Annotated in this window: 53 protein-coding genes and 1 pseudogene (2 of these 54 cut by a window edge); 26 read left to right on the top strand and 28 right to left on the bottom strand. The window is 72.2% G+C overall.

From position 1 onward, the window contains the following. The 4 genes in view from OG520_RS20835 to OG520_RS20850 are tightly spaced (each overlapping or abutting the next) and all read right to left on the bottom strand, a layout consistent with a single transcriptional unit that may run on beyond the window. Positions 1–1,192, bottom strand: partial view of an ABC transporter permease gene (locus tag OG520_RS20835; RefSeq protein WP_399328611.1) — the 5' portion only. It extends 2 nt beyond the left edge of the window; only the first 1,192 of its 1,194 coding nucleotides appear in the window; it begins with the start codon at positions 1,190–1,192; the stop codon is cut by the window's left edge — 1 of its three bases falls inside, at position 1. Further along, positions 1,189–1,992 carry an ATP-binding cassette domain-containing protein gene (locus OG520_RS20840; protein ID WP_406014146.1) on the bottom strand — a complete coding sequence of 268 codons (804 nt, stop codon included), beginning with the start codon at positions 1,990–1,992 and terminating at the stop codon, positions 1,189–1,191. Before OG520_RS20840 ends, OG520_RS20835 begins: the two co-directional genes overlap by 4 nt. Beyond that, entirely contained in the window at positions 1,989–3,065 is a 1,077-nt protein-coding gene (locus OG520_RS20845; RefSeq protein ID WP_406014147.1) for a peptidoglycan-binding protein, read from the bottom strand. Before OG520_RS20845 ends, OG520_RS20840 begins: the two co-directional genes overlap by 4 nt. Further along, positions 3,062–3,751, bottom strand: a complete 690-nt coding sequence (locus OG520_RS20850) for a hypothetical protein (protein WP_406014148.1) — start codon at positions 3,749–3,751, stop codon at positions 3,062–3,064. Before OG520_RS20850 ends, OG520_RS20845 begins: the two co-directional genes overlap by 4 nt. 134 nt (positions 3,752–3,885) lie before the next feature. Between OG520_RS20850 and OG520_RS20855 the strand changes: the two genes are divergently transcribed. From OG520_RS20855 to OG520_RS20875, 5 genes are all read left to right on the top strand, one after another. Beyond that, positions 3,886–4,581, top strand: coding sequence for a response regulator (locus OG520_RS20855; RefSeq protein WP_406014149.1), 696 nt, complete (start codon positions 3,886–3,888; stop codon positions 4,579–4,581). 17 nt (positions 4,582–4,598) lie between these two features. Then, positions 4,599–6,137 carry an ATP-binding protein gene (locus OG520_RS20860; protein ID WP_406014150.1) on the top strand — a complete coding sequence of 513 codons (1,539 nt, stop codon included), beginning with the start codon at positions 4,599–4,601 and terminating at the stop codon, positions 6,135–6,137. Then, on the top strand, positions 6,134–6,628 hold the full coding sequence (locus tag OG520_RS20865) for a hypothetical protein (protein WP_406014151.1): 495 nt from the start codon (positions 6,134–6,136) through the stop codon (positions 6,626–6,628). Before OG520_RS20860 ends, OG520_RS20865 begins: the two co-directional genes overlap by 4 nt. A gap of 329 nt (positions 6,629–6,957) precedes the next feature. Further along, positions 6,958–7,785 (top strand): L,D-transpeptidase family protein, encoded by an 828-nt coding sequence (locus OG520_RS20870; protein ID WP_406014152.1) that lies wholly within the window; start codon positions 6,958–6,960, stop codon positions 7,783–7,785. Positions 7,786–7,858: 73 nt separating this feature from the next. After that, positions 7,859–8,137, top strand: coding sequence for a hypothetical protein (locus tag OG520_RS20875; RefSeq protein WP_406014153.1), 279 nt, complete (start codon positions 7,859–7,861; stop codon positions 8,135–8,137). A gap of 6 nt (positions 8,138–8,143) precedes the next feature. On the opposite strand, the gene metG is transcribed toward OG520_RS20875, so the two are convergent. After that, positions 8,144–9,757 carry a methionine--tRNA ligase gene (gene metG, locus OG520_RS20880; RefSeq protein ID WP_406014154.1) on the bottom strand — a complete coding sequence of 538 codons (1,614 nt, stop codon included), beginning with the start codon at positions 9,755–9,757 and terminating at the stop codon, positions 8,144–8,146. 148 nt (positions 9,758–9,905) lie between these two features. Between metG and OG520_RS20885 the strand changes: the two genes are divergently transcribed. Further along, positions 9,906–10,559, top strand: coding sequence for a response regulator transcription factor (locus OG520_RS20885; protein ID WP_164495293.1), 654 nt, complete (start codon positions 9,906–9,908; stop codon positions 10,557–10,559). After that, positions 10,556–11,767, top strand: a complete 1,212-nt coding sequence (locus OG520_RS20890; protein WP_399328603.1) for a sensor histidine kinase — start codon at positions 10,556–10,558, stop codon at positions 11,765–11,767. The genes OG520_RS20885 and OG520_RS20890 overlap by 4 nt, the downstream gene beginning before the upstream one ends. Here OG520_RS20890 and OG520_RS20895 read toward each other — a convergent pair. Next, positions 11,701–13,179 (bottom strand): VWA domain-containing protein, encoded by a 1,479-nt coding sequence (locus OG520_RS20895; protein ID WP_406014155.1) that lies wholly within the window; start codon positions 13,177–13,179, stop codon positions 11,701–11,703. The genes OG520_RS20890 and OG520_RS20895 overlap by 67 nt on opposite strands. Before the next feature lie 369 nt (positions 13,180–13,548). Here OG520_RS20895 and OG520_RS20900 point away from each other — a divergent pair, with 369 nt between their 5' ends. Together OG520_RS20900 and OG520_RS20905 are read left to right on the top strand one after the other, a co-directional pair. Further along, a complete protein-coding gene (locus OG520_RS20900) occupies positions 13,549–15,192 on the top strand; it encodes a hypothetical protein (protein WP_406014156.1) in 1,644 nt (547 codons plus the stop codon). Positions 15,193–15,266: 74 nt separating this feature from the next. Further along, on the top strand, positions 15,267–15,668 hold the full coding sequence (locus OG520_RS20905; protein WP_406014157.1) for an RNA-binding S4 domain-containing protein: 402 nt from the start codon (positions 15,267–15,269) through the stop codon (positions 15,666–15,668). 22 nt (positions 15,669–15,690) lie between these two features. On the opposite strand, the gene OG520_RS20910 is transcribed toward OG520_RS20905, so the two are convergent. From OG520_RS20910 to OG520_RS20925, 4 genes are read right to left on the bottom strand one after another with little or no spacing between them, the layout of a single operon-like run. Beyond that, complete coding sequence (locus tag OG520_RS20910) at positions 15,691–17,649, bottom strand: FUSC family protein (protein ID WP_406014158.1); 1,959 nt, start codon at positions 17,647–17,649, stop codon at positions 15,691–15,693. 22 nt (positions 17,650–17,671) lie between these two features. After that, positions 17,672–17,923, bottom strand: coding sequence for a DUF2630 family protein (locus OG520_RS20915; RefSeq protein WP_266417045.1), 252 nt, complete (start codon positions 17,921–17,923; stop codon positions 17,672–17,674). 47 nt (positions 17,924–17,970) lie between these two features. Beyond that, a complete protein-coding gene (locus tag OG520_RS20920) occupies positions 17,971–18,921 on the bottom strand; it encodes an NADP-dependent oxidoreductase (protein ID WP_406014159.1) in 951 nt (316 codons plus the stop codon). 34 nt (positions 18,922–18,955) lie between these two features. Further along, entirely contained in the window at positions 18,956–19,888 is a 933-nt protein-coding gene (locus tag OG520_RS20925; RefSeq protein WP_406014160.1) for a hypothetical protein, read from the bottom strand. A gap of 120 nt (positions 19,889–20,008) precedes the next feature. Between OG520_RS20925 and OG520_RS20930 the strand changes: the two genes are divergently transcribed. Next, positions 20,009–20,431 carry a hypothetical protein gene (locus OG520_RS20930; RefSeq protein WP_399328597.1) on the top strand — a complete coding sequence of 141 codons (423 nt, stop codon included), beginning with the start codon at positions 20,009–20,011 and terminating at the stop codon, positions 20,429–20,431. 54 nt (positions 20,432–20,485) lie between these two features. Here OG520_RS20930 and OG520_RS20935 read toward each other — a convergent pair whose 3' ends face one another. After that, the gene (locus tag OG520_RS20935) at positions 20,486–21,127 is read right to left on the bottom strand and encodes a hypothetical protein (RefSeq protein ID WP_406014161.1); all 642 of its coding nucleotides are present in this window, start codon (positions 21,125–21,127) and stop codon (positions 20,486–20,488) included. After that, complete coding sequence (locus OG520_RS20940; protein WP_406014162.1) at positions 21,124–21,501, bottom strand: hypothetical protein; 378 nt, start codon at positions 21,499–21,501, stop codon at positions 21,124–21,126. Before OG520_RS20940 ends, OG520_RS20935 begins: the two co-directional genes overlap by 4 nt. Before the next feature lie 327 nt (positions 21,502–21,828). On the opposite strand from OG520_RS20940, the gene OG520_RS20945 reads away from it, so the two are divergent. From OG520_RS20945 to OG520_RS20955, 3 genes are read left to right on the top strand one after another with little or no spacing between them, the layout of a single operon-like run. After that, the gene (locus OG520_RS20945; protein WP_406014163.1) at positions 21,829–25,605 is read left to right on the top strand and encodes a CHAT domain-containing protein; all 3,777 of its coding nucleotides are present in this window, start codon (positions 21,829–21,831) and stop codon (positions 25,603–25,605) included. Between the two features lie 16 nt (positions 25,606–25,621). Further along, positions 25,622–26,281: a hypothetical protein gene (locus tag OG520_RS20950; protein ID WP_406014164.1), complete on the top strand. Its 660-nt coding sequence runs from the start codon at positions 25,622–25,624 to the stop codon at positions 26,279–26,281. After that, entirely contained in the window at positions 26,281–26,940 is a 660-nt protein-coding gene (locus OG520_RS20955; protein WP_399328593.1) for an RES family NAD+ phosphorylase, read from the top strand. The genes OG520_RS20950 and OG520_RS20955 overlap by 1 nt, the downstream gene beginning before the upstream one ends. Before the next feature lie 34 nt (positions 26,941–26,974). Here OG520_RS20955 and OG520_RS20960 read toward each other — a convergent pair whose 3' ends face one another. The 4 genes from OG520_RS20960 to OG520_RS20975 form a co-directional block, all read right to left on the bottom strand. Next, positions 26,975–27,565 carry an FHA domain-containing protein gene (locus tag OG520_RS20960; RefSeq protein WP_406014165.1) on the bottom strand — a complete coding sequence of 197 codons (591 nt, stop codon included), beginning with the start codon at positions 27,563–27,565 and terminating at the stop codon, positions 26,975–26,977. Further along, entirely contained in the window at positions 27,562–29,631 is a 2,070-nt protein-coding gene (locus OG520_RS20965; protein WP_406014166.1) for an AAA family ATPase, read from the bottom strand. Before OG520_RS20965 ends, OG520_RS20960 begins: the two co-directional genes overlap by 4 nt. A gap of 69 nt (positions 29,632–29,700) precedes the next feature. Beyond that, entirely contained in the window at positions 29,701–31,374 is a 1,674-nt protein-coding gene (locus OG520_RS20970; protein ID WP_406014167.1) for a hypothetical protein, read from the bottom strand. Then, a complete protein-coding gene (locus tag OG520_RS20975; RefSeq protein ID WP_406014168.1) occupies positions 31,371–33,734 on the bottom strand; it encodes a protein kinase domain-containing protein in 2,364 nt (787 codons plus the stop codon). Before OG520_RS20975 ends, OG520_RS20970 begins: the two co-directional genes overlap by 4 nt. 119 nt (positions 33,735–33,853) lie before the next feature. Between OG520_RS20975 and OG520_RS20980 the strand changes: the two genes are divergently transcribed. Beyond that, the gene (locus tag OG520_RS20980) at positions 33,854–35,146 is read left to right on the top strand and encodes a macro domain-containing protein (RefSeq protein WP_399328588.1); all 1,293 of its coding nucleotides are present in this window, start codon (positions 33,854–33,856) and stop codon (positions 35,144–35,146) included. Here OG520_RS20980 and OG520_RS20985 read toward each other — a convergent pair. Further along, complete coding sequence (locus OG520_RS20985; RefSeq protein ID WP_406014169.1) at positions 35,121–35,825, bottom strand: 4Fe-4S cluster-binding domain-containing protein; 705 nt, start codon at positions 35,823–35,825, stop codon at positions 35,121–35,123. The two genes, OG520_RS20980 and OG520_RS20985, sit on opposite strands and share 26 nt — an antisense overlap. A gap of 412 nt (positions 35,826–36,237) precedes the next feature. Between OG520_RS20985 and OG520_RS20990 the strand changes: the two genes are divergently transcribed. From OG520_RS20990 to OG520_RS21000, 3 genes are all read left to right on the top strand, one after another. Continuing rightward, complete coding sequence (locus OG520_RS20990) at positions 36,238–36,972, top strand: hypothetical protein (RefSeq protein ID WP_406014170.1); 735 nt, start codon at positions 36,238–36,240, stop codon at positions 36,970–36,972. A gap of 104 nt (positions 36,973–37,076) precedes the next feature. Beyond that, positions 37,077–37,865 (top strand): hypothetical protein, encoded by a 789-nt coding sequence (locus OG520_RS20995; protein ID WP_406014171.1) that lies wholly within the window; start codon positions 37,077–37,079, stop codon positions 37,863–37,865. Beyond that, a complete protein-coding gene (locus OG520_RS21000) occupies positions 37,840–39,540 on the top strand; it encodes a hypothetical protein (RefSeq protein ID WP_406014172.1) in 1,701 nt (566 codons plus the stop codon). The genes OG520_RS20995 and OG520_RS21000 overlap by 26 nt, the downstream gene beginning before the upstream one ends. Before the next feature lie 72 nt (positions 39,541–39,612). Here the strand turns inward: OG520_RS21000 and OG520_RS21005 are convergent, their stop codons facing one another. The 3 genes from OG520_RS21005 to OG520_RS21015 form a co-directional block, all read right to left on the bottom strand. Next, positions 39,613–40,035: a universal stress protein gene (locus OG520_RS21005; RefSeq protein WP_072487767.1), complete on the bottom strand. Its 423-nt coding sequence runs from the start codon at positions 40,033–40,035 to the stop codon at positions 39,613–39,615. A 119-nt stretch (positions 40,036–40,154) separates the two neighbouring features. After that, on the bottom strand, positions 40,155–40,826 hold the full coding sequence (locus OG520_RS21010) for an FMN reductase (RefSeq protein ID WP_406014173.1): 672 nt from the start codon (positions 40,824–40,826) through the stop codon (positions 40,155–40,157). 4 nt (positions 40,827–40,830) lie between these two features. Next, on the bottom strand, positions 40,831–41,919 hold the full coding sequence (locus tag OG520_RS21015) for an LLM class flavin-dependent oxidoreductase (RefSeq protein WP_406014174.1): 1,089 nt from the start codon (positions 41,917–41,919) through the stop codon (positions 40,831–40,833). A 166-nt stretch (positions 41,920–42,085) separates the two neighbouring features. Here OG520_RS21015 and OG520_RS21020 point away from each other — a divergent pair, with 166 nt between their 5' ends. The 4 genes and pseudogenes from OG520_RS21020 to OG520_RS21035 all read left to right on the top strand — a co-directional run bounded on the left by OG520_RS21020 (position 42,086) and on the right by OG520_RS21035 (position 44,861). Next, complete coding sequence (locus OG520_RS21020) at positions 42,086–42,223, top strand: DUF6126 family protein (RefSeq protein ID WP_164495278.1); 138 nt, start codon at positions 42,086–42,088, stop codon at positions 42,221–42,223. 15 nt (positions 42,224–42,238) lie between these two features. Further along, the gene (locus OG520_RS21025) at positions 42,239–42,637 is read left to right on the top strand and encodes a VOC family protein (protein WP_329591013.1); all 399 of its coding nucleotides are present in this window, start codon (positions 42,239–42,241) and stop codon (positions 42,635–42,637) included. Between the two features lie 55 nt (positions 42,638–42,692). Further along, the gene (locus tag OG520_RS21030; protein ID WP_406014175.1) at positions 42,693–43,832 is read left to right on the top strand and encodes a Fic family protein; all 1,140 of its coding nucleotides are present in this window, start codon (positions 42,693–42,695) and stop codon (positions 43,830–43,832) included. Between the two features lie 230 nt (positions 43,833–44,062). Further along, a pseudogene (locus OG520_RS21035) lies at positions 44,063–44,861 on the top strand (thioesterase family protein). Between the two features lie 132 nt (positions 44,862–44,993). Here the strand turns inward: OG520_RS21035 and OG520_RS21040 are convergent. The 5 genes from OG520_RS21040 to OG520_RS21060 form a co-directional block, all read right to left on the bottom strand. Then, positions 44,994–45,752, bottom strand: a complete 759-nt coding sequence (locus tag OG520_RS21040; protein WP_406014176.1) for a hypothetical protein — start codon at positions 45,750–45,752, stop codon at positions 44,994–44,996. A gap of 93 nt (positions 45,753–45,845) precedes the next feature. After that, entirely contained in the window at positions 45,846–45,974 is a 129-nt protein-coding gene (locus OG520_RS21045; protein WP_406014177.1) for a hypothetical protein, read from the bottom strand. A 371-nt stretch (positions 45,975–46,345) separates the two neighbouring features. Then, entirely contained in the window at positions 46,346–46,801 is a 456-nt protein-coding gene (locus OG520_RS21050; RefSeq protein ID WP_124719750.1) for a hypothetical protein, read from the bottom strand. Between the two features lie 87 nt (positions 46,802–46,888). Beyond that, positions 46,889–47,731, bottom strand: a complete 843-nt coding sequence (locus OG520_RS21055; RefSeq protein ID WP_406014178.1) for a helix-turn-helix domain-containing protein — start codon at positions 47,729–47,731, stop codon at positions 46,889–46,891. After that, entirely contained in the window at positions 47,728–47,943 is a 216-nt protein-coding gene (locus tag OG520_RS21060) for a DUF6879 family protein (protein WP_406014179.1), read from the bottom strand. The genes OG520_RS21055 and OG520_RS21060 overlap by 4 nt, the downstream gene beginning before the upstream one ends. Positions 47,944–48,113: 170 nt before the next feature. Between OG520_RS21060 and OG520_RS21065 the strand changes: the two genes are divergently transcribed. After that, entirely contained in the window at positions 48,114–48,497 is a 384-nt protein-coding gene (locus tag OG520_RS21065) for an ATP-binding protein (RefSeq protein WP_406016532.1), read from the top strand. Between the two features lie 176 nt (positions 48,498–48,673). Then, entirely contained in the window at positions 48,674–49,726 is a 1,053-nt protein-coding gene (gene trpS / locus OG520_RS21070; protein ID WP_406014180.1) for a tryptophan--tRNA ligase, read from the top strand. Positions 49,727–49,894: 168 nt separating this feature from the next. Here the strand turns inward: trpS and OG520_RS21075 are convergent, their stop codons facing one another. Beyond that, complete coding sequence (locus OG520_RS21075) at positions 49,895–50,503, bottom strand: exonuclease domain-containing protein (protein WP_406014181.1); 609 nt, start codon at positions 50,501–50,503, stop codon at positions 49,895–49,897. Between the two features lie 192 nt (positions 50,504–50,695). Between OG520_RS21075 and OG520_RS21080 the strand changes: the two genes are divergently transcribed. From OG520_RS21080 to OG520_RS21090, 3 genes are read left to right on the top strand one after another with little or no spacing between them, the layout of a single operon-like run. Then, positions 50,696–51,118: a hypothetical protein gene (locus OG520_RS21080; RefSeq protein ID WP_406014182.1), complete on the top strand. Its 423-nt coding sequence runs from the start codon at positions 50,696–50,698 to the stop codon at positions 51,116–51,118. Beyond that, complete coding sequence (locus OG520_RS21085; RefSeq protein WP_406014183.1) at positions 51,064–51,378, top strand: hypothetical protein; 315 nt, start codon at positions 51,064–51,066, stop codon at positions 51,376–51,378. The genes OG520_RS21080 and OG520_RS21085 overlap by 55 nt, the downstream gene beginning before the upstream one ends. After that, entirely contained in the window at positions 51,378–52,085 is a 708-nt protein-coding gene (locus tag OG520_RS21090) for a hypothetical protein (RefSeq protein ID WP_406014184.1), read from the top strand. The genes OG520_RS21085 and OG520_RS21090 overlap by 1 nt, the downstream gene beginning before the upstream one ends. A gap of 16 nt (positions 52,086–52,101) precedes the next feature. Here OG520_RS21090 and OG520_RS21095 read toward each other — a convergent pair whose 3' ends face one another. Continuing rightward, positions 52,102–54,093, bottom strand: coding sequence for an NAD-binding protein (locus OG520_RS21095; RefSeq protein WP_399328562.1), 1,992 nt, complete (start codon positions 54,091–54,093; stop codon positions 52,102–52,104). Positions 54,094–54,123: 30 nt separating this feature from the next. Beyond that, positions 54,124–55,767, bottom strand: partial view of a DNA repair ATPase gene (locus OG520_RS21100; protein ID WP_406014185.1) — the final stretch only. The gene runs 3,315 nt beyond the window's last position; 1,644 of the gene's 4,959 nt are visible here — the last part of the coding sequence; the start codon falls outside the window, past its right edge; its stop codon occupies positions 54,124–54,126.

A 55,767-nucleotide genomic window follows, 5' to 3' on the forward strand; every position in this document is an offset into this window, starting at 1 on the left:
ATGTCGCGTTCAGAGCCACCGTCGGGTGCAGACGGGAGGCGCGGATCGCCGGGTAGAGGCCCGCGACCACGCCGATCAGGAGCGTGGCTGCCAGGCCGCCCGCCAGGGACCAGGGCGGGACCACCGCCGTCCACCCCTGAACCCGCGCGAAGCCGTACGTCGTCGCCGCGCCCAGCAGCGCGCCGGTCGCCCCGCCCAGCGCCGACAGCAGCAGCGACTCGGTCAGGAACTGGAGCCGGATCGCGCCCCGGGTCGCGCCCAGCGAGCGGCGCAGGCCGATCTCCTGACGGCGTTCCAGCACGGAGATGACCATGGTGTTGGCGACGCCCACCCCGCCGACCAGGAGGGCCACCGCGCCCAGGCCGAGCATCAGGGTCGTCAGGCCCTCGTCGGTGGCGGCCTTGGCGGCCAGCGCGTCCGAGGGCCGGGAGACCTTGATGCCCGCCTCCCCGCCGGGGCTGATGGTGCGGGCCAGGATCGCCCGTACGTCCGCCACCGAGGCGTCCGTGGAGCGCTCGAAGATGGTGGTGGGGTGACCGTCGAAGTGGAAGTAGCGCTCGGCGGCGGGGAATCCGACCATGGCCACCCGGTCCAGGTTGGGGACCAGTTCGAGCGGTTCGAGGATGCCGACGACGGCCACGCGGGTGTCGTTCATCATGATCGTCTCGCCGGTACGGGTGACGCCGAGACGTTCCGCGGCCACCGCGCCGAGGACCGTCGTCGGGAGGCGTTCGCCGGCCGGGTTCAGCCAGGCGCCCTTGTCGACCTCACCGCCGAGCGCGGACAGCAGGTCGGTGCGGACCGCCTGGGCGGTGACGCCCGCGGTGCGCTCCTCGGGGACCACGTCGCTGCGGCGGATGCGGGCGTCGATGTCCGCGGTGGCCGTGGCGTGCTGGACCGGGCCGACGCGCTCGACCATCGCGACCGCGTTCTTGGGGAGCTTGATCTCCTGCCCCATGGCGTCCTTGCCCGCCTCGGCGGTGAGGAGGTTGGTGCCGAGGCGGTCGAGCCGGGCCATCAGGTCAGCGCGGCTCGACTCGGACAGCCCGACGACCGCGACCATGGTCGCGATACCGATGGCGATGCCGAGCGCCGAGAGCACCACACGCGCTCGCCGCGCGCGAAGGCCGACCGCACCGACGCGCAGGACGTCGCGGGGGGAGAGGCGGGCGGGCCTGAGGTCGTTCTTCATGGACCGGCCTCTTCCGTACGCGAGTCGAAGTGCGTGCCGGACCGCGAGTCGACGTGCGTGCCGGACCGCGCGTCGACGTGACTGCCGGACTGCATGCCCGACCGCGGGTCGATGTGCGTGCCGGACCGCATGTCCGAGACGATCTCGCCGTCCCTGAAGCGGACCCGGCGCGGCAGCGAGTCCGCGATCTCGTTGTCGTGGGTGATCACGCAGATGGTGGTGCCGGACGCGTTCAGCTCGTGCAGCAGCTCCATGACGAGCTCGCCGGACGCGGTGTCCAGCGCCCCGGTCGGTTCGTCGGCCAGCAGCAGCCGGGGGTCTCCCACCAGGGCGCGGGCGACGGCCACGCGCTGCTTCTCGCCGCCGGACAGCTCGTTCGGCGTGTGCGAGCCGCGGTGGTCCAGCCGCACCTTGGCGAGCGCTTCGCGCGCACGCGTACGCCGTTCCTTCAGCGGGACGCCCGCGTACAGCAGCCCGTCGGCGACGTTGTCCACCGCGTCGCGGCCCGCCGCCAGGTGGAAGTGCTGGAACACGAAGCCGATGTGGCGGGCGCGCAGTGCGGAGAGCCGGGAGTCGGAGAGCTCGGACACGTCGTATCCGGCGATCCGGACGGTGCCCGTGGTGGGCTTGTCGAGGGTGCCCATGATGTTGAGCATCGTGGACTTGCCGGAGCCGGACGGGCCGACGACGGCGATCAGTTCGCCCTCCTCGACGGTGAGATCCACTCCGCGCAGGGCATGGACGCCGCCGGGGTACGACTTGGTGGCGTCCCGCAGTTCGATCACCGGGGGAGGCGTCATGACTTCGCCACTCCGACCTTCAGGCCCTCGCGCACGTCCGGGCCGCTGACCTCGATCTGCCCGTCGGCGGTCATGCCCGTCTCCACCCGCACCATTCGCGACGTGGTGCCCTCGACGACCTGGAGGCCGTAGCCGCCGTTCTCGCCGCGCAGGGCGACGACCGCCTCGACGGGGACCGCGAGGACCCCCTTGTGCGCCTCGCTGACGAACTTCACGCTGGCCGACGCCCTGGTGTCCTCGCCGGACGCGGCGCCCGCCCCGCCGTCCAGGACGACCTCGACGGTGATGCCGTCCTCGGCGACCGCGTCGCCCCCGGACGCGGACGTCTCGGGGCGCACCGTCCCGGTGACCTTGCCGGCCACGGTCTTCCCGCTCGGCAGGGTGACCTCGACCTTGGTGCCACGCGAGGTGAGGGCGCCGTCGGTCTGGTCGAGCTGCGCCCGTACGACGGGCTTGGTGGAGGCGACCGTCAGGACCGGCCCGTCCGGGCCGACCTGGTCGGCGAGCGCCGCGTCGGCGGAGACCACCTTGACCGGGCCGGGCTGGAAGACGACGTCGCCCCTGCCGACCCTGCCGGTGGCTTCGCGGTTCAGGGACTTCTGCCACTGCTCGACGGCGGCCTCGGTGTCCTTGTCGTACCGGACGTCGACGTACAGCCGCGACCCGTACCCCAGGTCACGCAGATTGCGCTCCAGCTGGAGCACGTCGCTGCCCCGGTCGCCGGCCTTCATCTCGCGGAACATCGGGACCGGCCCGTAGAGGAGGGTGACGGGCTTGTCGTTCAGCTCGTACAGCGCCTGCCCCATGGTCAGCGTCCGCCCCTCGGAGGCGGCCACCGTGACGGTGCCCTCGACGGCGGACTTGACGGCTCGGCGCTGCGCGAAGTCGAGCCTGCCGTCGACCGTCTTGGACTGCACGAGGTCGGTGCGTACGACGGCCGCGGTGGCGGGCGGCAGGTCGCCGCCCTTCCCGGAGGCGCCCGCGTCGCCGTCGCCGCCGAGGAACAGGGCGCCCCCGGCGACGGCGGCGACGGTCACCGCGCCGAGCGCGAGGAGTGCGGTGCGGTGCTTCACTGCATGCCGTCCAGACCGTCGAGCAGCTTCGACCTGCACGCCTCGCGGGCCTTCTTGTACGTCGGCGAGGCTGTGTCGATGACCGAGGACGCCGGGTTCGGGTCGCCGCCCGGCTGGGCGTTGCCGCCGCTCATGGTCGGGTTGGTGAACCGGGAGACGCCGTTGTCCCGCATGCACTTGGCGTGCGCGAGCATCGACTCGTAGGCCTTCTGCTCGTCGCGCTCGGGCTCGGCCGCCATGGCGGCCTGCAGCTCGGCCACGCAGACACCGTTCCTGCCGCCCTTGATGCCCTCGTTGCGGCCCGGCTGGGAGCCGATCTCATTGACCTTGTCCCAGTCGAGGTAGCCGCTGAGCGTGGGGTCGGGGAAGTCCTTGTAGCCGCCCTTGACGCGCATGCACTGGACGTACTTCACCTGGGCGTCGTAGAAGGCGCTCTTGGCCGCGGGCGGGGCGCTCGGCTCGCTCGCGTCCTTCGTGGCGCCGGCCGTCGGCGTCCGCGGCACGTCGGCGATGGCGTCGTCCTTCTTCGCCGCGCCCGCGCCGTCGTCAGCGCCGCCGCAGGCGACGGAGAGGGCGAGCACGGGCAGGGCCACGAGGGCGGCCATGCGCAGCCGGGCGGTGGCGCGGGGGTTCGTGCGGGGATTCGTGCGGGGATTCGTGCGCGGGTTCGTCCTGAGGAAGGTCATGCGCCGCACGTTCGCCGCCGCAGATGATGGCCCGTCCATGGCCACATGATGGGAACGTAACAATGCCCCCGCCTGCGCATCCGCCCCCGTGCACAGCCGACGGGAACGGTCCGGACGTGCCCATAATCGGCCCCATGCCGCATGTATTGCTCATCGAGGACGACGCGTCCGTACGGGACGGGATGGAGCTCGTGCTGCGCCGGCACGGGTACGGCGTGGACACCGCCGCCACCGGCGAGCAGGCCCTCGCCCTGCTGGCCGGGGAGCGGGGCGCCCGGATCGAACTGGCCGTGCTGGACCTGATGCTGCCCGGCATGGACGGCTTCGAGGTGTGCCGCCGCATCCGCGCCCGCTCGGCGACCCTGCCGGTCATCATGCTGACCGCGCGCGGCGACGACCAGGACATCGTGACCGGTCTGGAGGCGGGCGCCGACGACTACGTCGTCAAGCCCGTCACCGCCCCCGTCCTGGAGGCCCGGATCCGGGCCGCGCTGCGGCGGGCGGAACCGTCCGGGCAGGCGCAGGGGGCCGACGCCGACCTCGCCGGGCTGGTGATCGACCGCGCCGGACTGACCGTCACCAAGCACGGCGTCCCGGTCCCGCTGCCGCCCACCGAGCTGCGGCTGCTGCTGGAGCTGTCGGCCTCCCCCTGCCGGGTCTTCAGCCGCGAGCAGCTCCTCGAATCCGTCTGGGACCACACCTTCCTGGGCGACTCCCGGCTGGTGGACGCCGCGGTCGGCCGGCTGCGGGCCAAGCTGGAGGACATACCGGCCAAGCCCCGCTACGTCCAGACGGTGCGGGGCTTCGGCTACCGCTTCGGGCCGCTGTGAACCGTACGGACGCCGCTGTGAACCGTGCGGACAAGGACCGGCGCGCCGCCGCCCCGCGGAGGCGCTCGTGGCGCCTCGTCGGCGGGCTGCGCACCCGGCTCGTCGTCACCTTCGTCGTCGTCGCCCTCATCAGCGCGGTGACCGCGACCGCCCTCGCCTACCGGGACGCCCGCACCGCCGTCCTCCAGCGCACCCAGAACGCGGCCGTGAACGACTTCCGGGAGCGGGTCGGCGCGGTGGCCGCCGACTTCGACGTACCGCCCGACCAGCGGTCGCTGTCCCGGTTCGCGGCGAAGGTGTCGGACGGCATCGGCGGGAAGATCGTGGTCGCCCGCTACCAGGACCTGTCGGCCGTCTCCGACTCGCTCGCCGACACCACGTCCCGGATCACCGTCGAGCTGCGCACCGCCGTGATGACCGGCGACGACGCCAAGTTCCAGCGGGTGCGGTGGCGGGGCGAGCCCTATCTGGTCGTCGGCATGCCCGTGACGTACGCCGACGGGGACCGCAGCACCTCCGGTCTCGAGGTCTACGCGATCACCGATCTGCGGGCCGAGCGCGACGACACGGCCGCCCTGCTGGACTCCGTGCGGTCGGGCATCGTGCCGGTGGTGCTGCTGGCCGCCGTCCTGGCCCTGCTGGCCGCGGGGACGGTCCTGCGTCCGGTACGGAAGCTGGGCCGGGCCACCCGCGAGCTGGCGGCCGGAGACCTCGGCACCCGGGTCGCCGTCACCGGGCACGACGAACTCGCCGACCTGGCGCGGACGTTCAACGAGACCGCCGACGCGCTCCAGGCCTCCGACACGGATCTGCGCGAGCAGGAGGCGAAGGCGCGCCGCTTCGTGGCGGACGTGTCGCACGAACTGCGCACGCCCCTCGCGGCGATGACGATGGTGGCGACGGTCCTGGAGGAGGACGCCGACCAGCTGCCGCCGGACGCGGCACGGGCGGCCCGCACCGTCGGCGCGGAGACGGCACGGCTGTCCCGGCTGGTCGAGGACCTGATGGAGATCTCCCGCTTCGACGCCAAGGCGGTACGGCTGAACGCGGCCGAGACCGACCTCGCCGACACCGTACGGGCGTCGCTGGCGCTGCGCGGCTGGACGGACCGGGTACGGACGGACCTCGACGAGGACGTACGGGCGGTGGTCGACCGGCGCCGGATCGACGTGATCGTCGCGAATCTGGTGGGCAACGCGCTGCGGCACGGCGCCCCGCCGGTCACCGTGACCCTCACGACGGCCCTCGCGGCGGACGGCGAGTGGGTGGTCCTGTCCGTCGCCGACCACGGCCCGGGGCTGCCGCCGGAGGCGGGCGAGCGGGTCTTCGACCGGTTCTACAAGGCGGACACGGCCCGCACGCGCCGCGCGGCCGACGACAGCGGACAGGGCAGCGGCCTCGGCACGGCGATCGCACTGGAGAACGCCCGGCTGCACGGCGGCACGATCGAGGTGGCCGACGCGGTGGACGCGGCGGATGCCGCCGATGGGACGCGGCGCGGCGCGGTGTTCACACTGCGGCTGCCCCTGCGACGTACCGGAGAGGACACGGAGTGAAGTTCCGACAGGGGATCGCGGTCGCCGCGCTGGGGACCGCCCTCATGGGCTGCGGCGTCCAGCCGACCGGGGTGATAGGCGCGGGCGAACCCGCGTCCGGCCTGACGCGCGGCATGCGGCTGTACTACGCGTCCGCCGACGGGCTGCGCGCGGTGCCCCTGATCGACAAGAAGGTCGACGACCTCAACGGCGTGCTGAAGCTGCTCGGCGCGAGGCTGCCGCCCGCCGAGCAGGGCGGCGGGCTCACTTCCCTCGTCCACCTCGGCGGCTACTCGGCGACCGGTTCGGGCACCCGGGTCACGGTGCGCCTGGAGGGCCTCTACGGGGAGTCGGGACGCGACCAGGCCACGGGCCAGCTGGTGTGCACGCTGGCGCGCGCCCAGTCCGTACTCGAACCGAAGGTCAGGACCGACGACGTCGAGGTCACCCTGCGACCCTCCGAGGGCGCCGCGCTGGGCCCCTACCGGTGCGCGGAGTTCCTCGACGGGTGAGGCGGGCCACCGGTTCCGCACGGGACGACGGAGGCGACGAACCGTGAGATCCGGCCGCGCAAGGGGCGGTACGCGACTGCGGCCGGCACCGCCACCGATCCCTGACCGGTGATCAGACCTTCGTTCCCTCACGGAGGGGAAGGGCCCGGAACCTACACGCAAGAAACGGTTCCGGGCCGCTTCGGCGCGTGTCCGGCGGACGGTACAGCCGTATGGCCCCCGTGCGGATTCGCGCTCGTGCGGCGCGGCGTTAACTGGGGTCGGCGGCAAGAGGCGTGACGGGGAGCTCGCCCGTGCTGCCGTCACCCCACCGATGCTGAGGAGTTCCCGTGTCCGTTTCCCGCCCGTCGGCCGTCCGGCGTCCCCCGTACGCCGTCCAGGTCGGTGCCTGTGCCGCCGCGCTGCTGGCGCTCACCGCCTGCGGCGACACCCCCGGGGCCGCCGCTCCCCGGACCCCGGCCGTCCGGGCGAGCGCCACGGTCTCCTCCGGTGTCGCGGGCCCACCGGCCGAGCGGGCACGGAGACGGGCCGCCCCGGCGCCGCAGGCACCGGTCGTCCGGCCGCGCGAGATCCCCGCGCTGGGGCCGAAGACCCGGGCCGCGATTCCGGCGGGCGCCAAACAGGTCTTCGTCGTCACCGGTGACGCCTACAACTCCAGCCTGTCCACCGCGGTCCTCTACACCCGCGACAACCCGGCCCTGGGCTGGCTGCCCGTCACGACCCGCTGGCCGGCCCACAACGCGCTGAACGGCTGGACCGACGAGCACTGGGAGGGCGACCTCCGCACTCCGGTCGGGGTCTACGGGCTGACGTACGCGGGCGGTCTGTTCGACCCTCCCGAAACGGCGTTCCCCTACGACCGGAACCCGATGTTCTCGGTGAGCGGCGAGGGCTTCGACGGGGAGCCGCTCGAAGGGTCCTTCGACTACGTCGTCGCCGTCGACTACAACCGGAATCCCGGCGTCACCCCCCTGGACCCGGAACGTCCGCTCGGCCAGGAGCGCGGCGGCGGCATCTGGATCCACGTCGACCACGGCGGCCCGACCCAGGGCTGCATCTCGCTCCCCCCGGACCGGATGCGGGAACTCCTGAGCACCCTCGACCCGGCGAAGAAGCCGGTCGTCGTGATGGGGGACGCGGAGGCACTGGAGCGGTGAACCGGATACGGGCCGGAGGACGGGTCCGTACGCTGGAGGCCCGCCGGGTTCCATAGGAGGCAGTGATAGCACGGTGGTCGAGCGGAGTGTGCTCACCCAGGAGGCCTTCGAGGATCTCGCCCGACATGCCCTGCGGGTCGAGGAAGCACCGTGGCTGGAGTTCTTGGACGGACAGCCGGTGTTCAAGACCCGGCCGTACGGGAGCCGCGGGCGGATCATCGAGTGGCTGACGCATCTGTGCGTGCAGGCCGAGCAGGACAATTGGCTGTTCGCCACGCAGGGTCTGCACATCGAGACGTATCGCAAGGGCGGGACCGACAGCGCGGTCCCGCCCTTCGCCGTATGTACGTGAGCCCGCTTACGCCGGCTTCTCCTCCAGGCGCGGGAAGAGCACCGCGCCCTTCGTCACCGTCGCGCCCGCCGGGAGCCGGCCCCAGGTGCCCGCGTCCTGCACGCGCTGGTCGGCCAGCGCGCCCAGGAACTGCTCGGCGCCCAGCGACTCCCACAGCTTCTGCGAGGTCTCCGGCATCACGGCGTTCAGCAGGACCGCGACACCGCGCAGCGACTCGGCGGCCGTGTAGAGGATCGTCGCGAGGCGGGCCTGGCCCTCGGGGGAGGTGTCCTTGGCGACCTTCCAGGGCTCCTGCTCCGTGATGTAGCCGTTGACCTGCTTCACGAAGTCGAAGATCGCCAGGATGCCGGCCTGGAAGTCCAGCTTCTCGCCGATCTTCTCGTCGGCCGTGGCGACGGCCTTCGCCAGACCCTCCTGGACCGCCGTCTCGGCGTCACCCGACGCGGTGGCCGCCGGGAGCGCCCCGCCGAAGTACTTGCCGACCATGGCCGCGACGCGCGAGGCGAGGTTGCCGTAGTCGTTGGCGAGCTCGGAGGTGTAGCGGGCGGAGAAGTCCTCCCAGGAGAACGAGCCGTCGCTGCCGAACGCGATGGCGCGCAGGAAGTACCAGCGGTACGCGTCCACGCCGAAGTGCGAGGTCAGGTCCTGCGGCTTGATGCCCGTCAGGTTCGACTTCGACATCTTCTCGCCGCCGACCATCAGCCAGCCGTTGGCCGCGACCCGGCCCGGCAGCGGCAGACCCTGCGCCATCAGCATCGCGGGCCAGATCACCGCGTGGAAGCGGAGGATGTCCTTGCCCACCAGGTGCACGTTCGCGGGGAAGGTGTCGTCGAACTTCTCCTGGTTGGCGCCGTAGCCGACCGCCGTGGCGTAGTTCAGCAGGGCGTCGACCCACACGTAGATGACGTGCTTCTCGTCCCACGGCACCGGGACGCCCCAGTCGAAGGTCGAGCGGGAGATGGAGAGGTCCTGGAGGCCCTGCTTGACGAAGTTCACGACCTCGTTGCGGGCGGACTCGGGCTGGATGAAGCCCGGGTTGTTCGCGTAGAACTCCATCAGCTTCGGGCCGTAGGCGCTCAGCTTGAAGAAGTAGTTCTCCTCCTTGAGGATCTCCACCGGCGTCTTGTGGATCGGGCACAGCTTGACGCCGTTCTCGTCCTCGACGAGGTCGCCGGGGAGCTTGTACTCCTCGCAGCCCACGCAGTAGGGGCCCTCGTAGCCGCCCTTGTAGATCTCACCCTTGTCGTACAGGTCCTGCACGAACTCCTGCACCCGGTCGGTGTGGCGCTTCTCCGTCGTACGGATGAAGTCGTCGTTCGCGATGTTCAGGTGCTCCCAGAGGGGCTTCCATGCCTCCTCGACGAGCTTGTCGCACCACTCCTGGGGCGTGACGCCGTTCGCCTCGGCAGTGCGCATGATCTTCTGACCGTGCTCGTCCGTGCCGGTGAGGTACCACACCTTCTCGCCGCGCTGGCGGTGCCAGCGCGTGAGCACGTCGCCTGCGACGGTCGTGTAGGCGTGGCCCAGATGAGGAGCGTCGTTGACGTAGTAGATGGGGGTCGATACGTAGAAACTCTTCACGCCGTCGCCCCCTTGCTTCTCGGATCCAGTGGCCGCCATGGTCGAAATCCTAACGGCCTGCGGGAGATCAACTCACACCGTTAAACCCGGTCACGGCCGTGGAGACCTTTGCGAAACATCCCTTCCCGTAACAAAGACGCATCCTGGGAGGGAGTGGACACGCGTGTACGAGGCAGGGGACATCACGATGCGGGTACTGGTCGCCGAGGACGAGGAAATCCTGGCGGAGCTGGTCGCCACCGGACTGCGGCGGGCCGGTTTCGCCGTCGACACGGTGTACAGCGGTGACGCCGCCCTCGCCTACCTGGGGCTGCACGACTACGACGTCGTCGTCCTCGACCGCGACCTGCCGCGGGTGCACGGCGACGACGTGGCGCGTGGCCTCGTCGCCTCCGGCTCCCGGACCAGGATCCTGATGCTCACCGCCGCCGGCTCCATGGAGGACCGGGTCGCCGGGCTCGACCTCGGCGCCGACGACTACCTGGGCAAACCCTTCGAGTTCCCCGAGCTCGTGTCGCGGGTACGGGCGCTGCGGCGGCGCAGTGCCCGCCCCGTACCGCCGCAGCTGGAGCGGCACGGCATCCGGCTCGACACCGTACGGCGCACCGCCTCGCGGGACGGGCGGGAGCTGGACCTCTCGCCGAAGGAGTTCTCGGTGCTCCAGCTGCTGCTGGAGGCCGACGGCGGGACCGTCAGCGCCGAGGAACTGCTGGAGCGGGCCTGGGACGCCAACGCCGATCCGTTCACCGGCGCCGTCCGCGTCTGCATGAGCAAGCTCCGAGGGAAGCTCGGGGAACCGGCGCTGATCCGTACGGTGCAGGGCGTGGGGTACGCCCTGTGAGGCGCCCGGCCCAGGTGCCGCACTCCAGGATCCGGACCCGGATCGCGCTCGTGTACGGCGGAGTGTTCCTGATCCTCGGCACGGCGCTGCTCACCACCGTCAACCTGGCCTCCCGCGCCGGTACGGACTCCCAGGCGCGTGACATCGCCCGCACCGCCGCGGTGGTCCAGCCCGGCTACGCGGTGAACGGTCCACTCATCACCCGGCGGAATCTCGGGCCGCCCACCGTCTACGACCTCACCGACCACGTCAGCGACGCGGCCGGGCATCAGCTGCTCGTGTGGTCCGCGGCCTCGCTGCTCGTCATGACGGCCTGCGCGGTCGCCGTGGGCTGGTGGACCGCGGGGCGGGTGCTGCGGCCCGTCCACGCCATGACCGCGAAGGCGCGCCGGCTCTCCGAGCACAATCTGCACGAGCGGATCGCGTCCAGCGGCCCCGACGACGAACTGAAGGAGCTCGGCGACACGCTCGACGCGCTGCTGGCCCGGCTGGAGAAGGCGTTCGACAGCCAGCGGCGGTTCATCGCCAACGCCTCCCACGAGCTGCGGACCCCGCTCGCCACCCAGCGGGCCGCGATCCAGATCGGTCTGGACGAACCGACCCCGGAGGATCTCGTACGGACCCGGCAGACGCTCCTGGACAACAACCGGCGCAGCGAGCGGCTCATAGAGGGGCTGCTGGTCCTGGCGCGCAGTGAGCGCGGGCTCGCGGAGGGCGAGCGGGAGACGGTGGATCTCGCGCAGGTGGTGGCGGAGGAGGCGGCCCGGCACCCGGGCGTGCGGGCCGATACGCACTTCTGCACGGTGCGGGGGAACCGGATGCTGCTCGCGCAGCTGGTGGCGAATCTGCTGGCCAACGCCGTCACGTACAACGTGCCGGACGGGACGGTGGACGTGTCACTGGTGACGGCCGGTGGCGGGGCGCTGCTGGAGGTGCGCAACACCGGCCCCGTGGTGGACGCGGCGGACATCCCCGGGCTGTTCGAGCCGTTCCGGCGGGGCGAGGGCAAGGACCGGATGGGGCGCGGGTCGGGGCTCGGCCTCTCGATCGTGCGCTCCATCGCCGTCGCGCACGGCGGTACGGTCACGGCGGTGCCGGGCCCCGGGGGCGGGCTCGCCGTGACCGTACGTCTGCCGGTGGATCAGGCGTCGGCCGCGGTGTCGCGGGCCGCGACCCACGCGGGGAGCGCGGCGAGGACCTCGCGGTAGAACGTGGTGTCCGCGACCTCCCGGGGCGCGGGGCCCGCGTGGAAGAACCCGGCGTTCGGGGCGTCCAGCTTGCGCAGGAAGTCGAAGCCCTTGGCGTCCTCCTCGCCGAACGCGACGAACTGGAAGAACAGCGGCAGCCGCGCCGCGTCGGCCAGCGCCTGCTTGGCAGCCTGCTTGGCGTCCGGCGGGCCGTCCGTCTGGAAGATCACCAGGGCGGGGCCGGTCGCCTCCGACTTCTCGTAGTGCGCGACGACCTCTTCGACGGCGCACTGGTAGTTCGTACGGCCGAGGCGGCCGAGGCCCGCGTTCAGCTCGTCGATCCGGCCCTCGTGGTCGGCGAGGCCGACCGTGCCGGTGCCGTCGATGTCCGTCGAGAAGAAGACGACGGGGACGGACGCGCTCTCGTCCAGGTGCGCGGCGAGTGCCACGGTGCGGTCGCCCAGGTGCTGGGCGCTGCCGTCCTTGTAGAACGGCCGCATGGAGCCGGAGCGGTCGAGGACCAGGTAGACGGTGGCGCGCAGCCCGGTCAGCCCGTGCGCCTTCAGCCCGGCCTGGGCCGCCTTGTACGAGTCGACGAGCCCGGGGGCGCGCGACTTGACCTTGGCGAGGGTGAGGGCGGGCTTGGGGGCGGTGGCGGTGGCGGTGGCGGGGGCGGACGCCGGGGCCGGGGTCGCCTCGGGGGCGGGTTCGGGCGCGGGTTCGGCCTGAACCTCGGGCTCGGCCTCGGCCTCGGCCTCGGCCTTTACCGGCTCCGGTTCCGGTTCCGGCTCCGGTTCCGGAGCGGGTTCGGGCGCGGGTTCGGCCTGCGCCTCCGGTTCGGCGGGGGCCTCGACCTCGGCCTCGGTCTGTACCGTCTCCGGTTCCGGCTCGGCCTCGCCGACCACGGGCTCGTCCTTGGCCACCGTCTCCGGCTCCGGCTCTGCCTGCGCGACGGCCGGCTCGGCCTCGGCGGGAGCCTTCACCTCGGCGGAAGCCTCGACGACCTCCGCAGCCTTCGACTCCGGCTCCGTCTCCGCAGCCTTCGGCTCCGCAGTCTCGACGACCTCCGGCTCGGTCTCCGCCGCCTTGACGGTCTCCGTCGACTCCGGCTTCGGGGCCGAGCCCTGCGACGGGACCGTGGGGAGGGACGCCTTGTCGAAGGCGGCTGCCACCAGGTCCGAGGCCAGACCGCTGTCGTCGACGGACCGGGGAGAGGCGGGGGCCGGTACCGAAGCCCTGGTGGCCGGGGCGGTTTCGAGCACCGGGGCGGGCTCCGCGGCCGGCTCGTCCGCCGTCACCGTCTCCGTCGCCGTGACCGGCTCCGACTCCGCGGGCGCGGTGCGTTCGGTCTGGGGCGGGACCGTGGCCGTCGACGCGTCCTGCTCCGCGCGGTCGCGGCCGAACACCTTGCGCAGCAAGCTCCGAATGCCCATGGGCGAGGCCTTTCGCGTGAGTTGGGTGCGAGAAATGTCCGACCTGCGGGAATTGATCCCTGGCCAGGGCGGATACGTAAGGTTAGCGGCCGGATCCGGCCCTTCGGTGGCGCGGCCCGCCCGTGTGGGAACTGAGACCGACCGATCCCTGAACGAGTCCTGTGCGCATGCCGTGCGGGCCTGATGTGCGTCGCTCACATGTGCGTACCTGGTCCCGAGTTGCCTTGTTAACGTGAACGGACGGTGTGCCCGACACGAAGTCGGGCGCACCGTTGTCCGTTGTTTGCCTGCGTTGCAGAGAAAGGCTCCGCCATGGGAAAACCATCCCGTAGAACGCGTTTTGCCGCCTGCGCCCTTGCGGCAGGGGCGATGCTTTCCGGCCTCGCTCCGACGGTCGGTGCCGCCGCCGCTCCGGCGTCCGTCCTGCCGTCCGCGGCGCAGGCCACCGACGACCCCGTACCGGGCAACGAGGGTATGCCGGACGACGGATTCGACAACGAATCCGAGGCCGAGCAGGACGACTTCGCCGGAACCGGAACCGCAACCGGAACCGCAACGGGCAACGAGGCCGCATCCACCGCCCCGCGCGTCTCCGCCGCCGCCCCCGTCCCCGGCCGGGCCGGCGATTTCAAGCTGGCGAAGAGCACCGACATTTCCGGTCTCGTCACGAAACTGGACGCCGCGCTGCCCAAACAGGGCCTCACTGAGCTGATGGAGCAGGCCAATCGGCCGGCCGGCTGGGAGAGCGCCTGTGGAACCGCCGGTATCTACGGCTCCGATCTGGCGGTCAACCACCGCGTCTGCTGGAAGAGCGACGACGCCACCTCCTCGGAGTGGGTGCCGCAGGCCATCACCGGCGTCTCGGACGCGCAGGAGGACGAGGACTGGGGCACGTCCAATGCCGAGCCGATCGCCGTGGCCGGTTACGACGCGGAGAACCCGGGCCGCAGCAACTACGCCTCGGGCAGCGACAACTGCGTCCAGAGCTCGGCATCGGACGCCTGCAACGAAAAGGGCATCCGGGTCAGCTTCTTCAACCAGGCCACCCGGATGTACCGCCATGTGCTGCTGGTCTGGCCGTACATGAACTCCCAGGACCACATCTCCTTCGACGCGCTGCACGCGCGCGAGGGCAAGTGCACCACCGAGGTGACGTCCTCCTGCGCCGCGCAGAACGGCATCCACGCCGGTGGAATGGTCTGGTACGGCAACTACCTGTACGTCGCCGACACCGCCAACGGGATGCGGGTCTTCGACCTGCGCAAGATCATGGATCTCAACCCGGACAACAAGGCCGACGTCGACGACCCGACGCCGGACGGTCTGGTCAGCAACGTCGTGGACAAGAAGCGGGTCGGCCGGCAGAACAACGTCTGGTACGGCTACGGCTACCGCTATGTCATGCCGCAGGTCGCCACGCTGAAGTTCACCACGGCGAAGAACGGCGGGACCACCAGCGGGAACCAGTGCTACGCCACCGGTCGCCCGAAGGCCTCGTACATCTCGCTGGACCGCACCGACACCGACCACATGGTTCTCGGTGAGTACTGCAACACCAACAACGGCGGCACGAGCCCCGGACGCGTCGGCACGTATCCGATGACCGCGCTGACCGCCGCGGTCGAGGGCGCGACCGGTACGGCCGCCGATGCCGACCTGGCCTACGGTCTGCCGACCGGTGCCACCTTCAACGGCGAGGCCCTGTGGCACAAGATCCAGGGAGTCACGCGGTACGAGGGCAAGTGGTACTTCCACCGCAGCAACGGCTACGACAACGGCAGGCTGCTCCAGGCCACGCCCGGCACGGTCGACGGAACGTCCCGGCTCGTCGGCAACGCGAAGACGCTGGAGTCGTCGTTCGGGCCCGAGGACCTCTACCTCGCGCACGGGCGCGGTGACGGTTTCGCGCCGCAGCTGTGGTCGCTGAGCGAGCACGCGTCGAGCAAGTGCGGGGCGTGCAAGCGTGAGGTGTACAGCTACAACATGTCCGAAGTGGTCAGCGACTTCGGCTGATCCGCGCGACCTGACTCACCGGACCTGACTCACCGGACCTGACCCGGAGCGTGCACCGCACTACAGTCGGAGGCATGGTTTCCGGTGAGGCGCCGCAGGCGGAGGGCAGTGTTCGGGTGGACGTCTGGATCTGGTCGGTCCGGCTGACGAAGACCCGTTCGCAGGCCGCTGCCGCCTGCCGCGCGGGTCATGTGAAGGTCGCCGGCGAGCGCGCCAAGCCCGCCCAGGCGTTGCGCGTCGGCGACGAGGTGCGGCTCCGGCATGCCGGCCGCGACCGGATCGTGGTCGTGTCGAAGATCGTCAAGAAGAGGGTCGGCCCTCCGGTGGCGGCGGAGTGCTTCATCGACAACAGTCCGCCGCCACCGCCGCGCGAGGCGGCGATCCAGGTTCCGGTACGGGACCGGGGCACGGGGCGGCCGACGAAGCGGGACCGGCGCGAGATGGAGCGGCTGCGGGGGCCCGGCCCCACGGAGTGACGGCCGGGCGGGCCGATTGCCCCTACGGCTGGGGTGACGCGATGGCTCTGGCCGCCGCCACCTCCTGGCGCAGCGGGGCCAGTACGCCTTCCTCGTCGCCCGGGAGTTCGGTGCGCACCTCCACCAGGACCTCGCTCGCCCGTATCCCGTCGGCCAGCTCCCGCAGCTGCCGCTGGACCTCCGTGACCTCCGCCGGCGGCGGCTCGGGTGCTCCGTGGTTGACCCGGACCCGGGCCGCCGTCGTCGCGTCCACGATGCGTTCGACCGCGACGACCAGTGGCCACCAGGCGGCGGCCCGGGTGCCGACCGGGGGCGGCTCCGTCAGGGCGCGCTGGAATTCGGAACGTACGACCGACAGATCGCGGTAGATCCGGCGCCGGGCCCGCACCCGTTCCGCGTGGTCGCCGGAGCGGCCCGGCTCGAAGGCGTACGCCACGTAGTCGGCGATGTCCGTCACCGCGTCCGCGAGCCGGTGGCCGATCCGAACGTGCCAGCTCTCCGGCCACAGCAGGTAGCCCGCCACCAGCACGATCGCGCAGCCGATCAGGCTGTCCAGGAAGCGCGGCCAGACCAGATGGAAGCCCTGGTGGTTCAGCAGGTCGGACAGGAGCAGGATCACCGGGGTGATGGCCGCGGTCTGGAAGGCGTAGCCCTTCGCGGTGAGCGCCGGGATCAGCGCGGCGAGCACCACCATCACCGGCACGTCCCACCAGCCGATCGGCACCGCGGCGAGCACCGGTGCGGCGATCACGAGACCGGCCGCGGTGCCCACCGAGCGCAGCACGGCCCGCGAGAACACCGAGCCGAAGTCGGGCTTGAGGACGAACGTGACGGTCAGCGCGACCCAGTAGGAGCGCGGCACCGGGATCAGCGAGGTCAGTGCCTGGGCCAGGCCGATGCAGAGGGCCAGGCGCAGCCCGTACCGCCACGAGGCCCCGGAGAGCAGTACGTCGCGGGTGGCCCGCCGGATCCGTACCCCGAGGACGGCGGGGCGGCCGAGCCGGTCGTCGACGTTGTACGGGTCGGGGTCGGCCTTGTGCACGACGACCGCCGCGTGCCGCAGGGCGCTGTCCACCGCCCGGGTGGCGGGCGAGTCCGGTGCGGGCAGGGTGAGTCCGGGGCGGCCGGTGCGGCTCTCCTCGACGGCGGCGGCCAGTTCGCGTACCGCCGCCGGGATCTCGTCCGGGAGCGTGAGCCGGCGCACATGGACGGCGGGCGCCGCCTCGACGAGCGGGATGACGACATTGAGCTGGGCGAGCAGCCGCACCATGGCGTTGCTGCGGCCGTGGTAGCGGGCCCGGCGGGCCAGGATCAGGTCGTAGGAGGTGTTGAGGGACTGGGTGACGGCGTGGCGCTGGTCCTCGTACGCGTCGGTGCCCGCGGCGGCGAGCAGGTCGGCGACCGCGAGGTAGGTGCCCGCGACCGCGACGCGCTCCGGAAGCTTCCGCCGCAGCGGCCAGGCCAGCAGGGTCAGGGCGAGGACGAACAGACCGCCGACCGTGAGCAGCAGCGGCGCCACCCACCAGGGTTCCGGCATCGGGAGTCCGGCGCCGACCACCGCGTTGAGCAGGAGCAGCAGCCCGGACACGGAGGCGACGGCGCCGATCGTCGACATCATTCCGGAGGCCAGGCCGACCAGGGTCAGCGCGGCGACGGCCGCCCAGCCGGTTCCGTACACCAGCGTGCCGAGCATGATGCCGAGCGCGCCGAAGAGCTGCGGTACGGCGATGTTGAGGATGCGCATCCGGTACGCGTCGGCGGTGTCGCCGATGACGCCGGAGAGCGCGCCCATGGAGACGAGCGCGCCGTACACCGGCCGGTCCAGCGCGAAGCCGACGGCGAGCGGTGCGGCCAGGGATATGGAGGCGCGCAGGACCGCCGCCCAGGCGATGGGTGTGGACGACTGCGGGCGCAGTCCGCTGAGCAGCCAGGGGGGTGGCGTCGCGCGCCGCCGTCCGGATGCGGCCTCCGTGTCGGTCAACGCGTCCCCCTGAGTCGTACGGTCAGCTGCGGTAGCCCTCGACCTCGTCGGCGGGCCGGACCTCCGCCGTGGACGGATCCTCGCCGAACTCGCTCAGTGCACGGCGCTGTCGCAGCAGGTCCCAGCACTGGTCGAGCCGTACCTCAACGGTACGCAGCCGTGACTTCTCGTCCGCGCTCAGGCCCATCTCCCGGGTGGAGCGGTCGCGCAGGCTCCGTTCCTCGGAGATGAGCCCGCCGATGTCGTCGATGATGTCGCGTTCCCGGTCGTCCATGACGTCTCGTCTCCTTCGGGGGAGGTGGGCGGTGTACGGGCGGGGGCTCAGAGCGCGATGACGGTCTTGCCGCGTGCGCCGCCCGTCCGGTTCCGGTCGAGGGCCTGCGGGGCCTTCTCCAGCGGGAGTTCGATGTCGATGGGCACCCGCAGCACACCTTCGGCGGCGCCCGCGGCCAGGACGTCGAGCAGGACCGGGGTGGGTTCGAGCCGGAAGTCGATGCCGGTCACGCCCGCGGGCAGGGCGGCGCCGACGGCGACGCCCCGGGTGGTGAGGGCGATGCCGCCGCCGCGTACCAGGGCGGCATGGGCGGCGAAGGAGTCCGGGGTGGTGGAGACCAGGTCGACCAGTGCGTCGACGCCGTCCGGGCAGCTCTCCCGTACCGCCGCTTCGAGCGGGCGGTCGGTGACGTCGATCGTGACGGCGGCGCCCAGCTCCGTCATCCGCCTGCGCTCGTCGCCGCGCACGGCGGCGATCACGCGTATGTCGCGGGCCGAGGCGAGCTGGGTCAGATAGCTGCCGACGCCGCCCGCCGCACCGACGACCAGCAGGCTCTCGTGGCCGCGGAGCACCGCGATCTCCAGGATCTGGGCGGCCGTCATCCCGGCGGAGGGCAGCGCGGCCGCGGCCCGGAGGGGGAGGCCGGGCGGGACGACGGTGATGGCGGAGTCCTGCGGCACGGACACGTAGTCGCAGTACGTGCCGCCCCCGGCCGCGTTCGGCCGGGCGACCCGGCCGAAGACCTGGTCGCCGACCCGGAAACGGTTGTCGCCGCTGCCGATCATGTCCACCCGGCCGGCGAAGTCCACGCCGATGACCATCGGGAACACGCGCTGCGCCGGTCCGTCGTCCGGGGCACCCTGTGCGGCCTGCCAGTCGGACGGATTGAGCGCGGCGTACTCGATCCTGACCCGTACCTCTCCGGCTTCCGGCTCGGGCTTGGGTATCTCCACCAGTGCGGGGTCGGCCCGGAACGCGCCGACGGCTATGGCTCGCATGCGGATGACCTCTCAGTCGCCCCCGATCCGGCAGTCATGAGATCCACTCTTCCCCGGCCCGCCCGCCGCCGCACGTCGAGCCCGGGGCGCGCCGTCCCCGGCCCGCCCGCAGCCGTACGAGCCCCGCGCACAGCGCCACCGCCAGCCCCGCGGCGCACACGATCCACACCGTCGTGCGCAGCGAGCCCGTCAGCGCGTCGTACACCGCCGCCACCCCCGCCGTCTCGCTGTCCGGCACCTCGGACAGCACCCGGTCGCGGGTGTACGCGATCACCGCGCGCAGCATGAGCGCCCCGAGCGCGAGGCCGAGCCCGGCCAGGGCGGTGGCGGAGAGCGCGGCGAGCCCGGAGCGCCTGCGCCCCGGGCCGCCGCCGCGCGCCCAGGCCACCACCACGGCCAGGACGGCGACCACGAGCGTGCCCACGGCCGGCCAGACGCTGCCGGTCCGCAGCAGGCGGAAGGTCTGGCGCAGCTGGTCGGCGCGGCCGGCGGAGATGAGCGTGATGTCGGTGTGCTGGACCGGGATCCGGTCGGCGAACGGCACCCCGTTCTCCTCCAGATTCTGTTTGACCCGCTCGGTCACGGGCGCCAGATCGATGGTCACGGCCTCGCCGGTGGTGCCGTTCAGAGCGGCGGTGACGGCCTTGTGGGCGGTGCGGTTGGCGGCGTTCCACGCGTCCTGGAAGGCGTCGGTGGTGGTGAAGGACAGCACCGCCTGGCGCAGGAAGTCCCGCACGGTGTTCTGGAGCGGCCCGGCGTCGATCTGCTGCATCGCCCCGTCGGTGATGAGGTCGGTGACGGTGTTCTGCACATCGGCGTCGGAGGCGAGCGGGGCCACCGCGTCGACGTAACGGTCCGTGTTGTCGATCTCCAGATCCACCCAGGCGGACAGCGCGCCGACCGGGACGAGGACGGCGAGCAGCACCACCAGCACCACCGAGAGACCCGCCGAGAGATACGTCCGCACCCTCCCAGGGAATCCCGTGGACGGGCGGCGCGCCCCGGGTTGTGGGCCATCCGAGTTGCCGGGCGGCGCGGCCGGGTGTGCCCTGGAAGGAAACAGGGGCGACGGAAGGAGAACTCCGCCATGTCCACACACGCAGCAATGCCGACCCGCGGACGGACCGGGCCGAGGGCACAGGCACGCGGGCACAGCGCGCTCTCCTGGGCGATACCCGTCACGCTGGGTGCCGCGTACGGCCTCTACGCCTCGTTCATCCTCCGCAACAACGGCGCGAGCGGTGGCCGGCAGTTCTGGTACGGCCTGATCACCGCGGTGGTGCTCGCCGTCCTGTGCTTCGCGCTGGGCCGGATCCAGCACGCCATGCTGCCCCTGGTGCGGGCGGTGGTCTACGGCGCGCTGACGGCTGCGGCGGTCGGCCTGCTGGTCGGGCTGACCGATTCGAGCGTGTTGCGGTCCTCGGCGCTGGGACTGGCGGTCGGCCTCGGCATGTTCATCACCACCTTCTACATCTTCTACACGCACGAGGACATCCGCCCCCGTGCGTGAACGCGGGCGGCACGCACCCGCACGTGCCGCCCGACGACCTGCCGCGCCCCGCTGTCAGCCGTTCGCCGGCGGCGGGGCGCACGACAGCACCGCGTGCACCGTGGTGGCCCGGGTCAGGTCCGCCACCACCTGGCCCGCGTCGGTCCTGAGCGTCATCCGGCCCCGGTGGGTGCGCAGCGGTTCCCCGCAGACCGTTCCGGCGGGGGTGGTGACCGAGACGCGGGGGCCCTCCTTCGACGGCCCGTACCAGGTGATCCCCACGGCCGCGATGAGCAGCGCGGCACAGCAGAGAGTGAACGGCACGCCCCGTGCGAGGGCCTGGGCGGCGCGCAGCGCCTCGGTGTGGTCCTCGGCGACGTGGTCGACCCGGAACGCACCGGTGTCGCCCGCGGCCGCCGGACGGCCGTGGGCGGCGCGCAGCAGCGACAGGCTCCCCGCGGCGCCGCAGAGGAGCGCGAGGAGCAGCACGAGGCCGACGGCGACGGCGTACGGGGCGGCGAGCGAGCCGATGTCGCTGCGGCCCCGGAGGAGGCCGAATCCGACCAGCCCGGCCAGGAGCGCGGCGAGGCCGTTGCGCCAGGCCAGTGCCGACTCCCGGACCCGGGGAAGTTCCCGGCGCAGCAGGGCGCGGTGATGGCGGGCCGCGAGCCGGTCGGCCGGGACCCCGGCCGGTCCCGGTACGGCACGCCAGGTCATCTCCGCTCCCTCTCCAGCAGGATGTTCCAGTACGCCCCGCAGCCCTCCTCGTCGCCGGGCCGGCCAGGATGCTCGGTCGTGCAGACGCAGAGCACCGGTACCGGGACGAGCCCCGTGCCGGTGCGCCGGGGCCGGCCGGTGCGCGGCGCGGCCCGGACGACGGAACGCGTCCAGGTGTAGACCGTCGCGCAGTGGCAGCGCGGGCAGGTGCCGGTCAGGACGGCTCCGTCCCCGGTGGCTTCGATGCGCAGGCCGACGGTGTACGAGGCGGGGTAGCCGGGCTCCGTGACCTCTTCGTACGGGAGGGCGGACGCACGCCCCGTACGAGCGGGGTCCGTCGGGGGGTTTCGCGTGGGCGGGGCGGGCTCGGGCATGAGGCGTCTCCCGTGGGCGGGGCGGCGGACGTCAGTGGCTCGCGTCCGGTTTCCGATGCTGCCAGAAGGCCGGGCCCTGTCCGGGCGCGGAGGCGTCGGCGCGGTACGCCGTCGGCGGTGCGTCGGTGCCGTGCCGCCGCTCGGTGCCGGAATCACCGCTGGCCGGAGGGTTGTTGTCCGGTTTCCGGTCGATTATGGGACGTATTCCGGCGGCTGCCGCGAAACGGTCCTGGCGACCGGTGCCCGTGGGCATCATGTCCGCAACAGGGCCCCGCATCGACTCGGGGGGCGCCGTGACTGCCCGAACGGGCGGCGGGAGGAGGGGTGTTGAACGACACCGACGACGCCGGGCTGCGGGAGCGGGCGGCCGGCGCGATCCGCCGGGCGGCGGGAGCGCGGGCACTGCCCGCGGCGGTCGCCGCGCCGACGGGCCCGCAGGGAGCGGAACGTGACGCGCTGATAGCCGAACTGCGTTTCCTGGGCACGGAGTTCGAACGGGACCTGCCGGGCGATCCGCTGGGGCAGGCGGTGGCGGCCCGGCTCGGGACACTGACCGGCTCGCGGTGGGCGGCCGACGGGGAGGAGTCCGACCGGCACGAGGCGATACGCCTGCTGCGTGGGGCCCGCGCGTCCGGTCTCCTCGCACCGGGCGACCACCTGGGGGCCGCGCGCGAACTCGTCGCCCTGCTGCTGGGCCCGGCGGTGCGCGTCGCTCCGGGCCGCTTCGACAGCGCGATCGGCTTGGACGGGTTCTCGCTGCTGATGCAGATCGGCAAGCCCGAGAAGCTCGGCGGTGCCGGCATCGTCGAAGCCCTTCCCGAAATCCAGCAGCTGGTGGAGGAGATCGGCGGAGCCGCGCCCCCCGTCCTCCAGGGCCTCTCGATGATGAGCGCGTACGCCGAGGCGCTGAACGGGGGCGATGCCCGGGGTCTGGCGGCCATGTGCGAGCAGATGCTCGCCGGTGACCTCGGCCCGATGATGCCCTCCGGCCCGTTGGGCTCCGTCGTGCGGACGCTGATGCCGCTGGTCAGATCCAGCGCACAGGGACTGGCTGACGAGGGCCCGGCATCGGATGCGACGGACCTGGCGGGCGAGGGTCCGGCATCGGATGCGGCGGACCTGGCGGGCGAGGAACCGGCCGCCGTGGGCGGCGGCCCGGCGGCGCAGGACGGGCGTCCGTCGGCCCTGCCGGAACTGGCTCGGGCCGTCTCCGCCCTGTCGGCACCGGATTCGGACGACAACATGCGCGACATCGTGGCCCTGCTCGCCGAGATGGACCGGCCGGGCGTGCTCGCACCGGACGAATTCGCCGAGCTGCTGACCAGGCTGGGTGACCCCGGGCAGGGGGCGGAGCCCGGTGATCAATTCCTGTCCGCACTCGGCGCGATGGGGCTCGGAATCCGCACCGGCCGTCCGGAGGAATTCCAGGAGGCGCTGCGGCTGATCCGCGAGGCCGCGGCGGGCTCGGACGACAAGATGGCCTGGATGGCGCGGAGCATGCTGCCCGGTGCCCTGGTCGGCGCCATGCTGGTCGGCGGGAGCCTCCAGGACCTGGAGGAGGCGCAGGCGGTTCTGGAGGATCTCCTGACCCCCGGTGAGGGGATGTCGGCCGATGCTCTGCCCGAACTGCCGGGCTTGAACGAAGCATTGATGATCAATCAGTGTCTGCGGATCCACATACGGGCGACCGGGGTGGGCGAGGCCGGCGATGAGGCCGGCGATACGGAGACGCTCGAAGCGCTGGTGGGAGAACTCCTCGACATTCTGGACGCCTGTGAGGACACCGAGTGGTCGTTCATCCCGCTCTACGAGCTCGGCGTGGTCCATCTCTCCCTCGCTTGGCTCACCGGCAGCATCGACTCGCTGCGCAGTGCGGTGCACTACCAGGAACAGGCGCTGACGAGCCCGGACGTACCACTGCTGGCACAGCCGATGCTCGACATGAGCTGGGCGCCGCTGCTGACCTTCAGCTCCTTCCTCGAACCCTCCGTCGACCGTATCCAGGAAGGCATCCGGCGGACCCGGGCGACCTTGCTGGGTGCGCCCGTCATGGTCGACCAGCGGGTGCGGGCACGGCAGGCGATCGGGCTGGCCCTCGACGCGGTGTACGGCATGACCGGCGATCCGTCCGTCCTGGACGAGATGATCACCGAGCTGGAGTGCACCGAGGAGGAGCTGACGGGGGTGAGCGGGGGGTCGGCCGCCGCCATGCACTGGCAGCTGGCCGACGCGTACGGGCGGCGAGCCGCCCACGGAGGGGACGACCTGGTCAGGGCGGTCGAGAGCGCCCGGCACTCGCTCCGCACCATTGCCGACGACGTCCTGCTCCAGCAGGGCGTCCAGCACGGCCTCCAGGTCGCCAGGACCGGCGCAAGCCGCGCGCTGGCCGCCGCCGGCTGGGCGGTCCGTGCCGGGCGGCCCGCGGACGCGGTGGCCTGTCTGGAGGAGGGACGGGCCCTGGTCCTCGGGGCGGCGGCGGTCTCGGCCACGGTCGCCGAACGGCTGGCGGAGCGCGGCGAGCACGAACTGGCCGACAGGTGGCGCCGGGAAACCTCCCGGAGAACGACCGGGCCCCGCGCGGGAGGCAGCCGGTCGGAGCTGGCGGAGGTCGTGCTGGGCGCGTCGTTCGGCAGCCCGGAACTGCCGAGCGCCCTGCGTCGCCGGGCCCTGGAACTGCTGCGCCCCGCCGACGGGGAGGACGTCCCCGGGCGGATTCCCGCCGTGTCCGAGCTGGTCGCCGCCGCCGGGCGCGCGGGGATCGACGCGTTGGTGTACCTCCTGCCGGGGCAGGGAGGCGCGGACGGCTCCGCCGTGCTGCTGGTCCCGGGGCAGCCGCCCCGGTCGCTGCCCCTGCCCGGTCTGTCCGCCGAGGGCCGGGCCCCGCTCGACGGCTATCTGGACGCCGCGGCCCAGCACGCCACGGCCCGGCGGGGACAGCAGCGCTGGGAGGCCGCACTGGACGCGCTGTGTGCCTGGGCGGGCGAGACCGTGATGGCCCCCGTCCTCGACGAACTCGCGTTGTGGGAAAGGGGACTCGCGGAGTCGGGCCTGGCGGGCGGCCCCGCGACGCAACCCGCGCCACAACCGGTCCGGCTGACCCTGGTCGCCTGCGGGAACCTCGGTGTGGTGCCCTGGCAGGCGGCCCTGCTCACGGTCCCCCCGGCACCCGGGCACGGCCCGGCACCGGACGGCAGGCCCGGCACGGTACGGGCGTGTGAGCTGGCCGTCCTCGCGTACGCCGCGTCCGGACGGGAGTTCGCACGGTCGGCCGGCCGGGAACGACTGCCGGCCGCCCTGGGACAGGCGCTGGTGTGCGTTCCCGGCTGGGACCTGGACGGTGCCGAGGACGAGATTCTGGCCCTGGCCGACACCTACTACCCGGACGCCGCCCTGTACGGAACCCTGATGACCCGCGACCTGACCCCGGAACCGCCCGAGGGCACCCCGCAGGAAGTGCTGGCGCTGCTGGGGGCGGGGCCCGGACGGGACACCGGGCGCGTCGCCCTCGTGCACCTGGCCTGCCACGGGGTGGCGGGTTCCGACCCCACCGCCTCCGCGCTGGAACTCGGCTGGCCGCAGGGCACGGAACCGGAGGCGGGCAGACTCACGGTCACCGCGCTGCTGGACACACCGTTCGACCGTACGGAGGGGGCGGGCGGCCCCCTGGTCGTGCTCAGCGCCTGCGAGACGGACCTCAGCGCCCGCGACCACGACGAGGCGCTGACACTGACCACGGCCCTGGCACACCGGCTGGCCGCCGACGTGGTGGGTTCCCGCTGGACCGTCCCGGACGTGGCCAGCTCGGTACTGATGACCGTCTTCCACGACCGTCTCGGCGCCGGGCTGGCCCCGCCGGACGCGCTGCGGGCCGCCCAGCGCTGGATGCTGGCGCCGCCCGGCCGACGGGACACCGTGCGCGGTCTGACGCCCGAACTCGGCCGTGCGGCCGCCGAGCTGGACCTGTCGGTGCCGTTCGCCTGGGCCGCCTTCATCCACCAGGGCAATCCGCGACCGGCCGGCCAGGACGGCGCCCCCGGCACGCCTACGTCCGCCCCGTCCGCCTCGCACGCCCTGTCCGCCTCGTCCGCCCCGCTCGCCCCGTGAAAGGAGAAGCACGGAGATGACCCCTGACGCGTTCCTTTCCCTGCTCCGCACCCACTGGCCGATGACGCTCGCCGCTCTCGACGGCGGCCGGCGCGCACGGCTGTGCGACGGTCTGAACGACCTCGCGGCGGCCGGTGACCGCAAGGCCGTCGAACGGGCCCTGCGCGGCCTGCGGCTGCAACTGCGCGCCCTGCCCTCCGGCCACCCGGTGGCCCGGGAGCTGAGCGGCACGGTCCGCTACGCGGACGCCCCGCCCGCCCCGACGGTCGACCGGGCGCTGCTCGGCGAACTCCTCGACCTGTTCGCCGACCCTCCGCCCGGCCCCGCGGAGTTGCTCCGTACCGCTCATGAACGGCTGTGGGAGACCCCGGCCCTGGGCCCGGCGGAACTCGCCCCGGAAACCGCGGACGACCCCGCGGCCGCCGGTCTCATCAGACTGCGCCATCCCGGGGCCGGGGACCGGTATCCCCGGTTCCAGTTCGCCCCGGGCACGACCGAGCCGTTGCCGGTGGTGCGCCGTATCAACCACATCCTGATGGCCGACAAGGACCCCTGGGGTGCCGCGGACTGGTGGCTCGGCGGCAACGGTCGGCTGGCGGGAATCCCGGCCGAACTCCTCGGCGCCGTCCCCGACGAGGACCTCGCGCGGGCCGCACTCGAACTGGTGGCGGGCTGATGGACCAGATCCCGCCCACCGGCGTCGCCATGCGGCCCCTGCTGCGCGTCCTGCCCGCGGGGACCGAGCTCTGGCGCTGCCACGAGAACGGCTTCGGCCCCGAGTCCTTCAACCCCAACCAAGCCCATCCGTACTTCCGCGGCAACCGGTTCGACGCCACCGAACAGGACCCCTACCCGTTCCTCTACGCCGCGCTCGACCCGGTCACCGCGCTCTGCGAAGTCCTGCTGCGCGCGGTCGACTTCGAGGACCGCACGGCGGTGCGGCTGGTCCCGTGGGCGCAGGCGTCCAGGTACACGCTCTCGGTGGTGCGCACCACCCGCGAGCTGTCGCTCGTCGAACTGGCGACGGCCGAGGGCCTGGCCGCCGTCTGGCAGGACTCCTGGCTGGTCGACTCCGAGGCCGGGGACTATCCGAAGACCCGCTACTGGGTGCGGCTGATGCGTGAGCACGCCTCCGAGACGCACGGTCTGGTCTGGGAGTCGAAGCGGTGTCGGCCGAGGAGCGCCCTGCAGCTCTTCGGTGACCGTTGCGGGGAGACACCGCTGGACACCGACCCGGACCGAAGCCTGCGGCTCGACTCCCCCGAGGGCCTGGCCGAGGCGAACCGGCTGCTCAACCCGCTCCGGGCCGTGATCTCCTCGCCGTGGCCGGACTGACGCTCCGCCCCGGCCGGGACGGAGCGGCGCCGCCTCAGCAGGGCCGGTCCCCCGTGATACGGACGGTGCAGCCGACCCGGTGGCCCAGCTGGAGGCGGTCGCCGTGGCGCAGCCGGTGCCGTTCACCCGGCAGGAGGTGACCGCCGTTCACCCAGGTGCCGTTCACGGTTCCGTCGGTCTCCTCGGTGACCCAGACCGTGCCGTCGGGATCGACGCTCACACTGGCATGCCGACGGGACACGACGGGCAGGTCCTTGAAGGCACCGGCCGAGGCGGGGGCCCAGTCCGGGTCCCTGCCGAGCCTCAGTAGCTCCCCGGGCAGGACGGGCAGCGACAGGGCCAGGGTGTCGAAGTGCAGCACCACCCGGGTGCCGGGCGGCGCCGTCCCGCCGCCCTCGCCGCCGATCCGGGCCAGGCAGCGTGGGCAGCGCGCGGTCCCGGGCGGCACGAGAGCCGCGCAGCCGGGGCAGCGCACGCCGGCGGCGGTGTCCGGGGAAGGCTGGACCGGACCGCGCACCTCCTCGTCCGGTACGGATTCCCAGTCGTCGTCGTACCCGTCGTACCCCTCGTAACCGTCGTGCCCGTCGTCCCGGTCCCCGTCGGTGCCCCGGACCGGCGCGGTCATCGCTGACCGGGCAAGAAGCCGGGCGACGTATCGATACGGATCTCCACCCGGCCGTCGTCGCGCTCGTGGACCTCCCGCACCGACACGGTCCAGCCCGCACCGATCGCCGGGTCGGCGAACAGGGCGCGGGCCAGCGGGTTGATCAGGTGCGTCTCCAGCGTCATGCCGATGCCCCGGCCGCCGTTCCACTGGTCGTGCGTGCAGTACTCGGTCAGCTGGGCCCGTGCGTGCGGGGAGAGTTCGAGGGAGATGCTGTGCTCGGCCAGCAACTGGCGCCGGATGTTGTCGATCTGGAGCTTCATGATCCGTTCGGCCACCTCGCCGGAGATGAAGTCGAAGACCACCACGTTGCCGCCGAGCCGGTTCATCAGCTCGGGCCGGCCGATGACGTGCTCGAAGTGACGCTTCACGTTCAGCCGCACGGTCCGGGCCAGTTCCCGGTACGGGGTTCCCGGGCGGACGATCCACTCCCGTTCCTCGGTCTGCGGGTCGGTGCGCTGCACCCCCAGATTGGAGGTGAAGATCAGCACGCATTCGCTGAAGTACGTGGTGACGCCCTGCCCGTCGGTGAGCCTGCCGTCCTCCAGCACCTGGAGGAACTTGTCGAGAACTCCCTTGTCGGCCTTCTCGATCTCGTCGAACAGGATCACCCGGAACGGATTGCCGCGCACCGCGGTCGTCAGCTCTCCGCCCGCCTCGTACCCCACGTATCCGGGCGGGGCCCCCACCAGGCGGTCCGCCGAGTGCGAGGAGGAGAACTCGCTCATGTCGAAGCGCAGATACGCCTGGTCGCTGTCGAACAGCACCGAGGCGACGGCCTTGGCCAGCTCGGTCTTGCCCGTGCCGGTGGGGCCCGCGAAGAACAGCACGCCACGCGGCCGGTGGCCCGGGTTGGTGGCCTGGGAGCCCGAGAGCCCCATCGCGGCCCGCTTGAGGATGTCCAGCGTCATGGAGACGGCCGCCTCCTGACCGAGCACCCGCTCCGGCACGGTGCGTTCGCCCTTGATGATCCGCTGCCGGATCTCGTCGCGCCGCCACGGGTTCTTCTCCACCCCCAGCCGGTACATCCGTACCGCGTCGGGCATGGCGCCGAACGGAATGCCCCGGGAGAGGGCCAGGTCGAGGGATTGCCGCATGGCCCGCAGCGGCAGCCCGACGGACGCCCGTGCGAAGGCGTCCACCGGGTCCTTGCCCGTCACCCCGCCACCGGTGCGGTGCCCGTCGTCGTCCGGCCCGGTGTGCTCGTGCCGCAGGAGGGCGGCCATCCGCCGGCGTTCGTCGGCGTCCGGGTCCGGCACCGCGATGGTGCGGATGCGTTCGCTCCCGGAGACCAGCCAGTTCGGCAGATCGCGTTCGCCCTCGGTGAGCCAGATGACCGGGTTGAACAGCGGTGCGGCGCCGCGGCTCGCGGACGGCGACAGCACGCCCGGCGGCAGCGGGACCGGCGCGGCCTGCTCGGCGAGCTTGAGGCAGGCCACGAAGAAGTCGCGCTCGGACTCGGTGAGCCGGGTGACATCGGTGGTCAGCCGGGCGGCGTGCTCGACGAGCAGGGCGACCCGGAGGGGCGCCGCCGACCGGCCGTTGCCGTGGCCGGCGCGCCGGTGCTCGGCCCAGCCCGTGACGATGCCGTGGAGCAGCGGCTCGATCTCCATGAGGACCGGCGGGCGGTGCCGGTCCCGGCCGCCGGACTGCCGGGTGACATGCAGCAGTTCCTCGACCATCAGCTGTTCGGGGCCCGTGACGACGCGGAAGCCCCGGATCTGGTCGTAGCGGATCAGCGCCTGGTACCCCAGCCTGCGCAGGGCGTTCCACACGACCTCGACCAACGGGTGGTGGGCGTCCCGGGAACGGTGACGCACCAGGTGGAGGTCCTGGATGTTGCCGTGCAGGACGTACTGGGAGTGCACGCCCAGCGTGCTCGTCAGCTCCTCGACGAACAGCGGCACCGCACGCTCCGGCCCGCCCTCCTCCGTGCCGTCCCGGACCTCGGCGGGCGGTCCGTCGTGGCCCGGACGGTGCTTGCGGTAGTCGTGGGACCGCGTGTCCTCGGTGCTGTGGGTGTCCACACCCTTCCTCCGCATCCTCGATCGTGTTCACGTTTTCCGCGACGGCGGGGCGTCGGCCGACCGGTGGGGTCAGCGGTCGCCGGCCGGAGCCGTGCGGTGCCTGGGCCGGTCCTCGTCCCGGCGCCGTTTTCCGTCGTGCGTGTTCCCGGACGTTTCCGGCCGCGCGCCCACGGTGTCCTCGTCGAGCACGAGAACGCCTTCCTCGCCCCGTGTTCCGGGTACGGTGCCGCTCTCCTCGAAGACGAAGTCCAGGGCGACGCCGAGCTGTCGGGCGATCTCCCGCAGCCGGTCCACGTGGTCGCCGGCCCGGTGGCACCGTTCGGCGTCCCGGGCGAGCGCGGCGCTGTCGCGCGCACCGGGCCGTTCGCGGCGCATGGTGGCCACCCGCGCGTGCTCCCCGTCCAGGACGATCCGCAGCCAGTGCTCCTCGCCCCAGCCGGGCGGCGTCCAGTCGAAGCGGACGAGCCGGTCGCGTGGGTGCGACGAGTCGGCCCCCCGGCCCTCGGAGCGGTCCGTGCCGGAGATCGCGAGCCGCAGCATCCGCTCGACGTACCGGCGTTCCAGCTCCGCCAGCCGCTCCGACACCCGGTCGTCCACCTGCTGCTGCTCGTGGGGTTCCAGTCGGCGGCCCTCGTCGAGCACCCGGCGCAGCAGCGCGGTCTCGGCCGGGGCCGGCGGAAGCGGGTCCGTGCCCTGCGGGGCCGTGGTCTCCAGGAAGTGGAGCTGTGCGGCGGCCCGTTCCTCGGCGGCCCGGCGGGCCCGGACGGCACGGTTGGTGTCGGCGACGAAGCGGCGTGCCTCGCGCAGATGGGTGCGGGCCTTGAGCGGGCGGGTCGCGGCGGCGGCGAGCGCGTGCCGCACCGCGGCGGTGGCCGGTGCGGCGTCCTCGGCGGTGGCGGCCACGTCGAGCCGGGCGAGCAGTTCGGCCCCGATCCGCACGGCGTCCTCGTGCCGCAGTTCCTCGGCGGCGGGCGGCTGCGGCAGGGCCTCGTCCTCCCGGCGCGCGACGGAGGGGTCCGCGTCCCGCGCGGCGTCCGGCCGCGACCGGTGCTCGTGCAGCACCGAGGCGCGCCGGGCCCGCAGTTCACGTTGCCAGGCGTCGTCCTCCGGTCCGGCGAAGACGTTCCGGCTCGCCCGCTGCACCCAGTCGGCGTGCGCGGCCTCGGCGTGACGCATCCGCTCGTCCAGGACGGCCAGTCGCTCGCGCAGCCGGGCCAGGGGCATGCCCACCGGGCCGAGGGGGCCGGGGAGCCCGGGGGGCGGCGGCGGGGGAGTGCCGGGCGGGGCCGCCCGCGCTGCCCGCCTTACCCGTGCGAGCAGTGCCTCCCGCCGTGCGTTCGCCCGCGCGGCGGCGAAGGCGGCGACCTCCCACTGCTGGGCCGCAGCGGCGGACGCCTCCTGCCGGCGTTCGAGGCACGCCTGTTCCTCGGCGGCCCGTACGGCCGCCGCCGCGAGCACCTGGGTGGTGACGAGGGCGGCCCGTCCGGCCAGCAGCGCCCCACTGAGCGCTCCCAGGGCGACGGCCGCCGGGGCGAGGAGCTCATGCAGACCGTGGGCCGCCGCGTCGGTCAGGTGCCCGGCGGCCTGGTGGACGGCGTCCGCGGCCCCTGGCACATGGGCGACACCGGGGTGCGCGAAGGCCTGGGCGTGCGGGACGAGATCGCCGACCGACTGGCCGGCCGGTGCGTAGTCCACCGCGGGGAACACCTCGCTGATCGAGGGCAGGGCGACTCCGGTGCTCATCGGTCTCCTCCGGGCGGCGGCAGCGGATGGTGTGGCCGGTACGCGCGTGCCGGGCCCGCGGGCACGACGCCCCGCGGACGGCCGGTGCGGTCCGCGGCCCGCCCGGCGCGCAGCCGGCTCAGCTCCCGGCGCCAGGAGACCGTGCGGTGCACCGTCCAGACGGTGAGTGCCACGACGGTGCCGATCGGCCAGGCCCAGGGCGCGACGGTGACGGCGTAGATCCCCAGGGCCACCGCCGCGGCCAGCAGCGCGGCCGACGGCAGCAGGGTGCGCAGGCCGCGGGACCGGGCGAACCGGGCGGGGCGCTCCGACGTGGCGATCAGCCGCCCGGCGAGCGACCGCCGGGGGTGGTAGTGGGGCGGGCCGATGAACGCCGCGGCGGACAGCTCCAGGGCGAACACCGCGGCGGCGGCGGGCAGGGCCTGCGCCCAGGCGAGTACGACCGCCTGCTGGGAGGCCCGTCCGAGGACATCGGCGAGGCCGATCACGAACCCCCACGGCACGGTGGCCGTAGTGGCCCCGAGCAGCGCCCAGCCCAGCATCGCCGGGCGTTCCAGCCGACGCAGCCAGACAAGGGTGGCGTCCTGGTCGGCGGCCAGCAGCCGGGCGGCCTCCGCCTCGGCCAGCTCCCCGTGGCGCGCCGCGGCCTCGTCGGTGGCGACACCGGTCAGCAGCCGGGCGATGATCAGCCGCAGGGCGTCGTCCGGATCGGCGGCGAGCCGGGTGTACCAGTCGACGGGCACGGCCAGGGCGGCCCGCACCGCGGCGGCCCCCCGTGCCAGTTCCGCCGTGACCCGCCCCGGTTCGTGGGCGAGCCGCAGCAGCATCGCGTCGACGGCATCGGTGCTGCGCAGCCGGGCGCGGGCGGCGCCGCGGTCGCGGGGTCCGCCGCGCCGCGACAGGATCTCGTCGGTCAGCGGCCGCCAGGCGGCCCGGTGCGCGGACCACCGCCGGTGCACCTCGTCGAGTCCGGCGCCGCCCGGACGTTCGGCGAGCAGGGGCAGCAGTTCGTGCCGCAGCAGATCGGTCAGTACCGCGCGGGCCTCGGCGTCGCCGTCCGTGACCGCCTCGGTCAGCTGCCGGATGCCCAGGGTGTCGAGGGGGACCCCGTGGTAGGAGACCTCCAGTCGCGGGCCCAGCCAGTTGATCAGCCGAGCGGTGGTCCGGGCGTCCGGCGGTTCGGCGAGTTCCGCGCGCAGGGCGACGAGCCGTTCGCTCTCCTCGGAGCTGCGGCCGGGGGAGTCGATGAACTGGCCCAGCCACTCGACCAGTTCGGCCCGCCGGTTCCGGCGCCCCAGCAGTCGTCCGGTGGCGAGGCGGTTGACGTCCAGGAGTCGGGCCAGTTCCTCGGCGCCGGTGACCTCCCGGCCCATGAAGGGGAAGGGGCGCAGCGTGCGCCGGGGCGGGAGGTGGTGCGGTGCGGCACCGGACGTGCGGGGTGCCGTCGGTGGGGATTCGCCCCGCAGCCAGGCCGCCACCTGATCGCCGCCCCAGCGGTGCTCCGGTGCGCGGGTGAGCAGTCCTTGGCAGAGCATCAGCAGGCGGGGGTCGGTCACCAGGGGCAGTTCGGGGTCGTGGGTGGCGACCTCGGTCAGCACCTCCTCGTCGCCGCGGAAGTCGATCGGGTGGCTGCCGCCGGCCAGTTCGGCGACGACCATGCCGAGGGACCACCAGTCGACGGCGGGGGTCACGGCCTGCCGGTGCGGGGCCGCCTCCGGTGCGAGGTAGAGAGGTTTGCCCACCCAGCCGCGCCGGCGCGGCCGGTCGTGCTGCGGCTCGTGCACCGCCGCGCCGAAGTCGATCAGCACCAGTTCGGGCCGGTCCTCGTTCTGGATCCGCACCATGATGTTGTCGGGCGTGACGTCGCGGTGCACGATGTCCCGCGCGTGCACCGCGACCAGCGCCGCGTGGAGCTGTTCCACGACGGCCCGGACCAGGGCGGGCGGCAGCGGCCCGGGGTGGTCGGCGTGGTAGCGGGCGAGGTCGGTCTCGCCGTACGAGAGGGTCAGGTCGTAGGGGTGGCCGTCGGCGGTGCCGCTCTCCAGCAGCCCGGCGACCGGCCCGCCCGGCCCTTCGGCCAGGACGCGGCGGACGCCGGGGTCGGGGCCGAACCGGTGGTGGTACCACTTCAGTACGAGGGGGACGTCGGCGGACGCGTGCCGGGCCTCCCGGTCCTTGACCCGCAGCACCACGGCCTGGGACGGCCGGTGGACGCTGCTCAGCACCTGGGTGAGGTCGAAGCGTCCGCCCAGTGCGGCCGGCACCCGGTCCAGCCCCTTGCGGGTCTCCGCGTCGCGCGGATCGCGGTAGCCGGTTCCGGCCTCGTCGACTTCCACTTCCGTGGGCGGCGGAACAGTCATGCGACATGCCTTCCGATGACGGGGCCGGGCCGGGCGGGGACGGTGGCCGTACCGCCCGGCCGGACAAGGTTGTCCAGAGGACCTCCCGCGGGCGGACGGGCGGGCATATCGTGTCGGCCATGAGCCAGGAGACCCAGCCCTCCTCGTCCGCTCCAGAACCCCTCGGGCCCGCGCCCTCGGAGACATCGCCCGGCACCGCGGGGCCACCCGGTGAGCCGCCCCGTGCCGGAGGCCGGGTGCTTCCGCCGCTGCCCGGCGCCGAGCGGCTGGCCGCGGAGCTGCGCGCGCTGCGCCGGCCCGGTCTGGCCGGCCTGCGCACCCTGCGGCCCGAGGCCCTGATCAGAGTGGCCGTCGCCGCGGGCCTGAGCGGGGGTTTCGACGACGAGGCCGCCGGAGTGGAGACGCTGCTGAAGGCCGGAGTGCGGCATCTCGGCGGACGCACCCTGTCCGCCGACGGCACCCGGGGCGACCCGCTCGCCAGGGCGGCGGCCCACACCTTCGGGCTGCTGCCGGACTGGCGGGGCGTTTCGGGCCAGGAACGCCGCAAGGCCGCGGCAGCCGTCTACGGCGTCACGTCCGAACGCTTCCGCAAGAGCCAGGAGCAGGAGGTGATCGCGGAACTGGCGCTCGCGGTACTGGCGGTGGCGCGGGCGGCCATCACCGGACCGCCTCCGTCCGGTCTGCCCGGTCTGTCCGGCCCGCCCGGCCCGGACGGTGGCGGAGGCGGTCCGGTGACGCGGACGCCGGAGCCGGTGCCCGACCCGCCGACCCGGCTGACCGGACCACCGCTGTCGGCCGCCGCCGTGCACCGGGTCACCGTGCACGTCGCGTCCATCGAACTGCTGCGGGACATCGACATCCTGGTGTCCTCGGAGAACATCTATCTGGAGATGTCCAAGACGTTCCGCTCCACCGTGTCCGGCTCGCTGCGCAGGGCCGCCGCGATCCGCGACGAGGCGGGCGAGACGGTCGACGACGTCCTCGCCCGTGAACTGGTCGAGTGGATGCGGGCCCACGGCCGGTCCGGGCTCCCGGTGCGCCCCGGCACCGTCGTCCCGACCTCGCCGGGAGCCCTCGCCGAGCGCGGCGTGCGCCGCATCCACCACGCGGCCGTCGCTTCCCCCACGAGCGACGGACACGGCTATCGAGTCGATCCGCACGTCCTCGCCGAGGCGGTCTCGGCCAGCTTCCGGCTGGCCCGCGCGGAACGCGACAGGTACGACCCGCCGCTCTCCTCCCTCTGCTTCCCCCTGCTCGGCGCGGGGCACGGACTGCCGCCGGAGAAGGCGGCGCGCTGGCTGTGCTGGGCCGTCCACGAGGAGTTGAGCCGCGATCCGTCCTGGACGGTGCACCTGGTGGCCCAGCGCCCCGAACTGGCGAAACTCCTCACGGCCGCCAGCTCCGCCCCCTGAGTCGTAGCCCACGCTCTCTCAACTGCCTTTCGAAATAGGTGAGTTCTCCTCGTCGCGGCACTCCGAAGAGCCGTACCGAGGGAGGACCGGACGGCCCGTCGGACGCCCGCGCCGGCTCCACGACGACCTGTACCGTCGGCCCGTCCGCCTCCCGGTCCAGATGCGGCGCGTACCGGACCCGGCCGAGGCCGCTCTGCGGCGTCAGCCGCTGGTTCGCGGAGCCGCGCCACACCAGCCCGGTCGGTTCGGCGATCCGGAAGCGCCCGGTCACCACGGCGTCCGCCGGCGCCAGGGCGGCCCGCCGGGCCGCGTCCAACTCGGGCTCCTCGTAACCGGTGTAGACCAGCAGATCGGCGGGGAGGCCGTCGTCGGTCGCGCCGGGGCGGGTCCACGCGGCACGCAGCAGGGCGGCGCCCCGGAGCAGTTCCGCCAGGGCCGCGGGCTGGGCGAGCGGCTCGCCGCCGCTCACCGTCAGGCCCGCGGCGCCGCGGGCGAGCGCGGCCCGCCACAGCTCCAACAGCTCCGCCACGTCCATGGATTCGCCGTTCTCCGGCTCCCAGGTGTGCCGCGACATGCAACCGGGGCACGCCAGCGGACAGCCCTGCAGCCAGATGCCCAGCCGTGGGCCCGGCCCCAGCGTCTCCACCGGGAAGTGCGTCCCGCCGACCCTGACCCGCATCCGTCCTCCCCCCTTCCCGCCGAGCCGTCCGCTCCGGCAACACCGAGCAGGCGCCGGAGACTTCGTCCGAAACGAGTATCGAGCGAACGGGCGGGGCGCGGCACATTTCTTCCGGTGGATTTCCGGGCGTTTCCGGGTGCGTTCCGGTCGCTTTCCGGGCCCCTTCCGGATGTGTTCCGGGAAATTCCCGCGGAGCCGAATGCGCGGTCGAAAGGCCGGGAATTTCCCTTACCCGGTCGGCTACGCTCCGTTCCCCGATTCAGCTTCGGGGTTCTTCCGGTGAACCGCCAGGGGCGGGTGCGGCGGGGGCGACGGACCGGACCATGCCGTGCGAGAGAAGCCGCCGGAGCGCGCTCGAACGGAGAAAAGGCGGTTGCCGGAGGGCGGCTGCACGGGGGAAGGGGATTCCGCCATGAGAATCGACACGAACCGCTTCAGAAGTCCGGCCCGGTATGCCTGGGTCGGCCGGATCATCGCATTCCACGACAGGTATCAGGGCCGGAGGGACGCGCCCGGTCTGCGGGCCCGGCTCGCTTCGCTGCCGCACCCGGACACCTTGCCGCGGGGCGCCGCCGATCCGTACCCGGAACTGCTGACCCCCCATGTGCAGGGGATACGGGCGAGTGCCTCGCGCGGGGCCGACCAGCTGCGCTCGCGGCTGCTGCACGACGAACGCGAGCTGTGTGCGCGGATCCACGCCGAGTCCGTGCGGGTGGTCACCCAGTACGACGTGCGGCAGGCCCCCGCGCCGGCCGCCCTCGCCCGGTACGGCGAACTCATCGGTGTGTGGCGGGCCTCGGCGGGCGTGTGCCGGGGCCGGGCCGCTGTCCTGACCCACGAGGCCAACCAGCGGCTCGCCCGTTACTGGACAGCGGTCCTGACGAACCTTCAGTCACGTGCCGGGGAGGGGCCGTTCCCGCTGGACCACCCGCACCTGCTGCCCGGCCACATCGTTCTCGACGAGTCCTGGCAGCACACCGACGACTGGCTGCGGGTGGACGGCGGGCTGTGGGCCGCCCCGGCCCGGGGCCGGACCGAACACCCGGTGACCCGTGCGCTGGCCATCCTCGACGCCCAGCCCGTGCGGGGCGCGGATCCCGCCGCCCCGCACAGGGCGACGGCGGGCCCGGGACGGGGGCGCGGATGACCCGCCCGACACCGGTCGTGCCACCGGCGCGCGCCGCGCAGCGACCGGTCACCACCGGCGAATTCCAGGAAACCGTGAACCATCGCACGAACACGGAGAGAGCGATGAACGTGCCCCACCCGCCCGGCCGTCCGCCCGTCGCCGGGCCGCCACACCGATCCGGCCGCTTCCGGCGCGCCGCCTCGGCCCTGGTGCTCGCCGCGTCGCTCGTGGCCGTCGCCGGCTGCTCCTCGCCCTCCGGGGGCGATGAACTCCGCACGCCCTGCGGGCTGGTCATCGACGGTTCGGGTTCCGGAGCGGCCGGCAGCCGGGGCTTCGACGCCGAGGCGAAACTCAAGTCCACGCTGGTCCCCTTCCTGACCGAACGGCACTGCGGCACGCTGGCGTTCGCCCCGGTCACCCGGTCCTCGCAGACCTCCTCCTGCCGGGTCGGGGACATCGACCTCGATCCGCCGGGGGACGAGACCTCCGACCGCGACAGCATGCGCAGGTCGTCGCGGGTCCTGGCGCTCACGGGCGCGCTCACCATGCTGAAGTGCGCCCGCACACAAGGGGGTTCGGATGTGCTCGGGGGCCTGGCGCGGATCGGCGACGCCATGCCGTCCGGCAAGGGGACGCCGAGCCTGCTGGTGGTGAGCGACTTCGAGCAGGCCGACAAGGAGTTCACGCTGAGGGTGGGTGAGATCGCGACGGAGGAGAGCCGGGAGCGGGCCGTCGACACCCTGCTCGGCGACAGGGGCGTACCGGGAATCGCCGGGATGGACGTCTATCCCGTCGGCTACGGCATGCGCCACGATGCCAGGCCGAGCGAGTACCGGCCGTTCGACGCGTTCTGGTCCGAGATCCTGAGCGGGAGGGCGAAGGCGCATGTCCACGACGACTACCGGAAGTGACCCCGGGGAGCCGCGCCGGCGGCGGCTCAGGATTCCGGGGCCGCTGCGCGCCGGGGCCGGAAGCCGGGGCGCGGACCGCCGGGTCGCGGAGCCGGAGGCGGGGCCCACGCGCCACCCTCTGGTCCTGACGGACCGGCAGCAGCGGCGCCTGATCGAGGATGCCCGCAAGCGTGGGGCCGGGGCGGTCACGGGCCGGAGGCGGCCCGCCGTGCGCGGCCGGGCCGCCCGGTCGGGCGCACTCGACCCCTGGGTGCTCGACAGCGGCGGCCGGGTGCCCTACTTCGCCGAACTCGCCTCGGTGCGCGACATGTTGCAGGCGCAGCTGCGGGAGCAGGCGGCGGACATGGAGGAGGCGGCGCTCCTGCGGGACGCGCGCGCCAGGTCGGACGTGGAAGCGGCCGAGGTGGAGAGCCGGCTGCAGGACGAGCTGTTGCGGGAGGCCGACGAACAGGTCCGGTCGTCCTGGCGCCAGCTGAACCGGCTCGCGGCCCGTGCGGTGCGGTGGGAACGGTTCCGGGACGGTGTCCGGGAGCGGGTCGAACTCCGGTGGATCCAGGCCCGGTTCCCCGACGCGGAGGCCACCGGGGAGAGCGGTGCGGCGTCCCGCCCGGAGGGGACGCCGCCCGGAGGCGACGACGGGGCCCCCGCCGGGCGGCGCGGCCCCGCGCCGGTGCCCGACGAGGGTTCGGCCGACGACGGTTCGGCCGACGACGACTGGCAGTCGCTCGATCCCGCCGGGGACGCGGACGCCGGCCGGCCGCCCACCGGCCGTGGCCCCGCCCCGAGGGAGGAGCGGGAGGCGGAGTTCCTCGGCGACCTGGCTCCGCCGTCCGACCCGGGCTGGGAAGGCATGCCGGCACGTCCGGGCATGCCCGCGTGGCTGACCTGGGCCATGCTGCTCGCCATCGCGGCGGTCGAGATACCGATCTACTGGATCGCCTTCCAGCCCTTCCACGGAACGGGCAGCAAGAGCGCCGACTTCCTGTCCGGCACGCTGGCGATCTCCACCGCCGTACTGATGGTGCTCCTGCCGCACCTGGCGGGGCGGACCCTGCGCAGCCGCGCGGCGACCGGATCCGTCAAGGCCGCCGCGCTTCCGGCGCTGGCCCTGCTGGGGGTCTGGGGGTTCTCCGGATGGGCCCTGGGCGACCTGCGGGCCAGGCTGGTGCTCAAGCACCCCGACCCCATCGACGCCCCGTCGCAAATCAGTGGCTTCGACGGTGCGAAGGACCTCCTCACACCGTCGACACTGGTGGACAGCCTCCATCTGACCCCGCACACCATCACCTGGATGTTCGTGGCCCTGCTCTTCCTGTCCGGCGGCATCGGCTTCCTGCTGGGGCTGCTCAAGGAGCACCCCTACCTGGACGCGTACCGCGCGGCCCTGGAACGCCGGGCCGACAGGGTCAGGCAGCGGGAGGAGGCCCGCGCCGCCGCGGACCGGGCCGGCTCGCTCGACCGGTCGGCGCAGGACCGTTCGGCCCAGCGCCGGGAGGCGGTGGAAGCCCGGGTCCGGGCCACGGACGACCTGTACGAGGCGGCGGCCCATGCCTTTCTGGAAGGGGCGATGGAGCGGTCGAGCGATCCCGCGGTGACCGAGGCGGCGATGAAGCTCTCCGCCACCTGGCCGTTGCTGCCGCGCCGTTCCGGGCCCCCGGCCGGCCGGGGCGCGTGAGGGCCGGCATCTCGGACCGGTACGCAAAAGGGCGGGCCCGCACCTGGTCGTGCGGACCCGCCCCGTCCGTCGTCAGCCGCGTACGACCGTCACCGGGCACGGTGCGTGCTGGGTGACATGGAGGCTGACCGAGCCGAGCAGGGTCGCCTTGAGGCCGCTGTAGCCGCGCGCTCCCACGACGAGCAGGCTGGCTCCCTCGGCGCGGTCCAGCAGGGACTGGGCCGGGTTGCCGATCACCACGATCTTGCTGACCGCCGCCGCGCCCTCGGCGCCCAGGGCCTCCTCCAGCGTCTCGGTGAGGGCCACGGTCGCCAGGGCCTGCGGGTCGAAGTCCTCCGGCATGCCGGGCATCATCGACGCCCAGCTCGTCGCGGGGTACTCCCAGCTGTTGACGGCCTCCACCGTGTCACCGGTCAGCTCCGCCTGGCGTACGGCCCAGTGCAACGCCTTGACCGACGACTCGGAACCGTCAACGCCCACCACGATCCTGCCCATCACTGCCTCCAGCTCGGTTCGGCTCAGTGCGCGGACGCGTCGTACGAGGCGAACTCGTACGACGCACCTTTCGGTCCAACTCTAATCAAACCGGTACAAGGTTTCCGTCGGCGGGTCCCTCAGTCCAGGCGGAGGTCGGCGAGCTGCTGCTCGAACGGCACCACCTCGTCGTCGAGCCCGAGCGTCCTCGGTGCCCCGGAGGCCGCCCGGCCGCCCGTGATCATGGCCGCGAGCTCGCCGGCCGCCCGGCGGATGCGGGAGGGCAGGCCGTCGGTGTACTCGTCGCCGGACGAGCCCCAGTCCTCCGACGCCGCGTACACGGACGTCGGTACGACGGTGGCCCGCAGATAGGCGAAGAGCGGGCGCATCGCGTGTTCCAGGACCAGCGAGTGGCGGGCGGTGCCGCCGGTCGCCGCGATGACGACGGGCTTGCCGGTCAGTGCCGTGTTGTCGATCAGGTCGAAGAACGACTTGAACAGTCCGCTGTACGAGGCGGTGAACACGGGCGAGACGGCGATCAGCCCGTCCGCCTCCGCCACCTCCTTGATCGCCCCGTCCAGGGCGGCCGGCGGGAAGCCGGTGACCAGGTGGTTGGCGATGTCGACGGCCAGGTCGCGCAGTTCGATCACCTGGACCTCGACCGTGCGGTCCTGCTCGGCCAGTAGCCGCTCACGGGCGGCACCGGCCAGCCGCTCGGCCAGCAGCCGGGTCGAGGACGGGCTGCTCAGCCCGGCCGACACGGCGACGATGCGCAGGGGCTCGGTGGCGAATACGCCGGACGTGGTGGACACGGTCTCAGACCTCCTTCGTGGCGGTGCGGGCGGCGACGGCCGGGTGGACGGGCGCGGAGTCCGGGACCCCGGCCGGACGCAGGGCGGCGAACTCCTTGCGCAGTACCGGGACGACCTCCTCGCCGAGGATGTCGAGCTGCTCCAGGACCGTCTTCAGCGGCAGTCCCGCGTGGTCCATCAGGAACAGCTGGCGTTGGTAGTCGCCGACGGCGTCCCGGAAGGACAGGGTCCGCTCGATGACCTCCTGCGGCGAGCCGACGGTCAGCGGGGTCTGCTGCGTGAAGTCCTCCATCGAGGGCCCGTGTCCGTAGACCGGCGCGTTGTCGAAGTACGGGCGGAACTCCCGTACCGCGTCCTGCGAGTTCTTCCGCATGAACACCTGGCCGCCGAGGCCGACGATGGCCTGTTCGGCGGTGCCGTGCCCGTAGTGCGCGTACCGCTGCCGGTACAGGCCCACCATCTTCTTGGTGTGCTCGATGGGCCAGAAGATGTTGTTGTGGAAGAAGCCGTCGCCGTAGTACGCGGCCTGCTCGGCGATCTCCGGCGAGCGGATCGAGCCGTGCCAGACGAACGGCGGGACGCCGTCCAGCGGGCGCGGGGTCGCGGTGAAGGACTGCAGCGGCGTACGGAACTTGCCCTCCCAGTCGACGACGTCCTCGCGCCACAACTTGTGCAGCAGTGCGTAGTTCTCGATGGCGAGCGGGATGCCCTGACGGATGTCCTTGCCGAACCAGGGGTAGACCGGACCGGTGTTGCCGCGGCCCATCATCAGGTCGACGCGGCCGTCCGCGAGGTGCTGGAGCGTCGCGTAGTCCTCGGCGATCTTCACCGGGTCGTTGGTGGTGATCAGTGTGGTGGACGTGGACAGGATCAGGTTCTCGGTGCGGGCGGCGATGTAGCCGAGCGTGGTCGTCGGCGAGGAGGGCACGAACGGCGGGTTGTGGTGCTCACCGGTGGCGAAGACGTCCAGGCCGACCTCCTCCGCCTTCTGCGCGATGGCGATGGTGGCCTTGATCCGCTCGTGCTCGCTCGGCGTCCGGCCGGTCGTCGGGTCGGTGGTGACATCCCCGACGGTGAAGATCCCGAACTGCATGGCGTCCGCCTCCAGAAACCTAGTTTTGTTGAACGTTGAACTATTTGAACACACCCTACAACGGAGCACCACCTCGGCCTATTCCACGGGGCCGCTCCCGGGCGGTGCGTACCCTGGACGGGACCCGCGGGACCGGACACGGCCCGCGCCCGACGGAGGCAGGACTGTGAGCGAGGGAAGCGAGAGCGAGCGCTGGAAGGAGCGCGGCGTCGCCCTGCGCGTCTTCGTCTACGTCTTCGCCACGCATCTCTTCGCGGGCTTCATCTGGATCCTGTTCTACGTCGGCGAACACGCCAAGAAGTGAGGCAGGAGCCCCGCCGTGCCGTTCACCGGACAGACCCATATCCGCATCGCCCGGCCGTCCCGCGACCTGGCCGCCGCCGAACGCTTCTGGGTGCACGGCCTCGGCCTGGACGTGCTGTGGCGCGCCGGCGCGGAACGGGCGCCCGGCACCCATGACCTCCTGATGGTGGGGCACCCGGACGCCCCCTGGCACCTGGAACTCGTCCACGGCGGCGAACCTCACCCCACCGAGGAGGACCTGCTCGTCCTCTACCTGGATGGGCCCGTGCCCCAGGAACTGGTGGACCGGCTGGAGAAGCACGGCGGCAAGCGGGTCGAGTCGCCGAACCCGTACTGGAACGAGTGGGGCGTCACCGTGGAGGACCCGGACGGATACCGGCTCGTCCTGTGCCGACGCGGGTGGAGCAATTCCTGACAGTGTGGCGAGGGTGCAACTCGGTGAAATGATAGTCACTGGGTATCATTGCGCCATGCTGTATGAGATGCCGCGCCTGGATTCGTCCGACCTTCGGGTCCTGGAGCAGATCAACGCCCTGCGCGAACAGCTGCGGAACGCGGTGCAGCAGGCTCCGATGAAGTGGACTCTCGATCTGCGCAAGGCCCTGACGGCCAGTGCCATCGCGGCGTCCAACACGATCGAGGGCTACCGCGTCGATGCCGTGGACGTCGCCGACCTGATGGATGGCGAGCGCGAGGTCGAGGCCAGTGACGAGAACAAGGCGGAGACGCTGGCCTACCAACAGGCCATGACGTATATCCAGTCACTGCACGATGTGACCGACTTCCGATACAGCAAGGAACTTCTCAACAGCCTGCACTGGATGCTCCAGGGGCATCACCACCCCCGCAAGCTCGCCGGGCAGTGGCGCAGGACCTCGATCCGCATCACCGCGCCGGGAGACGAGCTCGCCACCGATTACGAGGGCCCTGACCAGGAGCGGGTTCCCGGGCTCATGAGCGAGCTCGTGGACTGGCTCAACGAAGGCGACCTGGACAGTCATGTGCTGCTCCGCGCTGCCATGGCCCATCTGAACCTGGTGAAGATCCACCCATGGTCCGACGGCAACGGCCGTATGTCCCGCTCGCTGCAGACCCTTCTCATCGCACGCGGTGGTGTGCTCGCCCCCGAGTTCTCCTCGATCGAGGAATGGCTGGGCATGCCGGGTAACACCTGGGAGTACTACAAGGTGCTGCGAGAGGTCGGAGGACCGGTCTGGTCGCCGGAGCGCCACACCTTGCCCTGGATCAGATTCAACCTGCTCGCCTACCACCAGCAGACCCAGCGCGTGCAACGCCGTGTCGACCGTTCCAACGACTGCTGGGTGCAACTGATGGAGGAGGCGGGCACACACGGAGTCACGGAGCGGCAGGTCACCGCGTTGCACGAGGTGGCCATGGTCGGCCGGGTGCGGCGCAGCCGCTACGAGAAGGCAGAGTCGATCAACACACAGCAGGCCACGCGCGATCTGCAGGCACTCACCAAGGCGCAGCTGCTGACGGCCGTGGGCCGGACAAAAGGCCGCCACTACATCGCCGGACCGCGGTTCCCGGAACGGGTACTGGCCACGGCGCACCGGCGGCACACCATCAGCGATCCGTATGCCCTGTGATCACACCTCCATGGAGGCGACGTAGTCGGCCGGGAACAGGGTCCCCAGATCCCCTCGACGTACTTCAGCCGATCCGCTCGTCCACGCCGTGCTGCACGCGGACAATCCGTCGTCCTGCCCGACCGCCTGTGCGTGAGATCACGGTGCCCGGCGAGGGCTGCGCTCCCTACGATGCGTGGTAGATGCAGCAGTCCCGTGCATCACCTGCCCTGTTCAAGGAGACGGATCCCGTGACCACAGGCGTCGCCGAGCGCGAGAGCTACTACGAGCGGACGGGCGAACACTCCTACAAACCAACGGCTCACGCCGGGGGCGCGTGGAGCACCGACGAACAGCACTTCAGCCCGCTGGCCGGGCTCGTCGCGCACGCCCTCGAACGGCACCTCGCGACGCGGCCGGGGAATCTCGTGATCGCCAGGATCAGCTACGACATCCTCGGCCGCATCGCTCTCGACGAGTGCGAGATCACCGTCGAGACCGTTCGTCCCGGCCGGACCATCGAACTCCTCGAAGCGACCGTGACCATCGGCGGCCGCCCGGTCGTCCGCGCCCGTGCCTGGCTGCTGGCGTCCCTGGACACCTCCGCCGTCGCCGACAGCCCCCACGAGCGGCTCCCGGCCCCCGAGGAACTCACTCCCCATGAGCGAGAGGTGGGACGGAGAGTTCGTCTCGTCCATCGACGTCCGTCGAACGCCTCCGCTCCGCAAGGGACGCACGGCGGCCTGGGCGTCCTCGCCCGTCGACCTGGTCGCCGGCGAGCCGATCGGTCCCCTCGCCTCGTACATCGCGCTGGTGGACATCGCGAACGGCATCGCCGTCCAGCAGGACCCCACCGCGTGGATGTTCCCGAACCTGGACCTGACGATCCATCTGCACAGGCAGCCGGAAGGACCGTGGACCGGACTGGACACCACCACCACTTTCGGCCCGTCGGGGCAGGGACTCACCAGCAGCGTCCTGCACGACCTCCGAGGACCCGTCGGCCATGCCGAACAGATCCTCACCGTCCGCCCGCTGCCCAGTGACTGAACCGCCGCTCATGGCCGTCACGCGGCGAGGCGCCTCTTCCGGCAGGCCCTGACACCGCCGCCGCAGCGCCGGCTCGCGTACCGAGGACGAGCTGGCGTTGCCGAGATGCCGCCGGAGGGCGTATCGCCTCTGTCAGCTGTCGCCGGTGATCTCGTCGACCTTGCGGTACAGCGCGGCCTTCATGTCCGCCATACGGGCCGGGTCAGGGCGTGGATGAACCCAGCGGTTCCGGTGGAAGACCGTTCGCGGCATCGGGGCGCTCCGCAGGAATTCGCTGAACGCCCCGTCCGCCCAAGGCGGCACCCACGCCCCGGACCGGCAGACGAAGACGAGATCGAACGCCACGGCCGGGGGCGTGCCGTCGTCGATGGCCATCGTCACCGGAACGAGCGGGGTCTCCGGTGGCCGGGCCAGTGACTCGCGCCAGGGCGGGAAGTGGACATGGAAATCGGAGCCCGCCCACGCATGAGCGAGCATCCAGTTCTCGCACCGGATGCCGTCGCCGGATTCCTTCCAGGCGTCGAAGCTGTCGTGGTTCGTCCGGTACCCGGCATCGTGGTGGGCGTCGTACAGGTGGACCGCATGCCAGGCAGAAGCTTGTGCACCGAGGTCGGACGGCCAGAGGTGGGCGGCCCATGCGTTGCTGTCGGCGTACGTGAGGGACGTGCCGGGAGCGAAGGTGAAGCGATCCCAGAAGCCCTGCCATCCCTCCACCTGCGGCAGATCGATTCCCGCAGACCGGAAGTCCCGGAGCCTGGCCTCCCAGACGGTCTCCGTGTGGAACTCGTCCTCGGCCACCAGCCAGTTGAAAAGTTCATCGTGCGGGCCCCGAGGGCCACCCGAGGCCGGGGTGGGAAAGAAGAAATCCCAGTCGACGACCAGGAGATTCATGCGCGGAGTCTCTTTCGAGCGGGTGAGGCCCCCGGCCGGAACCGGGGACCTGCTCCTACTGTTCTCGGGGCGGTGACCGACGGTTGCCGGTGATCAGTGGCCCGGAGAGCCGCTCCCCCCGTTGCCGTCGCCGTCCTCGATGTCGGTGTCGTCCGCCCCGTGGCCCCCGTTGTCCCCGCCCGATACGGTTGCCTGGCGCGTCAGTGCTTCTCCGAAGGTCAACGCTGTCGCCTCCTCCAGTCACCAGGACAGGGCGGATCCCCTGCCCTGCCGTGCACCTGCAGCCCGCCCCCGGACGGTCTTGCCGGACATTCCCGGGGGCGGGACCTCGGCCGTTCCTGCTGGCGGCGCGGGGGCTGCCTGCGAGGACGGATTCCTGGAAGGAATTCACTCCGGGTGGCTGTCGCGGCAGCTGATGCAGCAACGGGGAAACCACTGGACGGTGGTGCCGAAGACGGCGATCTCGCGTGCGCCCAAGTTCACGGCGGTGCGCACCGACAGAGCTGCTGAGCACCACACGCAGTGCACGCCGCGCCGCTGTTCCCGGGAGAGTGTGGCTACGGGCGGCAATTCGCCGGAGCTTTGGAGATCTGTCATCCGAAAGCCCCTGCGGGCAGGCGCGAACACGCTGCTCGGACACCGAAGGCAGCGCCGAGCTCGGCGGGATCGGTCAGCCGCCCCGCACCGTCGGGCTTCTCCAGCCAGCCAAGCCCATCGATGTACCGCTCGGCCGGTGGGCATCGCAGTGGCTGGCCTTCGGGGCGGACGCGCAGCCCGGGGATGCCCGCGAGGAGGGCTTCCGCGTGCGGTGGTGCCAGCCACCACGCGAGGTCCTCGCCGGGACGGACGAGGAGGGGGCCGAGCCGGTCGGGGGCGATGTGCTGCAACGCGTGGACGGAGCGCATCAGGTCTGCTTCGACAGCGACCCAGCGTCGCTCGGCGCGAATGAGGGCGAGACCGTCGGTTGCCCACGTGCGGTGTACCTGTACGGGGTCGGAGGCGCAGGAGGCCAGCCAGTCCGAGCCCGGATTGCGTGTGCGAGGGGCCATGACCAGCACCGTACGGAGGCTGAATGTAGAGTTGTGGGCCAGTTGCGGCAGATTGCGCAAGGTGTCATGACGGTTGGGGTTTGTTGCCTACGTGGGGCTGAGGTGGGCGCGTGCACGTCCAATGAGGCGGTGCGCTTGGTGGCCGAACACGGCAGAGTTCCGAATCTGGTCCCAGAGCTTCACGTAGAACGCGATCTCCTCGGAGGAGTCGAGCCACACTTCGGCATTCCAGGTATCGGCGATGACTAGGCGCTCGTCGATGATCCAGAAGCCGTGTTTGGATGAGAACGGGGTGCGTACACCAAGCGGCACGATGCCGATGGTGACCGTGTCCATGCCGATAAGGCCGGCCAACCGGTCAAGTTGCGCAATCATGCTCTCCGGCGAGCAGCGCACGACGTGCAGGGCGCCTTCCCATATAAGAGCGTGGAAGTGATGGCCCGGCTGGTAGAGCGCCTCCTGGCGCTTCATGCGGGCGCGCACGCCTTCTTCGACGTCGCTCGGTGAGCCAATTCGGTTGGACACATCCGTCAGTACGCCACGCGCGTAGTCGGGGGTCTGGAAGATCCCAGGAATGATTCCCGACTCGAAGAGATGGACGGTCTCCGCTTCCATTTCTTGAACGGCGTTGGCTTCCTGGAGTGCACGGTGACCGCCGGCAAGCTGCCGTCTCCAACTGCGGTACGTGGTCTCCAGACCGCGCAACCGTCCCCTGAGTTCCCCTGAAGCCTCGTGGGCCCCTGCCGCACGAGCCCACGCCTCCAGATCGGTGGTGGTGGCAGTCTGTTTCCCGTTCTCCAGCCGTGACACCTTGGACCGCTGCCAGCCAAGTGCCTCGGCGAACTCCTTGCCGTTCAGCCCTGCCTCGGTGCGCAGCTCACGAAGCCGCGCACCGAGGGTCTCGCGGGCCTGTTGAAAATCGGTGCTCACACAGTTGAAGCTACCTGTGTCACGAATTCCGTGCGCGGGATCGCGCGATGCCAGGCCGCGTCTCGCACCTGGCAGAACGCGAGGATGCGTGCCGGGTCCTCGACCAGCTCGGTTCCGAGCAGCCTGTCCTGCTCGTCGAAGTGCAGGACCAGGGGGAACAGCGGGGAAGTGGGCTCGTGCGGCCCTGTTTCCCGGTCCGTCCGAGGTCGCAACTGAGCTTTCAGGAAGCTGAGTTCGCTTGCTGGGAGCGTGCCGAGAACCGGTTCCGGCGGGAGCGACGGCGGGCGTGGTGGCTGGCTCAGCAGGGGATCGAGGCGGGGCCGAGCCCGGTTCTCAGTGGGGTGGTGGGCCGGTGAGTGGGGCGGCGGACCGCGCTGTCGTGATGCGTTGGAGTCGGCACCCGCGTTGCGTATCGCTGGCCCGCGCGGAGTTGCGTTCCGCGCTCGCGGGGTGGGGGCTCTCGGAGTGGGAGGAGTCCGCCGTGCTCGTGCTGTCGGAGTTGCTGACCAATGCGGGGCGGCATGCCTGGGTCTCGCCGGGGCGGGAGATCGAGACCCGGTTCCGGCCGCTGGGCGACGGGGTGCGGATCGAGGTGCACGATGCCTCGGACGCGCCGCCGGAGGCGCGCGAGCCGGAGCCCGGTGCGTGTGGCGGGCGGGGGCTCGTGCTGGTGGGTGCGTTGGCGGACCGGTGGGGGTACGGGGCGCGGCGCGGGCCGGGAAAGGTCGTGTGGGCGGAGTTCGGTTCGGTTACGCTCGGGTCATGACCTCCGTACTGTGCCGAAACTGGTGGCGCTCCTTCTAGGAGCGGCCGCCTCCCTCTGCACGGAATCAGGGCCGTTCGATATGGACGGCCCTTTTCGTTGCCCTCGTACGGGTACGGATGCCGGTGGTCACGGCGGGCCGTCCTCCACGCAACCACCATCGCGAGGAGAGAGACCCAATGAGCACAGCGACTGCCACAGCCGCAGCCACCGAGACCACCGCCGACCTGGAAGCGCGGATCAGGCAGGCCCCGGAGAAGTTCCGGGTGATGACCGGGGACCGGCCCACCGGGCCCCTGCACCTCGGGCACTACTTCGGCACCCTCCACAACCGCGTCCGGCTCCAGGAGCTCGGGGTGGACGTCTTCGTGATCATCGCCGACTACCAGGTGCTCACCGACCGGGACGTCGCCGACCGGCTCGGCGAGTACATGGAGGGGATGCTGCTGGACTATCTGGCAGTCGGGATCGACCCGGCACGCTCGACGGTCTTCAACCACAGCGCCGTGCCCGCGCTCAATCAGCTGATGCTGCCGTTCCTGAGCCTGGTCTCCGTCGCCGAGCTGAACCGCAATCCCACCGTCAAGGACGAGATCGCGCACTCCCGGCAGTCGGCCGTCAGCGGGCTGATGTTCACGTATCCCGTGCACCAGGCCGCCGACATCCTGTTCTGCAAGGGGAACCTGGTGCCCGTCGGGCAGGACCAGCTGCCGCACCTCGAAGTCACGCGGACCGTCGCCCGGCGCTTCAACGAGCGGTACGGGGTGGTCTTCCCGGAGCCGGACGCGCTGCTCTCCGACGCGCCGCTCCTCCTCGGCACCGACGGCACCAAGATGAGCAAGAGCCGGGGCAACTCCATCGCGCTGGGCGCCGACGCGGACGAGACGTCCCGGCTGATCAAGGGCGCGAAGACGGATGCCGAGCGCTACATCACGTACGACCCCGAGAACCGGCCGGGGGTCTCCTCGCTGGTGCTGCTGGCGGCGCTCTGTCTGGACCGGGACCCGCATGCCGTGGCGGAGGAGATCGGTGGGGGTGGCGCTGCCGCGCTCAAGCGGACGGTGACCGAGGCCGTCAACAGCCGGATGGCGCCGATCCGGGCCCGGCGGGCGGAGTACGCGCGGGACATGGGGTACGTACGGTCGGTGCTCCGGGCCGGGAACGAGCGCGCCAACGAGATCGCGGCGGCGACGCTGGACGAGGTGCGGGGGGTGATGGGCGGCGGGCTCTAGGGCCTGTCCGGCGGATCATGGCCGGGGGCGCGGCGTCTGGCACGGCACCTCGCGGCGTTGCCGAAACGCCCGGACAGCTCCGCTATCAGGACGCTCCGGCGCCTTGCGATGCACCGCACCAGACGCCGCGCCCTGCCCGACCCTGATCCGCCGGACAGGCCCTAGCCCTCAGGCGGTGGGTTCCGGCCAGGAGCCCCGGGCCGCCACCTCCAGGATCAGCGCCGCGATGTTCCAGGCGTCGTCCGCGCCGCTGTGGTGGCGGCCCTCCAGGGGGATGCCCGCCACCTCCAGGGCCTGGGCCATGCCGGGGCGCTTGCGCAGGCCGTAGGAGGAGGTGAAGGGGAGCTTGGCGTTGGTGTGGCGGTGGCCGAACGGATAGCGGGTGCCGGTCGCCCGGCACTGGCGGGTGAACTGGTTGCGGTCGTAGTCGCCCCAGCTCGCCCAGGGACGTATGCCCGACGCGTGCTCGGCGGCGAGCAGGCGGCAGGCCTCGGCGAAGGAGACGCCCGTGTCCACCTCGGCCTGGGTGAGGCCGGTCAGCTCGGTGCAGAAGGCGCTGACCGTGGACCGGGCGGGCCGGACCAGGATCCGGTGGCGGGCAACCCTTCCCCGAGCTCTCAACTCCGTTCGAGCAGGGGAGACCCCATTGGCCGCGTGCAGGTCGACGACGGTCAGCCCGATCTCGATGATCTCGCTCACCGCACCGGGCGGCGGCTGCCCGTCCCAGCACGTCGCCTCGATGTCGATCACGTTCAGGAGTTCGGGGGCCGTGTCCATGGAGGGCAGGGTAGGGGGCGGGGAAATCGCCGGGCATGTGGATTTCGGCGGGACCCGTGCCCGCTCCCCGCTCCGATCCGCATCCGCCCTGTCACGGTCGAGTGAACGACGACCGGCCTGTGGTGTGCCGCAGCACCACGGCCGGGCCACCGGCATAACGTGCCTGGCTCCGGCGAGACTTGGAGATCCCGTATGCGCCCCGTTCTTCTGTCCGCTGCCTGCCTCGCGGCCGGCGGCGTTCTGGCCCTTGCCCCCTCCACGCAGGGGGTGGGCACTGACACCGGAGGAGAGCCACAGCACACCGTCATCATGTCGAATGAGGAATTCGAGCAGCGATACGGCCCTGCGGTATTGAAAGGCGCGGACGAACACGGTGCCGTCCTGTCCCAGGAACAGTTCGACCGGGCCGCCGACCGTCAACGCATTGCATATTCCGATGCCTCGGTGACGGAACCCGCCGAGCAGGTCCTGCGGGCCTCCAACTGGAGCACCGTCAAGTTCAAAGCCAAGGATCTGAATGGCAAAACCATCCCCACGAGGGTCGGGAACAGCGCGCTGGGATGGCGGCATTTCTCGCAGAACACAACATCACCAACCCGAACGTCATCAAGCTGATCACCGAAGGCAGCCATACCCCCAAGGCAGATCCGGGACGGCCCCACCGTCTGGTCTACGACGGTGTCCTCTCGACGACCCCTGGTCCTCTCGACGGGCCTCCGAAGGTCTTGGCCCGTATCCGCATCATCGCCCAATATCACTGGCAGACCGAGAAAGCGGACTACGTGCTGAAGAACAAGCACGACAAGATCGGCGTCATCACCGCCTACTGCCGCAACGTCCCCAAGAACCGCTGCCCCGACAAGGTCAACAAGTAGTGGACTCCTCCGGGCCCGAACCCTCGCGTTCCCGCAGTGGCTGGAGCGAGGAGCAGCTGACGGATCTGCACCGGACACTCATGGGGCAGCTTCTGCGTCTGGTGCCCGTGCCGCTGTCCGGGGCGCCCGCGCTGGTGGTCAGAGGGGTTCTCCAGCCGCCGGAAGACCCTGCGGCAACGCGTGTCGTGGTGTGGGACGGTCGCGACGCGGCCACCTCGACGGCATACGACCTTCCCCTGACGGACAGCCGTGACGACAGCATCCCCTGGTGGAGCCTCATCGCGGCTCTGCGGCACCTGGTCAGCGGGGCGAGAGACCGGGGCGGCCAAGAAGCGGACGCCCCCGTCGTCGATGCGCGCCCCGAGGTCTTGAGGTTGCTGCAGGCGCCGTCCTACGACGTGACCGACGCCCTCTACTCGACGGTGTCCATGCTGGAACCAGGCCGGCAAACGACAGAGGAGAGCCTGCATCTCAGTGGGTTCCTGCTTCTGGACGAGCACACTGCTCGGCTATACGTCGACACCCCGATACCGCCCGACCGGATTGGTCTGGACGTAGCGCTGCGCGACGAGAACGGGAACGCCACCGTCGACCACACCGCGCTGGCGTACGCACTGCCCTCTCTCGTGTCGGACGAGTTGGAGTGGAACATCTCCGAGGTCCGGGACCCGTACTGCTCAGCGGTGTACGACTTCACCCACTGGTGAGCCGGTACTGCGAACGTCACGCCCTCGGGGCCACCGGGCGGCGTCTGCGCAGGAGTTCGGCCAGGCCCCGGCGGGTCGCGGCGATCACCACGCGGTCCTCGGGGCGCAGTACGTACCCGGGGTGCAGGTCCCACACCAGGCCGGACGGGCGGTCCGGGGTGGCCGATTCGGAGAAGGCCAGGTCGGGGCGGCGGTCGCCGGGCGGGGTGGCGTCCAGGGCGAGGACCCGCCAGGAGCCCGCGCGGAACGCCTGTTCCACCGTGCGGCCCTCCAGTTGCGGATGGCCCGCCACCTCGACCGCCGCGAAGAGCATCACCTTCCGCTCGACCGGGATCGCGCCCAGGATCTGCCGGCCCATCATGGCGACCGCGAAGGCCGGGGCGGCCAGATGGGAGACGGAGCGGGAGCGGGTCACGGCCTGGGGGTGGGCGGTGCGCAGGGTGCGGTAGACGGCGGTGGCGAACTCGTCGTCGTACAGGCGCAGCGCCACCCGCAGGTCCGGCTTGACCGAGCGGGCGTAGAGGGCCGCCTCCAGGTTGGTGGTGTCGGCGCTGGTCAGGGCGAGGAGGGCGCGGGAGCGCTGGATCTTCGCCGCCTCCAGGACGCCCTCCTGCGTGACGTCGCCGAGGACCACCGGTACGTGCAGCCGCCGGGCCACCGGGATGCCGCGCGCGTCCGGGTCGTTCTCCACGCACACCACGGGGATGCCTAGTTCGCGCAGCCGGACGAGGACGCGTGTACCGATCTTGCCGAGGCCGAGCAGCACCACATGGCCGGACAGGCCGCGCGGCGGGCGGCGCAGCGAGGATGCCGTGCGGAGCGAGCCGAAGGCTTCCAGGACGCCGGCCACGAGGAGCGGGAGCAGCATCAACCCGGCGACACCGGACAGAAGTTGGATGATCTGGCGGGCCGTCGGATCGCCGATCGCCGGGTCGCCCATCGCGAACAGGTCGAGCAGGGTGAGGTAGGTGGCGTGCAGCGGATTGTCGCCGGTGGTGAGCGTGGAGGCGACGGCGAGGGCCAGGACGGCCAGGCCGACGCCCAGCGCTGACCAGCGCAGCCGCCGCGAGAAGACCTGGCCGAGTGGTGCGCCCCGGCCGCCCATCCGGGGTGTCGGACCGGGCGGGCCGGCCTGGCTGACCGCTTCCAGGACGATCGTGCCGCGCCCCGTCGCCGCCGCCACCTGCCGTTCGTCGGGCAGCAGCCGGGGCCCCTCGTCGCCGCTGCTGTCGGAGCCCTCGGTGCCCGCCGGGTCATGGGTGGTGGAGGAGAGCAGCGCGAGGGTGCACAGGCCGGGGTCGGCGATCTGGCCGCCCCCGGGCGGGGTGCGTTCGGCGGCGCGCAGCAGCAGGCCCTCCGCCTGGATGACCTTGCTGGAGCCGGTGAGGACGGTCGCCGCGAGGGCGGGGGCCGCGGTGTCGGCGTCGGAGAGGACGGTGGTGGAGGCGTCCAGCGCGGTCCGGTCCAGGCCGGGAGTGGCGACCGCCGCGGCCTGGTCGAGCAGGGTCTCCAGGTGCTGGCCCAGCTTGCGGTTGTAGAGCCGGATGACCAGCCGGACACGGGGGTTGAGGCGGCGGGCGGTCAGCGCGGCGCGGATGTTGCGCTCGTCGTCGTCGTAGACCAGCGCCAGCGCGGAGGCCGATTCGACGCCCGCCTCCTCGAAGGCCTCGTCGGACGGCTCCGGCGCCTCCAGGATGCGGACCGCCTCGACTCCGGCGTTGGTGTCGTCGCCGAGCGCGTCGGCCCCGCCTCCGCCGCCTCCGCCGTTGCGGATCACCGCCGACGACATGCGGCCGAACAGGCCCGCCAAACCCCTTCCGGTCAGCGGCAGTTCCGGTCGGCGGGCGTCACGTCCGGGCGGGAGGAGGAGGGTGACCCGCTCCCCGTAGACATAGCGCAGTTCGACGGCGAGCCGCCTGGCCAGTGCGTCGTCGCCGCAGACGACCATATGTCCGCTGAACGGGGAACGTTGGGGCTGCTGGGGAAGTGGGGGCACGTGACCCAGCATGCCTTGTTCCTCTCCTGTGCGAGCGTGCGGTCAGTGGTCTTCCGTCGGCCCGGCGGGCGGGGGCGCCGCGTGCCGGGCCTGCGGGTTGGTGAGCAGGTGGCGCGGGTCCGCGACCCGGACGATCGCCGACTCGACCGCCGCGATCCGGTCCGCGAGCAGCCCCAGCGCGGCGACGGCCCGGGTCATGGGGTCGCCGTCCGGGCCGCCCAGCGCCTGGGTGCGGACGTAGGAGGCGGTGATCGCGGACCAGCGCGCGGACTGTTCGGTGCTGAGCCGGCCGCGCAGCGCGGCGAGCTTCAGCAGGTTCGACTCCGCGCCGCTCGTCAGCGTCTGGGCCTCGCCCGCGTAGTGGTCGTCGATGACGGCGGACAGCTCCGCGTCGTTCATCACCGGCACGATCCGCTCGGCGATCTTGTTCATGTTGCGGTACGAGCCCTGGAGCCGGAACGGCGGCTCGGTGCGCGTCGTGTCCGTCTGCGCCGCCGAGGCGATGTACGCGGCGTTCACGGCGAGCACCGTGTCCCGGGCGGTCAGCAGATGGCGCAGGACCGCGACGATCCGGTCCACCTCGGCGGGGGTGTACGGGTGGTCCAGCCGGTCCGCGCCCGGCGCCGGGGCGGTGTGGGAGGCGAGGCGTACGAACCGGACGAGGTCGTCGCGGGAGCGTCCGGCGAGCGGGGCCAGCACCGGGTTGGCGGTCAGCGCGTTCTCGACGAAGCTCAGCGCGAAGACGTCCTCGCGGCCGCTCAGCACCTCGCCGAGGTTCCAGACGTCGGCCCGGTTGGCGAGCATGTCGGGGATGCGGAACCGCTCGCCCGACTCCGTGTACGGATTGCCCGCCATGCACACCGCGAAGCGCTTGCCCCGCAGGTCGTGGCTGCGCGGTTCGCCGTCCCGCACGCCCTCGATGCGGCGGGTGGCGTCGCAGAGCGGGATGAACTTCTGGAGCAGTTCCGGTGAGGTGTGCTGGATGTCGTCGAGGTAGAGGAGCGTGTTGTTGCCGGACTCCAGCGCGAAGTTGATCTTCTCGATCTCCTGGCGGGCGGTCGCGGTGCGGGCCTGGGCCGGGTCCAGCGAGGTCACGTCGTGGCCGAGGTTCGGTCCGCTGATCTTGACGAGGACCAGGCCGAGCCGGTCGGCGACGTACTCCATGAGCGTCGTCTTGCCGTAGCCGGGCGGCGACACGAGCAGCAGCAGGCCCTGCGAGTCGGTGCGCCGGTCGGCGTCGGCGGTGCCGAGCTGCTTGGCGAGGCTGTCGCCGATCAGCGGCAGATACACCTCGTCCAGCAGCCGGTTGCGGACGAACGCCGACATGACGCGCGGCCGGTGGTCGTCCAGCCGCAGCCGGGTCCGCTCGGCGTTCACCAGTGCGGTGCGCCGGCGCTGGTAGGCGCGGAACCCGGGAACGGCCACGGTGCGGAACCCGGCGGTGCGGGCGAGGAGTTCGTCGAGCCGGACGGTCAGCGTGCCCCGGTCGATGCGCGGGTGGGTGCCGAGCAGGCCGTCCACCCGCGCCGTCAGCGGGGCCTCGCAGTCGTACCGGTCGAGCACCGGCTCCGGGCAGAGCTCCACGGCGACGGCCTCCGCGAGATCGCCCGCGTCGATCACGGTGCCGCTCGCGGCGGCGTACGAGGAGAGCCAGCCCTCGACGAGCTGGCGACGGGCCGGCAGGTC

The sequence above is a fragment of the Streptomyces sp. NBC_00984 genome, from assembly GCF_045162475.1.
GTDB lineage: Bacteria > Actinomycetota > Actinomycetes > Streptomycetales > Streptomycetaceae > Streptomyces.

Excerpts from the sequence above, each read along its gene's own strand:
- OG520_RS20840 (WP_406014146.1), bottom strand. The coding sequence starts at position 1,992 with ATGACGCCTCCCCCGGTGATCGAACTGCGGGACGCCACCAAGTCGTAC.
- OG520_RS20850 (WP_406014148.1), bottom strand. The coding sequence starts at position 3,751 with ATGACCTTCCTCAGGACGAACCCGCGCACGAATCCCCGCACGAATCCC.
- OG520_RS20855 (WP_406014149.1), top strand. The coding sequence starts at position 3,886 with ATGCCGCATGTATTGCTCATCGAGGACGACGCGTCCGTACGGGACGGG.
- metG (WP_406014154.1), bottom strand. The coding sequence starts at position 9,757 with ATGGCGGCCACTGGATCCGAGAAGCAAGGGGGCGACGGCGTGAAGAGT.
- OG520_RS20885 (WP_164495293.1), top strand. The coding sequence starts at position 9,906 with ATGCGGGTACTGGTCGCCGAGGACGAGGAAATCCTGGCGGAGCTGGTC.
- OG520_RS20895 (WP_406014155.1), bottom strand. The coding sequence starts at position 13,179 with ATGGGCATTCGGAGCTTGCTGCGCAAGGTGTTCGGCCGCGACCGCGCG.
- OG520_RS20900 (WP_406014156.1), top strand. The coding sequence starts at position 13,549 with ATGCTTTCCGGCCTCGCTCCGACGGTCGGTGCCGCCGCCGCTCCGGCG.
- OG520_RS20905 (WP_406014157.1), top strand. The coding sequence starts at position 15,267 with ATGGTTTCCGGTGAGGCGCCGCAGGCGGAGGGCAGTGTTCGGGTGGAC.
- OG520_RS20915 (WP_266417045.1), bottom strand. The coding sequence starts at position 17,923 with ATGGACGACCGGGAACGCGACATCATCGACGACATCGGCGGGCTCATC.
- OG520_RS20920 (WP_406014159.1), bottom strand. The coding sequence starts at position 18,921 with ATGCGAGCCATAGCCGTCGGCGCGTTCCGGGCCGACCCCGCACTGGTG.
- OG520_RS20930 (WP_399328597.1), top strand. The coding sequence starts at position 20,009 with ATGTCCACACACGCAGCAATGCCGACCCGCGGACGGACCGGGCCGAGG.
- OG520_RS20935 (WP_406014161.1), bottom strand. The coding sequence starts at position 21,127 with ATGACCTGGCGTGCCGTACCGGGACCGGCCGGGGTCCCGGCCGACCGG.
- OG520_RS20940 (WP_406014162.1), bottom strand. The coding sequence starts at position 21,501 with ATGCCCGAGCCCGCCCCGCCCACGCGAAACCCCCCGACGGACCCCGCT.
- OG520_RS20950 (WP_406014164.1), top strand. The coding sequence starts at position 25,622 with ATGACCCCTGACGCGTTCCTTTCCCTGCTCCGCACCCACTGGCCGATG.
- OG520_RS20955 (WP_399328593.1), top strand. The coding sequence starts at position 26,281 with ATGGACCAGATCCCGCCCACCGGCGTCGCCATGCGGCCCCTGCTGCGC.
- OG520_RS20960 (WP_406014165.1), bottom strand. The coding sequence starts at position 27,565 with ATGACCGCGCCGGTCCGGGGCACCGACGGGGACCGGGACGACGGGCAC.
- OG520_RS20970 (WP_406014167.1), bottom strand. The coding sequence starts at position 31,374 with ATGAGCACCGGAGTCGCCCTGCCCTCGATCAGCGAGGTGTTCCCCGCG.
- OG520_RS20975 (WP_406014168.1), bottom strand. The coding sequence starts at position 33,734 with ATGACTGTTCCGCCGCCCACGGAAGTGGAAGTCGACGAGGCCGGAACC.
- OG520_RS20980 (WP_399328588.1), top strand. The coding sequence starts at position 33,854 with ATGAGCCAGGAGACCCAGCCCTCCTCGTCCGCTCCAGAACCCCTCGGG.
- OG520_RS20985 (WP_406014169.1), bottom strand. The coding sequence starts at position 35,825 with ATGCGGGTCAGGGTCGGCGGGACGCACTTCCCGGTGGAGACGCTGGGG.
- OG520_RS20990 (WP_406014170.1), top strand. The coding sequence starts at position 36,238 with ATGAGAATCGACACGAACCGCTTCAGAAGTCCGGCCCGGTATGCCTGG.
- OG520_RS20995 (WP_406014171.1), top strand. The coding sequence starts at position 37,077 with ATGAACGTGCCCCACCCGCCCGGCCGTCCGCCCGTCGCCGGGCCGCCA.
- OG520_RS21000 (WP_406014172.1), top strand. The coding sequence starts at position 37,840 with ATGTCCACGACGACTACCGGAAGTGACCCCGGGGAGCCGCGCCGGCGG.
- OG520_RS21005 (WP_072487767.1), bottom strand. The coding sequence starts at position 40,035 with ATGGGCAGGATCGTGGTGGGCGTTGACGGTTCCGAGTCGTCGGTCAAG.
- OG520_RS21015 (WP_406014174.1), bottom strand. The coding sequence starts at position 41,919 with ATGCAGTTCGGGATCTTCACCGTCGGGGATGTCACCACCGACCCGACG.
- OG520_RS21030 (WP_406014175.1), top strand. The coding sequence starts at position 42,693 with ATGCTGTATGAGATGCCGCGCCTGGATTCGTCCGACCTTCGGGTCCTG.
- OG520_RS21040 (WP_406014176.1), bottom strand. The coding sequence starts at position 45,752 with ATGAATCTCCTGGTCGTCGACTGGGATTTCTTCTTTCCCACCCCGGCC.
- OG520_RS21050 (WP_124719750.1), bottom strand. The coding sequence starts at position 46,801 with ATGGCCCCTCGCACACGCAATCCGGGCTCGGACTGGCTGGCCTCCTGC.
- OG520_RS21065 (WP_406016532.1), top strand. The coding sequence starts at position 48,114 with ATGCGTTGGAGTCGGCACCCGCGTTGCGTATCGCTGGCCCGCGCGGAG.
- trpS (WP_406014180.1), top strand. The coding sequence starts at position 48,674 with ATGAGCACAGCGACTGCCACAGCCGCAGCCACCGAGACCACCGCCGAC.
- OG520_RS21075 (WP_406014181.1), bottom strand. The coding sequence starts at position 50,503 with ATGGACACGGCCCCCGAACTCCTGAACGTGATCGACATCGAGGCGACG.
- OG520_RS21080 (WP_406014182.1), top strand. The coding sequence starts at position 50,696 with ATGCGCCCCGTTCTTCTGTCCGCTGCCTGCCTCGCGGCCGGCGGCGTT.
- OG520_RS21085 (WP_406014183.1), top strand. The coding sequence starts at position 51,064 with ATGGCGGCATTTCTCGCAGAACACAACATCACCAACCCGAACGTCATC.
- OG520_RS21095 (WP_399328562.1), bottom strand. The coding sequence starts at position 54,093 with ATGCTGGGTCACGTGCCCCCACTTCCCCAGCAGCCCCAACGTTCCCCG.